Origin of the sequence: Ruixingdingia sedimenti (genome assembly GCF_031432425.1) — a bacterium.
In the GTDB taxonomy this organism is placed as follows: domain Bacteria; phylum Pseudomonadota; class Alphaproteobacteria; order Rhodobacterales; family Rhodobacteraceae; genus Ruixingdingia; species Ruixingdingia sedimenti.
The window spans coordinates 1-53650 of sequence record NZ_JAVKPH010000013.1 but is presented as its reverse complement, the minus strand read 5'-3'; the positions used below and the strand labels follow the sequence as shown (position 1 = coordinate 53650).

57 protein-coding genes, 2 tRNA genes and 1 pseudogene are annotated in these 53650 nt (G+C 69.9%); 30 read left to right on the top strand and 30 right to left on the bottom strand.

Going from position 1 to position 53650, the window contains the following annotated elements; genetic code table 11:
* Positions 1 to 169 precede the first annotated feature (169 nt).
* The 3 genes from RGD00_RS12365 to RGD00_RS12355 form a co-directional block, all read right to left on the bottom strand.
* A complete protein-coding gene (locus RGD00_RS12365) occupies positions 170 to 895 on the bottom strand; it encodes an enoyl-CoA hydratase/isomerase family protein (RefSeq protein WP_310457640.1) in 726 nt (241 codons plus the stop codon).
* 11 nt (positions 896 to 906) lie between these two features.
* Complete coding sequence (locus RGD00_RS12360; RefSeq protein WP_310457639.1) at positions 907 to 2067, bottom strand: FAD-dependent monooxygenase; 1161 nt, start codon at positions 2065 to 2067, stop codon at positions 907 to 909.
* Positions 2068 to 2144: 77 nt separating this feature from the next.
* Positions 2145 to 3569: an aldehyde dehydrogenase family protein gene (locus tag RGD00_RS12355; protein ID WP_310457638.1), complete on the bottom strand. Its 1425-nt coding sequence runs from the start codon at positions 3567 to 3569 to the stop codon at positions 2145 to 2147.
* Positions 3570 to 3683: 114 nt separating this feature from the next.
* Here RGD00_RS12355 and RGD00_RS12350 point away from each other — a divergent pair, with 114 nt between their 5' ends.
* Positions 3684 to 5288, top strand: coding sequence for a GMC family oxidoreductase (locus tag RGD00_RS12350; RefSeq protein WP_310457637.1), 1605 nt, complete (start codon positions 3684 to 3686; stop codon positions 5286 to 5288).
* A gap of 101 nt (positions 5289 to 5389) precedes the next feature.
* Positions 5390 to 5926, top strand: a complete 537-nt coding sequence (locus RGD00_RS12345) for a hypothetical protein (RefSeq protein ID WP_310457636.1) — start codon at positions 5390 to 5392, stop codon at positions 5924 to 5926.
* An 85-nt stretch (positions 5927 to 6011) separates the two neighbouring features.
* Here the strand turns inward: RGD00_RS12345 and RGD00_RS12340 are convergent.
* Positions 6012 to 6087, bottom strand: a tRNA-Ala gene (locus tag RGD00_RS12340).
* A 186-nt stretch (positions 6088 to 6273) separates the two neighbouring features.
* On the opposite strand from RGD00_RS12340, the gene RGD00_RS12335 reads away from it, so the two are divergent.
* Complete coding sequence (locus RGD00_RS12335) at positions 6274 to 7332, top strand: AbrB family transcriptional regulator (protein WP_310457635.1); 1059 nt, start codon at positions 6274 to 6276, stop codon at positions 7330 to 7332.
* A gap of 176 nt (positions 7333 to 7508) precedes the next feature.
* Here RGD00_RS12335 and trxC read toward each other — a convergent pair whose 3' ends face one another.
* The 4 genes from trxC to RGD00_RS12315 form a co-directional block, all read right to left on the bottom strand.
* Positions 7509 to 7955 carry a thioredoxin TrxC gene (gene trxC, locus RGD00_RS12330; protein ID WP_310457634.1) on the bottom strand — a complete coding sequence of 149 codons (447 nt, stop codon included), beginning with the start codon at positions 7953 to 7955 and terminating at the stop codon, positions 7509 to 7511.
* A 319-nt stretch (positions 7956 to 8274) separates the two neighbouring features.
* Positions 8275 to 8442 (bottom strand): YdcH family protein, encoded by a 168-nt coding sequence (locus RGD00_RS12325; protein WP_310457633.1) that lies wholly within the window; start codon positions 8440 to 8442, stop codon positions 8275 to 8277.
* A 100-nt stretch (positions 8443 to 8542) separates the two neighbouring features.
* A complete protein-coding gene (locus RGD00_RS12320; protein ID WP_310457632.1) occupies positions 8543 to 9331 on the bottom strand; it encodes a tRNA1(Val) (adenine(37)-N6)-methyltransferase in 789 nt (262 codons plus the stop codon).
* On the bottom strand, positions 9309 to 9524 hold the full coding sequence (locus tag RGD00_RS12315; protein ID WP_310457631.1) for a putative signal transducing protein: 216 nt from the start codon (positions 9522 to 9524) through the stop codon (positions 9309 to 9311). The genes RGD00_RS12320 and RGD00_RS12315 overlap by 23 nt, the downstream gene beginning before the upstream one ends.
* A 56-nt stretch (positions 9525 to 9580) precedes the next feature.
* Between RGD00_RS12315 and RGD00_RS12310 the strand changes: the two genes are divergently transcribed.
* Entirely contained in the window at positions 9581 to 10582 is a 1002-nt protein-coding gene (locus RGD00_RS12310; RefSeq protein ID WP_310457705.1) for a polyprenyl synthetase family protein, read from the top strand.
* Positions 10583 to 10739: 157 nt separating this feature from the next.
* Positions 10740 to 11321: an outer membrane protein gene (locus RGD00_RS12305; RefSeq protein ID WP_310457630.1), complete on the top strand. Its 582-nt coding sequence runs from the start codon at positions 10740 to 10742 to the stop codon at positions 11319 to 11321.
* Positions 11322 to 11395: 74 nt separating this feature from the next.
* Here RGD00_RS12305 and RGD00_RS12300 read toward each other — a convergent pair whose 3' ends face one another.
* The 3 genes from RGD00_RS12300 to RGD00_RS12290 form a co-directional block, all read right to left on the bottom strand.
* Positions 11396 to 12235: a 4-(cytidine 5'-diphospho)-2-C-methyl-D-erythritol kinase gene (locus RGD00_RS12300; RefSeq protein ID WP_310457629.1), complete on the bottom strand. Its 840-nt coding sequence runs from the start codon at positions 12233 to 12235 to the stop codon at positions 11396 to 11398.
* Complete coding sequence (locus tag RGD00_RS12295) at positions 12232 to 13944, bottom strand: tetratricopeptide repeat protein (RefSeq protein ID WP_310457628.1); 1713 nt, start codon at positions 13942 to 13944, stop codon at positions 12232 to 12234. Before RGD00_RS12295 ends, RGD00_RS12300 begins: the two co-directional genes overlap by 4 nt.
* Before the next feature lie 83 nt (positions 13945 to 14027).
* Positions 14028 to 15683, bottom strand: a complete 1656-nt coding sequence (locus RGD00_RS12290; protein WP_310457627.1) for an electron transfer flavoprotein-ubiquinone oxidoreductase — start codon at positions 15681 to 15683, stop codon at positions 14028 to 14030.
* Between the two features lie 249 nt (positions 15684 to 15932).
* On the opposite strand from RGD00_RS12290, the gene greA reads away from it, so the two are divergent.
* The gene (gene greA, locus RGD00_RS12285; protein WP_310457626.1) at positions 15933 to 16403 is read left to right on the top strand and encodes a transcription elongation factor GreA; all 471 of its coding nucleotides are present in this window, start codon (positions 15933 to 15935) and stop codon (positions 16401 to 16403) included.
* A gap of 26 nt (positions 16404 to 16429) precedes the next feature.
* Entirely contained in the window at positions 16430 to 17440 is a 1011-nt protein-coding gene (locus tag RGD00_RS12280; protein ID WP_310457625.1) for a hypothetical protein, read from the top strand.
* A gap of 25 nt (positions 17441 to 17465) precedes the next feature.
* Here the strand turns inward: RGD00_RS12280 and RGD00_RS12275 are convergent, their stop codons facing one another.
* A complete protein-coding gene (locus RGD00_RS12275) occupies positions 17466 to 18074 on the bottom strand; it encodes a GNAT family N-acetyltransferase (RefSeq protein ID WP_425603414.1) in 609 nt (202 codons plus the stop codon).
* An 82-nt stretch (positions 18075 to 18156) separates the two neighbouring features.
* Here RGD00_RS12275 and RGD00_RS12270 point away from each other — a divergent pair, with 82 nt between their 5' ends.
* Complete coding sequence (locus RGD00_RS12270) at positions 18157 to 18873, top strand: AzlC family ABC transporter permease (RefSeq protein WP_310457623.1); 717 nt, start codon at positions 18157 to 18159, stop codon at positions 18871 to 18873.
* Positions 18870 to 19211, top strand: coding sequence for an AzlD domain-containing protein (locus RGD00_RS12265; protein WP_310457622.1), 342 nt, complete (start codon positions 18870 to 18872; stop codon positions 19209 to 19211). Before RGD00_RS12270 ends, RGD00_RS12265 begins: the two co-directional genes overlap by 4 nt.
* 15 nt (positions 19212 to 19226) lie before the next feature.
* Here the strand turns inward: RGD00_RS12265 and RGD00_RS12260 are convergent, their stop codons facing one another.
* Genes RGD00_RS12260 through RGD00_RS12250 form a run of 3 tightly spaced genes read right to left on the bottom strand, consistent with a single transcriptional unit; the run spans position 19227 to position 21071 of the window.
* On the bottom strand, positions 19227 to 19835 hold the full coding sequence (locus tag RGD00_RS12260; protein WP_310457621.1) for a hypothetical protein: 609 nt from the start codon (positions 19833 to 19835) through the stop codon (positions 19227 to 19229).
* Between the two features lie 7 nt (positions 19836 to 19842).
* Entirely contained in the window at positions 19843 to 19977 is a 135-nt protein-coding gene (locus RGD00_RS12255) for an aa3-type cytochrome c oxidase subunit IV (RefSeq protein ID WP_310457620.1), read from the bottom strand.
* A 53-nt stretch (positions 19978 to 20030) separates the two neighbouring features.
* Positions 20031 to 21071 carry an MBL fold metallo-hydrolase gene (locus RGD00_RS12250; protein ID WP_310457619.1) on the bottom strand — a complete coding sequence of 347 codons (1041 nt, stop codon included), beginning with the start codon at positions 21069 to 21071 and terminating at the stop codon, positions 20031 to 20033.
* A 160-nt stretch (positions 21072 to 21231) separates the two neighbouring features.
* Between RGD00_RS12250 and RGD00_RS12245 the strand changes: the two genes are divergently transcribed.
* Entirely contained in the window at positions 21232 to 22206 is a 975-nt protein-coding gene (locus tag RGD00_RS12245) for an L-threonylcarbamoyladenylate synthase (protein ID WP_310457618.1), read from the top strand.
* A 296-nt stretch (positions 22207 to 22502) separates the two neighbouring features.
* On the opposite strand, the gene RGD00_RS12240 is transcribed toward RGD00_RS12245, so the two are convergent.
* Positions 22503 to 23057: a YqgE/AlgH family protein gene (locus RGD00_RS12240; protein ID WP_310457617.1), complete on the bottom strand. Its 555-nt coding sequence runs from the start codon at positions 23055 to 23057 to the stop codon at positions 22503 to 22505.
* Positions 23058 to 23202: 145 nt separating this feature from the next.
* Here RGD00_RS12240 and RGD00_RS12235 point away from each other — a divergent pair, with 145 nt between their 5' ends.
* Entirely contained in the window at positions 23203 to 24027 is an 825-nt protein-coding gene (locus RGD00_RS12235; RefSeq protein WP_425603412.1) for a protein-disulfide reductase DsbD domain-containing protein, read from the top strand.
* Positions 24028 to 24035: 8 nt separating this feature from the next.
* Here the strand turns inward: RGD00_RS12235 and moaB are convergent, their stop codons facing one another.
* Both moaB and RGD00_RS12225 read right to left on the bottom strand, forming a co-directional pair.
* Positions 24036 to 24578 carry a molybdenum cofactor biosynthesis protein B gene (gene moaB, locus RGD00_RS12230; RefSeq protein WP_310457616.1) on the bottom strand — a complete coding sequence of 181 codons (543 nt, stop codon included), beginning with the start codon at positions 24576 to 24578 and terminating at the stop codon, positions 24036 to 24038.
* On the bottom strand, positions 24575 to 25348 hold the full coding sequence (locus tag RGD00_RS12225) for a uracil-DNA glycosylase (RefSeq protein WP_310457615.1): 774 nt from the start codon (positions 25346 to 25348) through the stop codon (positions 24575 to 24577). Before RGD00_RS12225 ends, moaB begins: the two co-directional genes overlap by 4 nt.
* Positions 25349 to 25652: 304 nt before the next feature.
* Between RGD00_RS12225 and RGD00_RS12220 the strand changes: the two genes are divergently transcribed.
* The 5 genes from RGD00_RS12220 to plsY are packed head-to-tail and all read left to right on the top strand — an operon-like array spanning position 25653 to position 29120.
* A complete protein-coding gene (locus tag RGD00_RS12220; protein WP_310457614.1) occupies positions 25653 to 26618 on the top strand; it encodes an aspartate carbamoyltransferase catalytic subunit in 966 nt (321 codons plus the stop codon).
* On the top strand, positions 26611 to 26745 hold the full coding sequence (locus RGD00_RS12215) for a hypothetical protein (protein ID WP_310457613.1): 135 nt from the start codon (positions 26611 to 26613) through the stop codon (positions 26743 to 26745). The genes RGD00_RS12220 and RGD00_RS12215 overlap by 8 nt, the downstream gene beginning before the upstream one ends.
* A 2-nt stretch (positions 26746 to 26747) precedes the next feature.
* Positions 26748 to 27239, top strand: coding sequence for an aspartate carbamoyltransferase catalytic subunit (locus RGD00_RS12210; RefSeq protein ID WP_310457612.1), 492 nt, complete (start codon positions 26748 to 26750; stop codon positions 27237 to 27239).
* Complete coding sequence (pyrC, locus tag RGD00_RS12205; RefSeq protein WP_310457611.1) at positions 27236 to 28519, top strand: dihydroorotase; 1284 nt, start codon at positions 27236 to 27238, stop codon at positions 28517 to 28519. Before RGD00_RS12210 ends, pyrC begins: the two co-directional genes overlap by 4 nt.
* The gene (gene plsY / locus RGD00_RS12200; RefSeq protein WP_310457610.1) at positions 28512 to 29120 is read left to right on the top strand and encodes a glycerol-3-phosphate 1-O-acyltransferase PlsY; all 609 of its coding nucleotides are present in this window, start codon (positions 28512 to 28514) and stop codon (positions 29118 to 29120) included. Before pyrC ends, plsY begins: the two co-directional genes overlap by 8 nt.
* 425 nt (positions 29121 to 29545) lie before the next feature.
* On the opposite strand, the gene RGD00_RS12195 is transcribed toward plsY, so the two are convergent.
* Positions 29546 to 30568 carry a LacI family DNA-binding transcriptional regulator gene (locus tag RGD00_RS12195; protein WP_310457609.1) on the bottom strand — a complete coding sequence of 341 codons (1023 nt, stop codon included), beginning with the start codon at positions 30566 to 30568 and terminating at the stop codon, positions 29546 to 29548.
* Between the two features lie 108 nt (positions 30569 to 30676).
* Between RGD00_RS12195 and RGD00_RS12190 the strand changes: the two genes are divergently transcribed.
* Positions 30677 to 30752, top strand: a tRNA-Arg gene (locus RGD00_RS12190).
* Between the two features lie 52 nt (positions 30753 to 30804).
* Here RGD00_RS12190 and RGD00_RS12185 read toward each other — a convergent pair.
* From RGD00_RS12185 to RGD00_RS12150, 8 genes are all read right to left on the bottom strand, one after another.
* Positions 30805 to 31560 (bottom strand): NIPSNAP family protein, encoded by a 756-nt coding sequence (locus RGD00_RS12185; RefSeq protein WP_310457608.1) that lies wholly within the window; start codon positions 31558 to 31560, stop codon positions 30805 to 30807.
* A complete protein-coding gene (locus RGD00_RS12180; protein WP_310457607.1) occupies positions 31557 to 32312 on the bottom strand; it encodes an NIPSNAP family protein in 756 nt (251 codons plus the stop codon). The genes RGD00_RS12185 and RGD00_RS12180 overlap by 4 nt, the downstream gene beginning before the upstream one ends.
* A gap of 307 nt (positions 32313 to 32619) precedes the next feature.
* Positions 32620 to 33216 (bottom strand): nitroreductase family protein, encoded by a 597-nt coding sequence (locus tag RGD00_RS12175; RefSeq protein WP_310457606.1) that lies wholly within the window; start codon positions 33214 to 33216, stop codon positions 32620 to 32622.
* 76 nt (positions 33217 to 33292) lie between these two features.
* The gene (locus RGD00_RS12170; protein ID WP_310457605.1) at positions 33293 to 34243 is read right to left on the bottom strand and encodes a branched-chain amino acid ABC transporter permease; all 951 of its coding nucleotides are present in this window, start codon (positions 34241 to 34243) and stop codon (positions 33293 to 33295) included.
* Between the two features lie 2 nt (positions 34244 to 34245).
* Entirely contained in the window at positions 34246 to 35121 is an 876-nt protein-coding gene (locus tag RGD00_RS12165; protein ID WP_310457604.1) for a branched-chain amino acid ABC transporter permease, read from the bottom strand.
* Positions 35118 to 35792, bottom strand: coding sequence for an ABC transporter ATP-binding protein (locus RGD00_RS12160; RefSeq protein ID WP_310457603.1), 675 nt, complete (start codon positions 35790 to 35792; stop codon positions 35118 to 35120). Before RGD00_RS12160 ends, RGD00_RS12165 begins: the two co-directional genes overlap by 4 nt.
* Positions 35782 to 36561, bottom strand: a complete 780-nt coding sequence (locus tag RGD00_RS12155) for an ABC transporter ATP-binding protein (RefSeq protein WP_310457602.1) — start codon at positions 36559 to 36561, stop codon at positions 35782 to 35784. The genes RGD00_RS12160 and RGD00_RS12155 overlap by 11 nt, the downstream gene beginning before the upstream one ends.
* The gene (locus tag RGD00_RS12150; protein ID WP_310457601.1) at positions 36558 to 37772 is read right to left on the bottom strand and encodes an ABC transporter substrate-binding protein; all 1215 of its coding nucleotides are present in this window, start codon (positions 37770 to 37772) and stop codon (positions 36558 to 36560) included. Before RGD00_RS12150 ends, RGD00_RS12155 begins: the two co-directional genes overlap by 4 nt.
* 228 nt (positions 37773 to 38000) lie before the next feature.
* Here RGD00_RS12150 and speB point away from each other — a divergent pair, with 228 nt between their 5' ends.
* Positions 38001 to 38966 (top strand): agmatinase, encoded by a 966-nt coding sequence (gene speB / locus RGD00_RS12145; RefSeq protein ID WP_310457600.1) that lies wholly within the window; start codon positions 38001 to 38003, stop codon positions 38964 to 38966.
* Between the two features lie 234 nt (positions 38967 to 39200).
* On the opposite strand, the gene RGD00_RS12140 is transcribed toward speB, so the two are convergent.
* Positions 39201 to 39968, bottom strand: coding sequence for a carbon-nitrogen hydrolase family protein (locus tag RGD00_RS12140; protein WP_310457599.1), 768 nt, complete (start codon positions 39966 to 39968; stop codon positions 39201 to 39203).
* A 62-nt stretch (positions 39969 to 40030) separates the two neighbouring features.
* Between RGD00_RS12140 and RGD00_RS12135 the strand changes: the two genes are divergently transcribed.
* Positions 40031 to 41134, top strand: coding sequence for a helix-turn-helix transcriptional regulator (locus tag RGD00_RS12135; RefSeq protein ID WP_310457598.1), 1104 nt, complete (start codon positions 40031 to 40033; stop codon positions 41132 to 41134).
* 268 nt (positions 41135 to 41402) lie between these two features.
* Here RGD00_RS12135 and purU read toward each other — a convergent pair whose 3' ends face one another.
* Positions 41403 to 42287 (bottom strand): formyltetrahydrofolate deformylase, encoded by an 885-nt coding sequence (gene purU / locus RGD00_RS12130; RefSeq protein WP_310457597.1) that lies wholly within the window; start codon positions 42285 to 42287, stop codon positions 41403 to 41405.
* Between the two features lie 202 nt (positions 42288 to 42489).
* Between purU and RGD00_RS12125 the strand changes: the two genes are divergently transcribed.
* The 10 genes from RGD00_RS12125 to RGD00_RS12080 are packed head-to-tail and all read left to right on the top strand — an operon-like array spanning position 42490 to position 53182.
* A complete protein-coding gene (locus RGD00_RS12125) occupies positions 42490 to 43101 on the top strand; it encodes a helix-turn-helix domain-containing protein (protein ID WP_310457596.1) in 612 nt (203 codons plus the stop codon).
* 16 nt (positions 43102 to 43117) lie between these two features.
* Positions 43118 to 45241, top strand: coding sequence for a hydantoinase/oxoprolinase family protein (locus tag RGD00_RS12120; protein WP_310457595.1), 2124 nt, complete (start codon positions 43118 to 43120; stop codon positions 45239 to 45241).
* A gap of 28 nt (positions 45242 to 45269) precedes the next feature.
* Positions 45270 to 47084 carry a hydantoinase B/oxoprolinase family protein gene (locus RGD00_RS12115; RefSeq protein WP_310457594.1) on the top strand — a complete coding sequence of 605 codons (1815 nt, stop codon included), beginning with the start codon at positions 45270 to 45272 and terminating at the stop codon, positions 47082 to 47084.
* Positions 47081 to 47374: an acetone carboxylase subunit gamma gene (locus tag RGD00_RS12110; protein WP_310457593.1), complete on the top strand. Its 294-nt coding sequence runs from the start codon at positions 47081 to 47083 to the stop codon at positions 47372 to 47374. Before RGD00_RS12115 ends, RGD00_RS12110 begins: the two co-directional genes overlap by 4 nt.
* Complete coding sequence (locus RGD00_RS12105; RefSeq protein WP_310457592.1) at positions 47374 to 47955, top strand: helix-turn-helix domain-containing protein; 582 nt, start codon at positions 47374 to 47376, stop codon at positions 47953 to 47955. The genes RGD00_RS12110 and RGD00_RS12105 overlap by 1 nt, the downstream gene beginning before the upstream one ends.
* Positions 47956 to 47973: 18 nt before the next feature.
* Positions 47974 to 48651, top strand: a complete 678-nt coding sequence (locus RGD00_RS12100) for an isochorismatase family protein (RefSeq protein ID WP_310457591.1) — start codon at positions 47974 to 47976, stop codon at positions 48649 to 48651.
* Between the two features lie 36 nt (positions 48652 to 48687).
* Positions 48688 to 49653: a BMP family protein gene (locus tag RGD00_RS12095; RefSeq protein ID WP_310457590.1), complete on the top strand. Its 966-nt coding sequence runs from the start codon at positions 48688 to 48690 to the stop codon at positions 49651 to 49653.
* Entirely contained in the window at positions 49650 to 51212 is a 1563-nt protein-coding gene (locus RGD00_RS12090) for an ABC transporter ATP-binding protein (RefSeq protein WP_310457589.1), read from the top strand. The genes RGD00_RS12095 and RGD00_RS12090 overlap by 4 nt, the downstream gene beginning before the upstream one ends.
* A gap of 14 nt (positions 51213 to 51226) precedes the next feature.
* Positions 51227 to 52252 carry an ABC transporter permease gene (locus tag RGD00_RS12085; RefSeq protein WP_310457588.1) on the top strand — a complete coding sequence of 342 codons (1026 nt, stop codon included), beginning with the start codon at positions 51227 to 51229 and terminating at the stop codon, positions 52250 to 52252.
* A gap of 9 nt (positions 52253 to 52261) precedes the next feature.
* Positions 52262 to 53182 carry an ABC transporter permease gene (locus tag RGD00_RS12080; protein ID WP_310457587.1) on the top strand — a complete coding sequence of 307 codons (921 nt, stop codon included), beginning with the start codon at positions 52262 to 52264 and terminating at the stop codon, positions 53180 to 53182.
* A 20-nt stretch (positions 53183 to 53202) separates the two neighbouring features.
* On the opposite strand, the gene RGD00_RS12075 is transcribed toward RGD00_RS12080, so the two are convergent.
* On the bottom strand, positions 53203 to 53487 hold the full coding sequence (locus tag RGD00_RS12075) for a hypothetical protein (protein ID WP_310457586.1): 285 nt from the start codon (positions 53485 to 53487) through the stop codon (positions 53203 to 53205).
* Positions 53488 to 53517: 30 nt separating this feature from the next.
* Here RGD00_RS12075 and RGD00_RS12070 point away from each other — a divergent pair.
* A pseudogene (locus RGD00_RS12070) lies at positions 53518 to 53650 on the top strand (IS5/IS1182 family transposase); the annotation flags it as partial.

Here is a 53650-nt window from a genome sequence, read left to right as displayed (position 1 = left end):
GGCCGGGGGCTTGGGGCCCCCGGCCGGGGCAGCGGAACCCGCAGGATATGGCGAAGGCACGCGCCTTCGCCAGCCCGGTGGAAGGGTTGGATGTCGCGCCGAACCCGACCCCAAAACGAAAGGCCCCGGAAACCCCGGGGCCTTTTCCCTTACCGTCCCGCAGGCGCGGTCAGCCCTTCGACAGGATCCGGTGCGAGATCTCGTTGGCGTAAAGCGAGATACCGAGCGCGGGGGCCAGCGGCGCGGGCAGGCCCTCGGTGCGTTTCAGGAACTCCTTGACCAGCGCGATGGACCGGCGGTCATGGCCCGCCACCTCTGCCGCCATGGCCTGCGCCGTGGCCAGCAGGTCCGCCGCCGGCACCGCACGGGCGGCAAGACCCGCGCCCACGGCCTCCGCCCCGGTCAGTTCGCGCCCGGTGAAGATCAGGTCGCCCAGAAGGTTGCGCGGCAGGACATAGCGGTAGTGGCTCAGCACGATGGTCGGCGGGATGCCGTGGGGGATTTCGGGAAAGCCGACCCGCGCATCCTCGGCCATCAGCGCGATGTCGGCGCGCCCCGCCAGCGACAGGCCCGCGCCCTCGCACCGGCCCTGCACGGCGGCGATGGTGACGGCGCGGCAGTGCTGCACCGCCTCGTTCAGCCGCTGGATGGCCGAAAACTCCGCCACCACATCCAGCGGGTCCGCCGACTGCCGTTCCGGCCGCTGCCGGCCGAGCGAGAAATCCGGCCCCTCCGCCGTCAGCACGATCACCGCGGGACCGCCTTCCAGCGGGCGGGCACCTTCATATTCCGCCGTCAGCGCCGCCAGCAGCGCCGGGTCGATGCGGTTGCCCGCCTCGGGGCGGTCGAGGCTCAGCGTCAGGACATCGCCGTCGCGGGTTTTGATCAGGCTCATCAGGGCCTCCGTCACAGGGGGTTGTCTTCGAGGAAACGGTCCGCCACCGCGATCCGGCGCGATCCGTTGCGCCGCATTTCGGCGGCGGCGGCGGCAAGGGCGGCGGGGCTGTCCACCGCCTGTTCTGCGGCCAGCCAGTCGCGGGCGAAGCTGTAGACAAAGGCGTTGCGGGCAAAGCGCGCGCGCCCGTAGGCGGCCAGCCGGTCCTCTATCCCCCCCTCGCCGTCCAGCACCGCGCGGGCCAGCGCCCAGGCATCCTCGGCCGCCATCGCGGCGCCCGCGGTCAGGTGCGGCGGCACCACATGGGCGGCATCGCCCCCCACCACCGCCCGCCCCCGGTGCCATGGCCCCGGCAGCAGGAAAGGCTCCAGCGCGCCATAGACGATGGGGCTTTGCGGCGTCAGGCTGTCGGCGATCTCGCGCACATAGCCGCCGAACTGCGCCAGCCGTTCGCGCAGCAGGCGGTGCATGTCGGCCTGCGCAAAGAATTCGTCGAACCGTTCGGGGCGGATGTTGAACAGATACATCCGGTCGGGCCCGATGGGGATCGCCCCGGCCTTGCCGCCGATGCCCTGAAGGAATTCCATCCCCGTGACATGGGAAGGGCGGTCCACCTGGATCCGCCACGCACCGAAGCCCGAGGGGCGCGGGCCGAACATGTCGCCCACCATCCAGTCGCGCACCGAGGATCGGATGCCATCGAACCCCGCCACAAGGTCATAGGTCCCGGTGCCGCCGTCCTCGAACGTGACACGGGCCGGGCCGTCGCCTTCGCCGATGCCGGAAAGGGCGGTCGCCATGCGGATCGTCACGCCGAGCGCAACCGCCCGGTCCAGCAGGATGCGGTGCAGGTCCACCCGCGCCAGCGCGCAGAAGGCCGGAAGGCCCCCGCCCCCCATCTGGAAATCGTGGTGCATGATCAGGTTATAGTCGGGGTCGAACACATCCATGTGCCCGTAATGCACCCCGATATCAAGGATCGGCGGCAGGACCCCCAACCTGTCATAGACCCGCAGCGCGCAGGCCGGCTGACCCAGCCCCACCCCCGGCACGTTGAAATCCGGGCGCTTTTCGATCAGCGTCACCTCCACCCCGCGCTGCGCGAAGGCGATGGCGGCGGAAAGCCCCCCGACGCCCCCGCCGACGACAAGGCAATTGCGAACCGCGGTCATGTCCATATCTCCTGCTGGTCGTCCGGCGGATCGGGCCGCCGCCTGTTGTTCGTGCCGCCCTTGGCTGCGGTCGCGGCCTAGCCGGCGGTGATGATCGCCTTTATCTCGAGAAACTCGGCCAGGCCATGCGGGCCCTGTTCGCGCCCGTTGCCCGACTGTTTGTAGCCCCCGAAGGGCGCACCGAGGTGATGCTGCACCGTGTTCACATAGGCCCGCCCCGCCCGCATCCGCCGCGCCAGCCGCATCGCCCGCGCCGCATCCGCCGACTGGATATAGGACGACAGACCATAGCGGGTACCGTTCGCGATCTCGACCGCCTCGTCCTCGTCGCGATAGGCGATAATGGGCAGGACGGGGCCAAAGATCTCCTCCTGCGCGATCTCCATATCCGGGGTGACGCCGTGGAAGATGGTGGGCCGCACGTAATGCCCGTGCTCCAGCCCCGCGGGCTTGCCCGGGCCCCCCGCCGCGATGCGCGCCCCCGCGTCGAGGCCGCTTCGGATCATCGCCTGCACCCGGTCGTATTGCGCCGCCGATACGACGGGGCCCATTTCCGTATCCTGCAACGCAGGGTCCCCCACCCGGATCGCCCCCGCCACCCGCGCGGCGATCGCCACCACCTGATCCACCTGATCCACATGCACCAGCATCCGCGTCGGCGCCTGACAGGACTGGCCGGAATTGGCAAAAGCCCGGCGCACGCCGGTTTCCACCACCCGGGGCAGGTCGGCATCGGGCAGGATGATGTTGGCGGATTTCCCGCCCAGTTCCTGATGCACGCGCTTGACCGTATCGGCGGCGGCCTTGGCCACCTGTACCCCCGCCCGGGTGGACCCGGTGAAGGATACGAGGTCGATCCCCGGATGCGCCGAAATCGCCGCCCCCACCCCCGCGCCATCCCCCTGCACGAGGTTGAACACCCCCGCAGGCAGCCCCGCGGCATGGATCGCATCGGCAAGGATGCAGGCCGACAGCGGCGCGATCTCGCTCGGCTTCAGCACCACGGTGCAACCGGCGGCAAGACCGTAGGCGAGCTTGGTCATGATCAGGTTGATGGGCCAGTTCCACGCGGTGATGAAACCCGCGACGCCGACGGGTTCGTAGACGACGCCATAGCCGTCCCCCGGTTCCTCGAACCGGAAATCGCGCAATGTGGCCATCGCCTGCCGCAGATGGCCGATGGCGGTATCCGCCTGCACCTGCCGGGCAAAGGTGATCGGCGCGCCCATTTCCCGCATGATGGTGGCGGCCAGATCCGGCAGGCGGGCCTGCAATTCCCCGGTGATGCGCGCCAGATGGGCGATGCGTTCGTCGGGCGTCGTCGCGGCCCAGGCCGGAAAGGCCGCCCGCGCCGCCGCCACCGCCCGGTCCACATCCGCCGCGGCGCCAAGCGCGATGCGCCCCGCCACCGACCCGTCTGCCGGGTTCTCGACCGCCAGCAGCACCGGCGCCAGCGGGTCCCGCCATGCGCCATCGACGTAATGTTGCAGCCTGTCGCCCATTCCGATGCCCTTCCCGCTGACCCCCTAGGATTGCATGATTGTAAGACAGACTGTCAATCTTGACTTTATGCAATTTGACCAGCACGGTGCCGGAAACGCGGGGAACGGCAGGCCATGGCGGATTATGACTACATCATCATCGGGGCCGGGTCTGCCGGTTGCGTGCTGGCCAACCGCCTGACCGAGGACGCGGGCCTGCGCGTGCTGCTGATCGAGGCCGGGGGGTGGGACCGCGATCCCTTCATCCACATCCCGCTCGGGTGGGGCAGGATCCTCGGCAACCGCCTGCACGACTGGATGTATTTCTTCGAACCCGATCCCCGTTTCGGCGGGCGGGCAATCGAATGCGCGCGCGGCAAGGTGATCGGCGGGTCGTCCTCGATCAACGCCATGCTCTACTGCCGCGGCCACCGCGCGGATTACGACCGTTGGGCGCAGGCGGGCCTGACCGGCTGGTCCTATGACGCGGTGCTGCCCTATTTCCGCCGGCAGGAAAACTGGGAAGGCGGCGCGGATTCATGGCGCGGCGCGGGCGGGCCGCTGCAAACGACCGAAAGCCGCTATGCCGATCCGCTGCTGGACGCCTATGTCGCCGCCTGCGTGGCGGCGGGCCAACCCCTCGCCGCAGACTACAACGGCGCGGATCAGGAAGGCATCGCCCGGCTGCAATCGACCATCGGCAAGGGGCGGCGCTGTTCGGCGGCGGTGGCCTATCTGCACCCCGCCCGCCGCCGCCCGGGCCTGCGCGTGCTGACCCATGCCCTGACCGAACGCATCCTGCTCAAAGGCCGCCGCGCCACCGGCGTCCGCTATCGCCACGGCGGCCAGACCCACACCGCCACCGCGCTGCGGGAGGTCATCCTCTGCGCCGGGGCGATCAACACGCCGCAGATCCTGAACCTGTCGGGCATCGGCGATCCCGGGCAACTGGCCGGCCACGGAATCGACACGCTGGTCCCCGCGCCAGAGGTCGGCCGCAATCTGCGCGACCATGTGTCGGTCGCGGTGGAATACCGCCGCGCCGGGGCCGGGCCCTTCGTGCAGGCGATGCGGCTGGACGGGATCGCGGCGGCGCTGGCAGGGGCCTATGCCTGCGGGCGGGGGTTCGCGACCGAACTGCCCGCGGGGCTGGTGGGCTTTTTCCGGTCCGCCCCCGAGGAACCGATCCCCGACATCCAGCTGATCTTCCGCGCCGGCCCGCTGGCGGCCTGGCCCTGGCTGCGCCCCTTCCGCGGTCCCTTTCCCGACGCCTTCGCCGCCCGCGCGGTGCTGCTGCGGCCGGAAAGCACCGGCAGCGTCACGCTCGCCTCGCCCGATCCGGCCGACAAACCGCGCATCCGCCACGATTTCCTCAGCGCGGGCGACGACCTCGCCCGCCTGCGCCGCGGGCTGCGGATGATGATGGAGATCGGGGCGCAGGACGCCATCCGCCCCCATATCGCCGCGCAACTGTCACCCCCGGCAGGCGAGGCGATCACCGACGAAGTACTCGACGCCCATATCTTCCAGACCGCCGCCACCGCGCACCACCCCCTCGGCACCTGCCGGATGGGGATCGGGGACGACGCGCCGGTCGATGCCGACCTGCGGCTGAAGGGCGTCGGCGGGCTGCGCGTGGTGGACGCCTCGGTCATGCCCGACATGGTGGGCGGCAACATCAACGCCGCCGTCATCATGATCGCCGAACGCGCCGCAGACCTGATCCGCGCGGCGGGCTGAGGGCGGCTTCCGGGAAGGTGGCGCCGGGGGCCAGCGGCCGGTGGCCGCCTTGATCCCGGCTTCAACGCCCGGGACGGCAGTCAGGCACCCACATCCGGCGGATGGCCGGCGGCACCGAATTTGCAGTCATCGGTCTTTCCCGTATGATGACCGCACGAACCGCATCGGGAAGGAGCGCACCCAAGATGCCGCGCCTCAGACAGCATGGACTGGATATGCGCTTCCTGTTGTTCGTCTCTGCGACGATGGTCGGAAGCTTGCTTGTCGGCAGCGTGGCGAGGGGCCTCACAGCCTCCTTCTCGACCGGCGATCCGGGCATGCTGTTTGTGGTTCCGTTCCTCGCCATGGTCGGGGCAGGCTTTGTGATCCCGCTGGCCTTTATCGCATGGATAGTACCCTCGGCCCTGATCTTCTCGGTCTGCATGATCTTTCTTGCAGAACCACTGGGTGCAATAAAAGCCGCCCAGTGGTCGGGGACCGTTACCGCGCTGGTTGCCGCCCTGGCTACGACATATGTTGCAACCGACTTCGGCCGCAACTTTGATGGCTTCGGAAGTCTGATGTTGTTTGTCGGCCCTGCTGCGGTTGTGATCGCGCCCTGGGTGGCGTTCATGGCATACCGCCCCGACGTCCGCTGAAGTCGCTTCCCGCCCGACATGCCGCGCCGGAAGGCAAGTTCGCGGCAACGAGAAACCATCCCGCATGCGATCCGAAGGAAGGATTTGGTGGAGCCGAGGGGAATCGAACCCCTGACCTCGTCATTGCGAACGACGCGCTCTCCCAACTGAGCTACGACCCCAACGGCGGCGTATTTGAACCAGCGGCCGGCGCTTGTCAAGCACTCGCGCGGGGGCGGGGCGGGCGGAGGGCGGGAATTCTGCCGGCCGGGGATCCATGGCGCATCGGGCCGGGTGCCGCGGGGGCGGGGGCTCTTGCGCTGGCCCGTAGACAGTATACAACTGGATACAATACCCGATACAGCACCATGACCCTACGCCGCCGCCTCTCCCCCCTCTTCACCCGCCGCCGCATCGGCTCGGTCCTGCTCGCCCTCGCCGGGGCGGTGGCGTTCGAGCTTCTGGGCCTGCCGCTGCCTTTCCTGTTCGGGCCGATGGCGGCCGGGCTGGCGGCGGCGCTGGCAGGGGCGCGGCTGGAGGCGTCGGATACCGCATCGGCGCTGTCGCGGGCGGTTCTGGGGGTCGCCGTCGGCGCCTCGATCACGCCCGAGGTGGTGGGGCGGATCCCGCAGATGACCGCATCGCTGGCGCTGGTGCCGGTCTATATCGCGCTGATCGGCATCACCGGGGTGCCGTTCTTCCGCTGGCTCGGCTTCGACCGGGCGACGGCCTATTTCGCCGCGATGCCGGGCGGGTTGCAGGATATGGTCAGCTTCGGGCAGGAGGCCGGGGGCAATGTCCGCGCGCTGTCGCTGATCCATGCCACGCGGGTGCTGGTGCTGGTGACACTGGCGCCGATGATCCTGACGGGGGCCTATGGGGTGGAACTGACCCACCCGGTGGGGCGGCCCGCCGCCGACATCCCGGTGGTGGAACTGGCGCTGATGGCGGCGGCGGCGGTGCTCGGCTGGAAGGGGGCCGAACGGGTGGGGCTCTTCGGCGCTTCGATCCTCGGCCCGATGCTGGTGACGATGGTGCTGAGCCTGACCGGCCTGATCCATGTCCGCCCGCCGAAAGAGGCGATCCTGGCGGCGCAGCTGTTCCTCGGCCTGGGGATCGGGGTCCATTACGTCGGCGTCACCCTGCGCGAACTGCGCGACACCGTGCTCAAGGGCATGGCCTTCGTGGTTCTGCTGGCGGTGCTGGCGGCGCTGTTCACCGAGATCGTGGTGCTGACGGGGCTGGCGCGGCCGGTCGAGGGCTTCCTGTCCTTCACCCCCGGCGGGCAGGCCGAAATGACCCTGCTGGCGATCGTGGTGGGGGCGGATCTGGGCTATGTCGTGGCCCATCACCTGGCGCGGATGGTGCTGGTCATCGCCGGCGCCCCGGTCGCCGCGCGGCTGATGGGGCTGCGGCGGCGGGAATAGGCTACCCTGTGGTGCCGGTGTTCAGGACAGCGCCGGGGGCCAGCCCCCGGACCCCCGGAGTATTTTTGAAAAGGTGAAGCTGCACCGCTTCTTTCCCGAAGAAACGCGCCTTCGTCTTTCACCGTGAAAGAAATATCCAGGGGGTCCGGGGGCTGGCCCCGGCGCCCACCGCCCCGTCAGGCCGCCGCCGGGGCCTTGGCCCGCACGAAGGCCACGATGTCCGCCGCCGGGCGCGCGCCGGTCAGGCGGGCGATTTCCCGGCCGCGGTGATAGAGCACCAGCGCCGGGATGCCCTGGATACGGGCGCGGGTGGCGATGTCTGGGTGGTCCTGGGTGTTGAGCTTCGCCAGCCGCGCCTGCGGGGCAAGCTGGCTCGCCGCCTTGGCGAATTCCGGGGCCATCATCCGGCAGGGCCCGCACCAGGGCGCCCAATAGTCCACCAGCAGCGGCAGGTCGTCGGCACGGATCGCCTTGTCATGCGTGGCGGGGTCGAGTTCGGCCACCTTGCCCGCCACCAGCGGGTCGCCGCAACTGCCGCAGCGGGGGGATTCGGCCAGCCGCGCGCGGGGGATGCGGTTGGTCTGGCCGCAGGTGGTGCAGGTGAGTTTGACGGAATCGGTCATCTTGAGCACTCGTCGACAAAGGGGCTTTGCGCTCAGGTAGGGGTTGCGGGGGCGCTTTTCCAGCGGCGCAGGGTCGCAGCCGGCGCCATCGGCACCAACCCCGATCCCGGGCGGATAGCGGCAATTCCAAGGGCTATCGGCAACGCAACGGGGGCGTCCCCGTGGGACAGGGCTGGCGCCCATCCATAGGCAGGGGCCGGCCCTACATCGGCCGGCCGGTCCCGATCACCGCAGGCGCCACCCACCCGTCGTTCGCCGCCCGAGGGCGGCGCGGCCGGTGGCGCCCGGGGTTATTGCGGCAGTACGCCCCGCAGGAAGATCAGGCGTCGCTGAGGCGGGTGATTTCCTCTTTCAGGCGCAGCTTCTGCTTTTTCAGCTCCGCGATCTTGAGGGCATCCGCACCGGGGGTACGCTGTTCCTTCTCTACCAGGTTCGAGAGGGTTTCGTGCTTGCGGCGCAGTTCCTGCAGGTGCGAAGCGATCGTCATGTCAGGCTCCTCTCCATCGGCTTGTTGTTCGTGTCATGATTCCATCACACTTCCCGAGTCGTGTCACCTGCCCTGCCGGAAAGAATGCTGCGAAGTTTTGTCATCCCTGCGGCGGGATCGGCAGCGCGCCGCCATCGCGCAGGATCCCGCGCAGGACCGCGCTGTGGTTTTCCCGGTCGCCGTCATGGGCGGGGCCTTCGTGCAGGATCAGCGGCGCCAGCAGGCGCAGCGGCGCGCGCCCGCCCTTGCGCGCCTGAAGGATGACGCGCCCCGCCGCCCGCCCCGCGCGCGGCGCCAGCGGCAGGACCATGACCGAGCCCATCGTCCCCGGCAGCCCGGCCAGCAGGTCGCGCAGCCGGTCGGCCGCCTGGATCACCGTCAGCCAGCCGCCGGGATGCAGCCGCCGCGCCGCGACGGCCAGCCAGTCGGCCAGCGGCGTTTCCTCGCGCAGTGCGGCCTCGCGCCCCCCGTCGCGGGCGGGGGTGCCGGCGGCGGGGGCGTAATAGGGCGGGTTCGCCATCACATGGTCGAACCCCCGGCGCAGGGGGCCGGGCAGCGCCGCCAGATCGCCGGTCAGCACCTGCACCGCCAGCCCGTTGCGCGCGGCGTTCCGGCGGGCCAGATCGACATAGGCGGGCTGGCGTTCCAGCCCCCAGAGGTCCAGCCCCGCGACCCGGCGGCCCAGACACAGGCTCGCCACCCCCGCGCCGCAGCCGAGTTCCAGCACCGCCTGCCCCGCCCGCGCCGGCACCGCCGCCGCCAGCAGCACCGGATCCATCGCCGCGCGATAGCCCGCGCGCGGCTGCAACACCTGCAACCGCCGGCCCAGAAAGGCGTCGTCGGTCAGTTCCGCCTCGGGGAACCGTTCACAGCCCGGGGTCGATGTCATTGTCGGCCAGGATCGCGCGGGCGCGGAAATGATCGGCGTCGCGCACCAGCAATCGCCGGGGCAGGATACCGATGGATCCCTCCAGCACGCTCATGTGGACGTCAACGGGAAAGGCTTCTATACCCTCGCCCTGAAGGAGCGCCGTGGCGAAAGCCAGGATCGTCGGGTCCGTGGTGCGCAGAAGCTCCTTCATGATGCATGAGTTAACCGGCAGGCCGGGGGCTTGTCGAGATGGGCGGTACGGGAGTGATGGGTCTGGACGACATTTCGCAGAAACCGCATGACCGCCTCGCGGCATGGCTGACCGACGACATGGCGGCGGTGAACGCGCTGATCCGCGAACGCATGGCATCCGAACATGCCCCCCGCATCCCCGAGGTGACGGCGCATCTGATCGAGGCCGGGGGCAAGCGGCTGCGGCCGATGCTGACGCTGGCGGCTGCGCGGCTGTTCGGCCATGCGGGCGACCACCATGTGCGGCTGGCGGCGACGGTCGAGTTCATCCATACCGCCACGCTGCTGCATGACGACGTGGTGGACGAAAGCGAACGCCGCCGGGGCCGGCCCACGGCGAACCTGCTATGGGACAATAAGTCCTCGGTGCTGGTGGGCGATTACCTTCTGGCCCGCGCCTTCCAGATGATGACGGAAACCGGGTCGATCCGGGTGTTGCGGATCCTGTCCGATGCATCGGCCACGATTTCCGAAGGCGAGGTGTTGCAGCTGACCGCGGCGCAGGACCTGCGCACGGACGAGGACGTGTATCTGAAGGTCATCCGCGGCAAGACGGCGGCGCTGTTCGCCGCCGCCGCAGAAGTGGGGGCCGTGGTCGCCGCCGCGCCGGAACCGCAGGTAGAGGCGATGCGGCGCTATGGCGACGCGCTCGGCATCGCGTTCCAGATGGTGGACGACCTTCTCGACTACGGGTCCACCGCCGCGGTGATCGGCAAGAACACCGGCGACGATTTCCGCGAACGCAAGCTGACGCTGCCGGTGATCAAGGCGGTGGCGCGGGCGGATGCGGCGGAACGCGCCTTCTGGGTGCGGGTGATCGAGAAGGGCGACCAGCGCGAGGGCGATCTGGAAGAGGCCCGCGCGCTGATGGTCCGCCACGGCGCGCTGGAGGCGACGCGGACGGCCGCGCTGCACTGGGCCGAGACCGCCCGCGCGGCGCTGGCAGAGGCGCCGGACCATGCCTTGCGCGGCATGCTGGACGATCTGGCCGGCTATGTGGTGGCGCGGATTTCGTAAGGGGCGGCGCCGGAACGCCGGCGACGGATTGACGCCGGGGCAGGGGTTCAAGTTTGCTCATCTTCGCGTGACCGCCCCGCCCGGATGGAACTTTCGTCCCCATCTTGAGTTCTTGTAGCGCCACTCGTGGCCTGCGGAACGACCGATGGAGAATACAATGAAGACACTGACCGGGCTTCTGATCTCGGCGGCCTTGGCGGCACCGGCCTTTGCGGGCGGCCCCGTCGCGCCGGTGGCGGAACCGACCGTTGCCGTGCCGTTGCCCCCTGCCCCCATGCTCGATCGCAACTGGACCGGCGGTTATGTCGGCGCCCAACTGGGCTATGGCGATATCGGCGGCGACGTCGAGGGCGACGGTGCGGTAGGCGGGCTGTTCGGCGGCTATACCTATGATTTCGGCCGTTGGGCGCTTGGCGGCGAACTCAGCTACGACCGGGCCAATATCGACATCGGCGTGGGTGAGGCGAAAGACCTCGCCCGGCTGAAACTGCGCGCCGGTCCGACATTCGGCGACTGGTTCCTTTACGGCACCGTGGGCGCGGCCCATGCCAAGGTCGATGTCGGCGGGACCGATTTCAAGGACAACGGCTGGCTGGTGGGGATCGGTGCGGAATACGCGCTGACCGACAACTGGTCCGTGGGCGGCGAGTTGCTGCACCACCGCTTCAAGGACTTCGACGGCACCGGGCTGGACGTGAAGCCGACCACGCTACAAGCGCGGGTGGCGTTCCGGTTCTGACCGGCGGATGATCAGAGGGAAAGGGCGGGCCCGCAAAGGCCCGCCCTTTTTCCTGCCGGCATGCCGCGGCGCGATCAGCCGCCCAACCGCGCCGCGCGCACCCACCAGCCGGGTTGCGGCCGCGCCAGTTGCGCCGCCGCGCGCGCAGCCGCAGCCGCGTCGGGGAACAGCCCGAACACGGTCGCCCCCGAACCCGACATCCGCGCCAGCAGGCACCCGGGCTGCGCCGCCAGCGCCGTCAGCACCTGCCCGATGACGGGATGCAGCGCCCGGGCCGGGGGTTCCAGATCGTTGCGCGTGCCGTGCAGCCATGCCGCCAGCGCGCCCGCATCGCGCCAGCGGGGCAGATCGGCGGGCATCGGCGGGTTGTCGCGGCGGTCCAGCGCGGCGAACACCGCAGGCGTCGGCACCGCGACGCCGGGGTTGGCCAGCACCGCCCAGACCGGGGGCAGCGGCGGGGCCGGGGCCAGCACCTCGCCCACCCCCGTCATCCGCAGGGTTTCGCCCCGCAGGCAGACCGGCACATCGGCGCCAAGCCGCAGCACCGCCGCCGCGTCCGGCAGATCCCGTCCCCACAGCGCCGCCAGCACCCGCAGCGCCGCCGCCGCATCGGCCGAACCGCCGCCGATGCCCGATGCGGGGGGCAGGTGCTTTTCCAGCGTGATCCGCGCCCCCGGGGCGGGCCCGAAGGCCCGGGCCGCGCGCAGGACCAGATTGTCCTCGCCCCCCGGCACGCCCGCCGCCATCGGCCCCGTCACCCGCAATTCCAGCGCATCGGCCGGTTCCGCCGTCACCCGGTCGCCCAGATCGGCGAAGGCCACCAGACTGTCCAGCAGGTGATAGCCGTCCGCCCGCCGCCCCGTCACATGCAGCGCCAGGTTCACCTTGGCCCGCGCCAGCCCCGGATCGGTCATTTCCCGCGTTCGGCCAGCGGTTTCGCACCCTCTTCGGCCAGAACGCGGTCCAGCCCCACTTCCAGCTTGCGGCGGATGCGGGCGGCGTCCTTTTCCTCGGGCGCGAAGGACAGCGCGCGATACCACTGGAACCGCGCCTCGCGCTTGCGGCCCACGGCCCAGTAGACATCGCCCATGTGGTCCGTCACCACCGGATCCACCGGCATCATCTGCGACGCGCGCTCCATCGGCTCCAGCGCCTCGTCATAGCGCCCGATCAGGTAATAGCCCCAGGCCAGCGAATCCACGATATGGCCCGCCTCGGGTTCCGCCGCCACGGCGCGCTGGATCATGCCGAGCGCCTCGTCGAGGTTGCGGTTCATTTCCAGATAGGAATAGCCCAGATAGTTCAGCACCGAGGGCTGGTCGGGCCGCAGTTCCAGCGCCTTGCGGAAATCGGGTTCGGCCTTGTCCCACTGCTTGGCGCGTTCGTAACAGATCGCGCGGTTGAAATGGATCAGCCACAGCCCCTCGTTCGTTTCGGGGATCAGGTCGATGGCGCGGCCATAGGCCGCCGCGGCGTCCAGCCAGCGTTCCTGCGCCTGCAACATGTCGCCCAGGCCGATATGCACCGTCATCATCCCGGAATGGCTGTCCGACAGCGCGGTCATGGTCGCGATCGCCTCGTCCCGCCGGTCGCTGGAAAACAGCGCCTGCGCGCGGCCCATCTGCGCGGCCAGATAGCCGGGCGATCCCGGCGCGATACGGCCATAGTTCTCGATCGCCAGATCCTGCTGGCCAAGCACCTCCAGCAACCCGCCCGAGGTCAGCACCGCATCCGCCAGGTCGGGGCGCAGATATTCGGCGATGCGCGAATACATCAGCACCAGCTGGCTGTTCGCCTCGCCCTGCAACGCGGCGGCGAGGGTCAGGAACACCTCTGCCTGCCCGTCGGTGGCGTTGCGCACGATGTCGAACGGCACCGGCTCGCCCGCTTGCAGCTTGAGCCGCAGCGCCGCCAGATCGGGGTCGGCGTCGATCTGGAACGCCTCGTCCAGCGCGGCCAGCGCATCCTGCGGGCGTTCCAGCTGGCTGAGGATCTGCGCATGGGCGAAGGCGCCGCGCCGGGTGTTGCGGTAGATCGCGTTGTCGGCGGAAAACAGCGCCTCCGCCCCCTCGAAATCCCCGACCGAGGCCAGCGCCAGCGCCAGATGATAGTCGCCGAAGATCTGCATTCCGCCCTCGTCGGTGAGCGAGCGGAACGCCTCCACCGCCTCGGACATGCGGCCGCGGCCCAGTTCGGCCCAGGCGGCGGTCAGGCCGTCGATCAGCGGGCTGGTGCGCCGCCCGGCGGCCAGATCGGCCAGCAGTTCGTCATGCGCGCCGCGCTTGATCTGCGACGCCAGCATCACCAGTTGCGCCGGCTGCGACGGTTCGGCCCCCGGCATGCCGGACAGCCGCCGCGCGATGGGGATCGCCGATTCCACATTGCCCGCGCCGACGAAGGAAATCACCGCCCCTTCCATCAGCATGGTGTTCGACGGATCCTCGACCAGCGCCTTGGTGAAATAGCCCGCCGCCTCGCGGAAATCCGATGCGCGGGCCGCGGTGCGCGCGGCAAGGTAGGGCCCGGCCACATCCGCCCGCCCCGGATCCGGCAGCCCCACGGCCAAGGCGGCGGCCAGCGCGGCAAGGGCCAGCGCGGGGCGAAAGCGGGATCTGACGGTCACGTGGGCTCTCCGGTCCGTGGCTTTGGCCCCAAGCTAGTGCCCGGCGCCCCCCATGGCAATGCGGGGCGCGCCGGGACGACCGATCACATGTTGGGGTAGTTCGGCCCGTCGCCGCCCTGCGGCGTCGTCCAGTTGATGTTCTGCGGCGGATCCTTGATGTCGCAGGTCTTGCAGTGCACGCAGTTCTGGAAGTTGATGACGAAGCGCGCATCCGCCCCCTCGCCCACCACCTCGTAGACGCCGGCGGGGCAATAGCGTTGCGCCGGTTCGTCGTATTCGGGCAGGTTCACCCGGATCGGGATCGTGGGATCCTTCAGCTTCAGGTGGCAGGGCTGGCTTTCCTCGTGGTTGGTAAAGCTGAAGGCGACGTTGGTCAGCCGGTCGAAGGACAGCACGCCATCGGGCCTCGGATAGTCGATCTTCTTGAAGTCCTTGGCCTTGCCGGTCGCCGCCGCATCGGTCTTGCCGTGTTTCAGCGTCCCGAACAGCGAGATCCCGAGCAGGTTGTTCGTCCACATGTCGAACCCGCCGAGCGCGAGCGAGGGCACCAGCCCCCATTTCGACCACATCGGCTTCACGTTGCGCACGCGCCGCAGGTCGCGCCCCACCGGACCGTCGCGCAGGTCGGCCTCATAATCGGGCAGTTCGTCGCCCGACCGGCCCGCCTTGATCGCCGCATAGGCCGCCTCTGCCGCGGCCTTGCCCGACAGCATGGCGTTGTGGTTGCCCTTGATGCGCGGCACGTTGACCAGACCCGCCGAACAGCCCAGCAACGCCCCGCCCGGGAACACCACCTTGGGGATCGACTGCCAGCCGCCCTCGGAAATCGCCCGCGCGCCATAGGCCACGCGCTTGCCGCCCTTCAGCAGTTCGGCCACCATCGGGTGATGCTTGAACCGCTGGAATTCCATATAGGGGTAAAGGTGGGGGTTCTCGTAGTTCAGGTGGACGACGAAGCCCACGAACACCTGGTTGTTTTCCAGATGATAGATGAACGACCCGCCCCCGGCGTTGGCCCCCAGAGGCCAGCCCATCGTGTGGGTCACGGTGCCCAGCTTGTGCTTGGCCGGGTCGATTTCCCAGATTTCCTTCATGCCGAGGCCGAACTTCTGCGGGCAATGGCCCTTGGACAGGTCGAACTTCGCCATCACCTCTTTCGACAGGCTGCCGCGCACGCCCTCGGCCAGCAGCACGTATTTGCCGCGCAGTTCCATCCCGGGTTCGTAGTTCGGCCCCGGCTCGCCCGTTTCGCCATCGCGGCCGAATTCGCCCGCGATCACGCCCGCGACCTCGCCCTTGTCGCCGTAGACGAGTTGCGAACAGGACATGCCGGGGAAGATCTCGACCCCCAGTTCCTCGGCCTGGCCGGCCATCCAGCGGCAGACATTCGCCATCGAGACGATGTAGTTGCCGTGGTTGTTCATCAGGGGCGGCATCGGCCAGTTCGGCACCCGCATCTGCCCGGCGGACCCGAGGATGTAGAAGTTGTCCTCTTTCACCGGCACGTTCAGCGGCGCGCCGCGGTCCTTCCAGTCGGGGATCAGCGCGTCCAGCCCGCAGGGATCCAGCACCGCGCCCGACAGGATATGCGCGCCGACCTCGGACCCCTTTTCCAGCACCACCACCGACAGGTCGGCATCCAGCTGCTTGAGACGGATCGCCGCCGAAAGCCCCGCCGGCCCGGCACCCACGATCACAACGTCGTATTCCATCGACTCGCGTTCGATACCGTCGCTCATGGTGCCCCCTCTCTGGCCATCCGCGCCCGCCGCGCGCAATTCCGCTGTTACCGGTCCGGCATCGGTATCGTATAGCGCAAGGCCCGGTCAATCATCAGGCGCGCAAAATGCCGCTTTGCAGCAAGGATCGGCAGGGAAAACCTCTAGGCACTTGCAATCCACCGGGGTCTGGGGTCAGGTAGGGCCGTTCGTGCCCCAGCGCCGTGTCCCTTTCCGGGGGCCCGGCGCTGGCATTTGCGGAAGGCGGCAATGGAAAAGATCCCGATGACCCGCGCGGGTTTCGCCGCGCTTGACGAAGAGCTGAAACAGCTCAAATCCGTGGAACGCCCGGCGGTGATCCGCGCGATCGCCGAGGCGCGCGAACACGGCGACCTTTCGGAAAACGCCGAATACCACGCCGCGCGTGAAAAACAGAGCTTCATCGAGGGCCGGATCAAGGAACTCGAATCGCTCATCGGCCGGGCCGAGGTGATCGACCCCTCGCGGCTGTCCGGCGCGATCAAGTTCGGCGCCACCGTCACGCTGGTGGACGAGGACACCGAAGAGGAATGCACCTACCAGATCGTCGGCGAGGCCGAGGCGGATATCGAGCGCGGGTTGCTCAACATCCGCTCGCCGCTGGCCCGCGCGCTGATCGGCAAGGACGAAGGCGATAGCGTAGAGGTGAAAACCCCCGGCGGCGACCGCAGTTACGAGGTGCTGGCGGTCCGCTACGAATGAATGCCGCCCCTCAGGAGCCCGCGGCGATGCCAGAGCAGAACCAGGACCGGCCCCTCGATTTCGGCCTGATCGACCGCCGCAGGACCGGCGGGCGCATCACCGCGACCGAGGTCGTGGCGGGGGTGCTGAGCGTCCTGTGGCTGGTCGCGGTCATCGCGTGGTTCGCCCTTGCCGGAAACCGGACGGATGAAGGCCAGCCCTATGGCCTGATGCTGACCCTGTTCATGGCCTTTCTGCCCGTCGCGCTGATCTGGGTCGCCGCCGTCACCGCCCGCACCATCCGCACCCTGCGCGAAGAGGCCGCGCGCCTTCAGGTCGCGGTCGAGGCGATGCGCCACGCCTATGTGCAGGGCCAGCAGGCCGCGGCGGCGGGGCTGCGCCCCTCGGTGGAAAAGAAACTGGACGAGATCGCGGCGACGGCGAAGCAGACCGAAACCGCGGTGGCCACCTTCACCTCGCGCCGCGATGCGGCCCCCCGGGTGGTGGCGCCCTTGCCCGCGCCCGCCGCGCCGGGCGACGACCAGCCCGCGCTGGCCCTTGGCACGCCTGCGGCGGACCCGCAGGGGGAACTCGCGACCGAGGATTTCGTGCGCGCGCTGAACTTCCCCGATTCGCCCGACGACAAGGACGGCTTCCGCGCCCTGCGCATGGCGCTGGAGGACCGCGAGGTGTCGCGCCTCATCCGCGCGGCGCAGGATGTGCTGACCCTGCTGGCGCAGGATGGCATCTACATGGACGACCTGCGCCCCGACCGCGCCCGGCCGGAAATCTGGCGGCGGTTCGCGCAGGGCGAACGCGGGCGGGGGATCGCCGCGCTCGGCGGTATCCGCGACCGTTCGAGCCTGGCGCTGACCGCCGGGCGGATGCGGTCCGACACCATCTTCCGCGATGCGGCGCACCATTTCCTGCGCCAGTTCGACCGCTGTTTCCAGACCTTCGAACGTGCGGCGACCGATCAGGAAATCGCCGATCTGGCCGACACCCGCACCGCGCGCGCCTTCATGCTGTTCGGCCGGGTGACGGGGGTGTTCGACTGACCCCCGGGCGGCTCGGACGGGCCGCTCAGACGGGCCGCACCATGGTGATCGAGGCGCGGAACCCGAACACGTACCGCAACAGCCCCAACCGGCTGCGCCGCACCGCCACGAACCCCTCGCGTTCGTATAGCGCGATGGCGCGGCGGTTGTGTTCCACCACGTCCAGCCGGACCTCGGCATAGCCGCGCGCCCGCGCCTCGGCGCAGATCGCGTGCAGCAGCGCCCGGCCCATGCCCCGGCCCCGGCAGGGTTCGGCCACGCAGATCCCGTCCAGCAGGAAGCGGCGGTTTTCCACCTCGCGCGTCAGCGCCCAGATCAGCGCCGCCCGCCACAGCGCGCCCACCGGGCCATAGGCCGCGCGCAGGGTGTCATGGCTGATGCGCACAAGACTGCCGCGGTTGCTGCAATACCCCGCGACCCCCAGCACCGTGCCATCCGGCCCCACCGCGGCAAAGGCATGGTCCGCCCGGATCGTCCGGGTCAGGAACCGCAGCGCCCGCGGTTCCGGCCCCAGAAGAACCCCCAGCTTGGCCCCGAACGCCTGCCAGTAGAGCCGCGCCGCCTGATCCGCCGCCCCGGGGGCAAAGCCGTGTTCTATCCGCCAGGACAGCCCGTCCACCGGCGCGTGATGCATCCTTGCCACGTCCCATCCGCATGTGATTGCAACTCAGTCTAACATTGCCTACCGCTAAGGCGAAAGCCACCGCGGAGGCCCCATGTCCAAGCCCCTTTCAACGTCCGCCGCCTATTGGCGCGGCGTGCGCGAAAGCGCGCCCCTGCTGATGGTGATCGCACCGTTCGGCATGCTGTTCGGCATCGTATCCAGCGACGCAGGCCTCAACCTGCTGGAAACCATGTCGCTCAGCGCGCTGGTGCTGGCCGGCGCGGCGCAGTTCACGGTGGTGCAGCTGGTCAGCGAACAGGCGCCCACCCTGGTGGTGATCGCGACGGCGCTGGCGGTGAACATGCGGCTGGCGATGTATTCGGCGGCGCTGACGCCCTGGCTGGGCCGCACGCCCTGGTGGATGCGCGGCATCGTCGCCTACACGCTGGTGGACCAGAGCTTTGCGATGTGCACCACGCTTTACGCCCGCTACCCGGATCTGACGATACGCACGCGGCTGGCCTATTACTTCGGCGTGTCCACCAACGCCTGCGTGCCCTGGGTCGTCGTCACCTGGATCGGCGCCACTATGGGCGAGGCGATCCCGCCCTGGATGGCGCTGGATTTCGCGCTGCCGATCACCTTTCTGGCGCTGATCGGGCCGATGTTGCAGACGCTACCCCATGTGGTGGCGGCGCTGGTGTCGGTGGCGGGCGCGCTGGTGCTGTCGGGGGTGCCCTACAACATCGGCCTTCTGATCGCGGCGGGGCTGGCGATGTTCGCCGGCGCACAGACGGAACAGTGGCTGGAACGGAGACGCGCACAATGACCGCTGCGGCCAGCATCGACCAGACCAAGCTCTGGTTCATCATCGCCGCGGTGGCGATCGGCACCTTCTTGCTGCGCTATTCGTTCCTGGGCATGATCGGCAACCGCAACCTGCCGCCGACGGTGCTGCGGCTGCTGCGCTATACCGCGGTGGGCGTGCTGCCGGGGCTGATCGCGCCGCTGGTGGTCTGGCCGCAGGCGACGGGCGGCCAGCCCGACCCCGCGCGGCTGCTGGCCACCGTCGCCACGATCGCGGTGGCGATGTACACCCGCAGCGTCATCTGGTCGATCGTGGCCGGGGCGGCGATGCTGTATTCGGTGCTCTACATCACCGGCTAGCGCGGATCGGCGGCCTCAGTTCGCCGCCTCGCTGTTCTGGGCCGCCAGCAGGGCGCTGTTGTCGTCGTCGTCGTCGTCATAGACGATCTCGAACGTGGCACCGGGCAGCGCGCCGAAAGCCTCGGACACCTTCTTGGGGAAATAGCTCTGCGGGATCGATTCGAAGCCCGGCAGTTGCCGCAGGATCGCCGAGGTCGAATTGGCGCACATCGCCTTGGGCACCGGGCCCGCCCCCTCTGCCAGCGCGATGGCGCGGTCGGCCACCTCGGGCGACACGCGGATGCGCTGGATCACCGTGCGATAGGTGACGCGGGTGTGATAGTCGATATAGCGTTTCTCGATCAGCGGCGTGATGCCGTAATGCACGTCGTTCCGTTCCGGCGACCAGCCGTGATACCAGCTGCCCGCGGGATCGAACATGATCCGTTCCGATCCGTTGATCATCAGCGCCGAATGCGCGCCTTCGCCGGACCGGTTGTTGATCACCGTGAACAGCGTGATTTCGGGCGGGCCGTCGTGACGATAATGCGCCTGGCTCACCGCCTCGTCGGGGGCCCAGACACTCGGCGCGCCGCAGCCTGCAAGCGCAAGCGCGGTCAGCGCGGCCAGGATGGCGGAACGCATCGGCAGGTCAGGCGTTCGCCAGCGCCGCGATCACGATTGCAAGAATCGCAAGGCCGAAGCCGATCTTGCCCAGCTTGAGGAAACCCGAAAAGGTCTTTTCCTGTTCGCGGATGTCCATGCTGCCATGCTGATATTCGGCCATTGCCACGCTCCTGTCCGGTGTTTCCTGCCTGTTAGCCCATTGCGGCGGCCTTGTCACGCCGTCACGTCGCCGGTCTGCGCCCGCCACAGCCATGCGCCATCCCCGTCGCGCCACCGCACCGCCCGGCCTGCCCGCCACAGATGGTTGAGATGCGCCACCGCCTCTGCCAGCGCGAGGCCATAGGCCCCGCCCTCGATCTCGCGCCCGAAGATGGGGGTGAAACATTCCACCGCCCGCCGCGGGGCGGCCAGATGCGATTCGAGCCGGTCGAGCGCATGCAGATGGTTGTCGATCATCTGCCGCAGCCGCAGCGTCAGCCCGGTGAAGGGCAGCTTGTGGCCCGGCAGGACGAGGTGATGAGGCTCCGCCAGCGGCTGGAACCGGCGGCAGGCGGCCAGCCATTCCCCCAGGGGATCGGCATCCGGTTCGGCCGGATAGACGCCGATATTGGCCGAAATCCCGGGCAGCAGCTGATCGCCCCCGATGATCAGGCCGTCCGACAGGCTCCAGAACGTCGCATGTTCGGGGGCATGGCCGTCGCCCGTGCGCACCAGCCAGTCCCGCCCGCCCATGCGCAGCACCTGCCCGTCCACGATGCGGGTATAGCCGAGCGGCAGGGGTGCGGCGACATCGGCGCTGTTGAAGGGGCGATCGGCCACCCGCCGGTCCAGCGCCGCCCCCGCCATCCCCGCCCCGCGCCAGAAGGCCACCGCCTCTGCCGGATGCACCTCTGCCCGGTCGAGCCACAGCATCCGCGCGTAAAGCCATGCGGTGCGGGTGGCGACGAGTTCCGCCCCCCGCGCCTGGAACCAGCCGGCGCGGCCGATATGGTCGACATGGTGATGCGTGGCCACCACGCGGCGCACCGGGCGGCCGCGCAGAGGCCCGGCCTCGAACGCCGCCCATGCCTGCTGGCCGAGCGTGTCGTCGAACCCGGTGTCCACCACGGTCCAGCCGTCGCCATCGTCCAGCGCATAGACGTTCACATGGTCGAGCCGGATCGGCAAAGGCACGCGGCCCCACAGCACGCCCTCGGCGATCTCGGTCATGGTGCCGGGGGCGGGCGGCGCGGCGAAGGGAAAGCGGATCTGCATCACTGTCCCATCCATCGGGCCGCGGGGGCATGCGCCGGGCTGCGGGCGGTCGGGGTCATGGGCTTTCTCCGCCGGCACGGCTTGGCATTCGCGGGGCGCGCCGGTATCAGCAGGGTCAAGGTCGTGCCGTTACGATCACAATCATCCCCCTGCGTCAAGCATGCCCGATACCCTGACCCTTTCCCCCGATACCGCCGGGATCGCCCGCGCCGCCGCCCTGCTGCGCGACGGCGCGCTCGTCGCCTTTCCGACCGAAACGGTCTATGGCCTCGGCGGCGACGCGCGGTCGGACCGGGCGGTGGCGGCGATCTTTGCCGCCAAGGCGCGGCCCCGGTTCAACCCCCTGATCGCCCATGTGCCCGATCTGGCCGCCGCCCGCGCCATCGCGCGGATGGGGGCAGAGGCCGAACGGCTGGCCGCCGCCTTCTGGCCCGGGCCGCTGACGCTGGTGCTGCCGCTGGCGCCCGGCGCGGGGCTGTCGGATCTGGTGACGGCGGGGCTCGATACCGTGGCGGTGCGGGTGCCGGCGCATCCGGTGGCCCAGGCGCTGCTGCGCGCCTTCGGCGGGCCGCTCGCCGCGCCCTCGGCCAACCCTTCGGGCCGGGTCAGCCCGACGCGGGCGGATCACGTGCTGGCGGGGCTCGCGGGCCGTATCGCCGCGGTGATCGACGGCGGCCCCTGCGCGGTGGGGGTGGAATCGACCATCCTCGGGCTGGGCCCCGAGGGCCCGGCGCTGCTGCGCCCCGGCGGCGTGCCGGCGGAGGCCGTCGAGGCGCTGCTGCGCCGCCCCCTGCACCAACAGGCCGACCCCGCGCGCCCCTCTGCCCCCGGGCAACTGGGATCCCACTACGCCCCCGCCGCCGCCGTCCGGCTGAACGCGGCGGCGGCGGAACCGGGCGAGACCTACATCGGCTTCGGCCCCGGCGCGGCGGACCTCAACCTCTCGCCCGCCGGCGACCTGACAGAGGCCGCCGCCGCCCTTTTCCACCTGCTGCGCGAGGCCGACCGCCGCGCCGGCCCGGGCGGCCGCATCGCCTTTGCGCCCATCCCCGAAACCGGCCTCGGCCGCGCGATCAACGACCGCCTGCGCCGCGCCGCCGCCCCCCGGCCCATGGGCGATACCCTGCCGCAGTGATGCGTCCGGGACAGCGCCGGGGGCCAGCCCCCGGACCCCCGGGATATTTATGGACAGAAAATGAACGGGGCCGGGCGAAGCGCGACCGTATTCATTTTCTGTCCATAAATATCCCCGCCGGAGGCTCCTGCGCCCGAAACCCGCGCTGCCGCCGGGCGGGAGGCGTTCCCTCTTCACTTTCTGTCCATAAATATCCCGCGGGGGCGCCGGCAGATAGCGCCACTGGTTCGAGCAACCAGCCGGCGCGGGGCGCGAAGCCCCCGGCGCCGCCCTCTCCGCAGGCGATGCCGCCCCGCTCAGGCCCGCCCCGCCGCCGCCGACAGCGTCAGCGGGTCGATCCGCAGCAACCGCAGCGCCGCACCCCACTTGCCGCCGTCATCGGCAGAGAACACCAGATCCTGCGGCGCATCCGCGGTCAGCCAGTCGTTGCGCAGGATTTCCGCTTCCACCTGCCCCGGGCCCCACCCCGCATAGCCGAGCGCCATCAGCGCCCGTGCCGGGCCCGCACCGCGCGCCAGCGCCTCCAGCACCTCGACCGTCGCGGTCATGCCATAGCCCCCGGCCACCTGCATCGTGGTCTTGCCGGTGCTGTAGTCGTCGCTGTGCAGCACGAAGCCCCGTCCCGGTTCCACCGGGCCGCCGTAATGCACGCCCACGCCGCGCCCGCCGGTACTGTGGCGGATGCCGACCTGCGCCAGAAGGGCCTGGAACTTGATGTCCGGGCGCGGCTTGTTCACGATCAGCCCCATCGCACCCTCGGGCGAATGGCTGCACATGAACACCACGGCGCGCTCGAACCTCGGGTCGCCCATGGCGGGCATCGCGATCAGGAGCTTGCCGTTCAAATCCATGATCGAATCCCTCCCCGCGCAGGCCAATAGCCCACCCTGTCCCCCGCGGGCGGGCGGCGCAAGCGCATGTCACACTCCGATCCCGGAATTTTGACTTCGCCGTTTTGTGACTTTCCAAGCCGGGGCGGGCGCTTATTGTCGCGGCATGCAGCACTGGACCCCTCGCCTTCTGCCCTATCTGGCCGCCGCCGCCATCGGCATCCTGCCCGCCGCGGCCGGGGCGCAGAGCCTGTCCGACATCATGGCCGCCGAGATGCTGCCCGGCTGGCGCACCGCCGAGGGGCGCCACATGGCCGCCCTGCGCATCGACCTTGCCCCGGGGTGGAAGACCTACTGGCGCGCGCCGGGCGATGCCGGGGTGCCGCCGGTATTCGACTGGCAGGGGTCGGAAAACCTGCGCGGGGTCGAGGTGCACTGGCCCCGGCCCGAGGTGTTCCGGCTCAACGGCATGCAGACCATCGGCTACAGCCGCCAGCTGGTGCTGCCGGTCGAGGTGCTGCCCCGGGATCCGGGCGCGCCGGTGCGGCTGACGGCCAATGTCGATCTGGGGGTCTGCAACACGGTCTGCGTGCCCGCCACGGTTTCGGTCGCCGCCGACCTGCCGGTGCGCGGCGGCACGGCGGATCCAGCGATTCGCGCCGCGCTGGACGCCGCGCCCGAAAGCCCGCGGCAGGCGGGGGTGCAGGCGCTCGGCTGCCGGATAGAACCGATGGCCGACGGGTTGCGCGTCACCGCCGTGATCGACATGCCTCGCCTGCCGGGCCGGGCGGAAACCGCGGTGCTGGAACCGGGCGACCCCGACATCTGGGTGTCCGAGGCCGCGACCCGGCGCGAGGGCGGGCGGCTGGTCGCGACCTCCGAGATGGTCGCCCCCGACGGGCTGCCGTTCTTCCTCGACCGGTCGCGGCTGACCATCACCGTGATCGGCCAGGGCCGGGCGGTGGAAATCCGCGGCTGCCCGGCGCTCTGACCGCCGCGCTACTTGCGCTGCCGGTGTTCCTCCAGCCGCGGCATGATCTCGACGAAATTGCAGGGCCGGTGGCGGTAGTCGAGCTGCCAGCGCAGGATCTCGTCCCAGGCGTCGCGGCAGGCGCCGGGGCTGCCCGGCAGGGCAAAAAGGTAGGTGCCCTGCGCCACGCCGCCGGTCGCCCGGCTTTGCACCGCCGAGGTGCCGATCTTCTGCATCGAGACCATGGTGAAGACGGTGGCGAAGGCCTCGATCTCCTTTTCATAGACGTCGCGATGCGCCTCGACCGTCACGTCGCGGCCCGTCAGCCCCGTGCCGCCGGTGGACAGGATCACATCCACCCCCGGGTCGGCGCACCAGGCCCGCAGCTGCGCGGCGATGGCCGGGCGGTCGTCAGCCACGATGGCGCGGGCGGCCAGCACATGGCCCGCACCCGTCAGCCGGTCCACCAGCGTATCGCCGGAACGGTCGTCGGCGGGGGTCCGCGTGTCGGAAACCGTCAGCACCGCGATGCGGACGGGGATGAAGTCGAGTGTCTCGTCGATGCGGCTCATGTCTCGCGCAGCCTTGTCTGAAGGGTCAGAAGGTCGGCCCAGGCCTGCCGCTTGGCCGCCGGGTTGCGCAGCAGATAGGCCGGGTGGAGCATCGGCAGGACCGGCTTGCCGAACGCCTGCGTCCACTGGCCCCTGAGCCGGGTGATGCCGCGCTTGCCCAGGACGGCGGCGCAGGGCGTATTGCCCATCAGCACCAGCACCTCGGGGTCGGCCAGCGCCACATGGCGTTCGACGAAGGGCATCATCATCGCCATTTCCGCCGCCTCTGGCTCGCGGTTGCCGGGCGGCCGCCAGGGCATGATGTTGGAGATATAGAGCGCGCGCTCCATGTCCGGCGAGGCGCGCGACAGGCCGATGGCGGCGAACATCAGGTCCAGCAACTGCCCGGCGCGGCCGACGAAGGGCTTGCCCTGCAGATCCTCGTCCCGCCCCGGCGCCTCGCCCAGGACCATCACCCGCGCGCCCGCCCGGCCATCGGCAAAGACGAAATTGCGCGCGCCGCGTTTCAGCTCGCAATGCTCGTATCCCGCCTGCGCCTCTGCCAGCGCCGCCAGATCGGGCGCCCCCGCGGCAAGCCGGCGCGAATCGACCACCGGGTCGGCGGCAGGCGCCGCAGGCGCGGGGGCCGGGGCGGACGCCGCCGGTTTCGGCGCCGCCGCGGCCAGCGCATAGCGGTCCACCGGCGCATCCCCGATCGCCTCGTCGGCGCCGAGTTCCGCCTGCCATTCCAGCAGGGCCGCCAACAGCTGCGAGTCGAACATCTGGCTCATGCCCGCAAGCTAGGCCCCGCAGGCGCGCGGGTAAAGCCCGCAGCGGACCGGGGGCGCGCCTGCCGCCCGGCGGATGGCCCGGCGGCGCGGATGGCGGCCTCCGGCGGGGATATTTGGGGACAGAAAGTGATGAGGGGCGCACCCTATAGCTTCACCTTTCCATAAATACTCCCGCGCGGCGCGCGCAGCTTTCCACCCGGCCAACGGCGGGCAGAAAGGCATCGCGCCCGCCCGTCCGGTAAACCCGCTTGTCGCCCCGCCTGCCGCTTTCTATAACCGCCGCATCACCAGACCGGAGCAGGCCATGTCCTTCCGCGCGCGCCATCTTCTCGGGATAGAACAGCTTTCGCCCGCGGAAATCCGCACCATCCTCGACCTGGCCGACAGCTATGTCGACCTCAACCGCCGCACGGTCAAACGTACAGATGCGCTGGCTGGGATGACCCAGATCAACATGTTCTTCGAGAACTCCACCCGCACGCAGGCGAGTTTCGAACTGGCGGGCAAGCGGCTCGGCGCCGATGTGATGAACATGGCCGTGGCGCAGTCGAGCGTGAAGAAGGGCGAGACCCTGATCGACACCGCGCTGACGCTGAACGCGATGCACCCCGACCTGCTGGTGGTGCGCCATCCCAGTTCGGGGGCGGTGAACCTGCTGGCCTCCAAGGTCAACTGCGCGGTGCTGAACGCGGGCGACGGGCGGCACGAACATCCCACCCAGGCGCTGCTGGACGCGCTGACCATCCGCCGCGCCAAGGGCCGGATCCAGCGGCTGACGGTGGCGATCTGCGGCGACATCGCGCACAGCCGGGTGGCGCGGTCGAACCTGATCCTTCTGGGCAAGATGGAAAACCGCATCCGCCTGATCGGCCCGCCGACGCTGATGCCCGCGGGCGTGGCCGATTTCGGCTGCGAGATCTACGACGACATGCGCCGGGGCCTCGACGGTGCGGATGTGGTCATGATGCTGCGGTTGCAGCGCGAGCGGATGGACGGCGGCTTCATCCCGTCCGAACGCGAATATTTCCACCGCTACGGGCTGGATGCAGAAAAGCTCGCGGTGGCGAAACCCGACGCCATCGTGATGCACCCCGGGCCGATGAACCGGGGCGTGGAAATCGACGGCACCATCGCCGACGACATCAACCGTTCCGTCATCCAGGAACAGGTGGAAATGGGCGTGGCGGTGCGCATGGCCTGCATGGACCTGCTGGCGCGCAACCTGCGGGCCGAACGCGGGCGCGCGGCGGTGGGCGAGGCCCATGCCTGAGCCGGATGATCCCCCCCGCCCGCCCCGCAAGCGCCGGTCGGACGCCGCCATGTCGGGCATGGTGGCAACCGCCGTTCTGGCGGTTCTGGCCGGGCTGACGGTGGCTTTCGTGCTGATCGGGGGCTAGCGATGGGCACCGCCACCGGCTGGGAAGGCATTCTGGAAGAGGGCGAGGTGATCCTGTGGCAGGGCCGCCCGGACGGGCGGTTCCGCCTGCACCGGGCCGATGCCGTCGCGGGCCTTTTCGGGCTGTTCTTTTCCGGTTTCGCGGTGTTCTGGATGTTCGGGCTGATCCATTTTTCCGCCGGCATCGGCCTGATGGCCGCCCGTCCGGTCGGGTCGTGGTGGCGGCGGCGGCACAGTTTCTATTCGCTGTCGAACCGGCGGGCCTTCATCGCCTCCAACACGCCATTCCGGGGCCGGGCGCTGCGGTTCTGGGACATCCGCCCCGATTCGGTGCTGGATCTGATCGGCAGCGCCCCCCAGACCGTGCTGTTCGCCACCGAGGCGAAGCGCGGCGCCAAGGGCACCGAGACCACCACCCGCATCGGGTTCGAGGGCATTCACGACGGGCGCCGGGTGATCGGCCTGATGCGCGACATCCAGAGGGGGGCGGCATGACGCTTCATTTCACCAATGCGCGGCTGATCTGCCCGGAAACCGGCACCGACGCGCCCGGCACGCTGACCGTGGCCGGGGGCCGCATCGGTGCGCGCGACGGGGCGGCGCCGGAAGGGGCGCAGGTCATCGACTGCGGCGGGCGCTGCCTTGCGCCCGGCATCGTCGACATCGGCGTCAAGGTGGGCGAACCGGGCGAGCGGCACCGCGAATCCTTCCGCTCCGCCGGGCTGGCGGCCGCCGCCGGGGGCGTCACCACCATCGTCACCCGCCCCGACACGCTGCCCGCCATCGACAGCCCCGAAACGCTGGAATTCGTCACCCGCCGCGCGCAGGCGGCAAGCCCCGTCAACATCCGCCACATGGCCGCCCTGACCAAGGGCCGGCAGGGGCGCGAGATGACGGAAATCGGCTTTCTGCTGGATGCGGGCGCGGTGGCCTTCACCGATTGCGACCATGTGGTGACAGATACCAAGGTGCTGTCGCGCTGCCTGTCCTATGCCCGCAGTCTTGGCGCGCTGGTGATCGGCCATCCGCAGGATCCCGGCCTGTCGGCGGGCGCGGCGGCGACCAGCGGCAAGTTCGCGTCCCTGCGCGGCCTGCCGGGCGTGTCGCCCATGGCCGAACGCATGGGCTTCGACCGCGACATGGCGCTGGTCGAGATGACGGGCGCGCGCTACCACGCCGACCAGATCACCACCGCCCGCACCCTGCCCGCGCTGGAACGGGCGAAACGCAACGGACTCGACGTGACGGCGGGGATTTCCGTCCACCATGTCACGCTGAACGAATTCGACGTGGGCGACTATCGCACCTTCTTCAAGCTGCGCCCGCCGCTGCGGTCCGAAGACGACCGGCTCGCGATGGTCGAGGCGCTGGCCTCCGGGCTGATCGACATCCTCTGCTCCATGCACACCCCGCAGGACGAGGAATCCAAACGCCTGCCGTTCGAAGAGGCGGCGGCGGGCGCCGTGGCGCTGGAAACGCTGCTGCCCGCGGCGCTGCGGCTTTACCATGCCGGGGCGCTCGACCTGCCGGGGCTGTTCCGGGCCATGGCGCTGAACCCTGCGCGGCGGTTCGGGCTGCCGGGGGGGCGGCTGTCGGCGGGGGCGCCGGCCGATCTGGTGCTGTTCGACCCCGACGCGCCCTTCGTGCTGGACCGTTTCGCGCTGCGGTCGAAATCGAAGAACACCCCCTTCGATGGCGCGCGGATGGAAGGCCGGGTGATCGGCACATGGGTCGCCGGAGCCCGGGTTTTCACGGCGGAGGGCGCGGATGCCTGAGATCGTCACCTCCCCCGCGGCGCTGATCGCCTGCGCGGTGCTGGCCTATCTTCTGGGCGCGGTGCCCTTCGGCATCGTCATGGCGCGGGTTTTCGGCCTTGGCGACCTGCGGCAGATCGGGTCGGGCAACATCGGCGCGACGAACGTTTTGCGCACCGGGAACAAGGCGGCGGCGGCGCTGACGCTGGTGCTGGATGCGGGCAAGGGCGCGGCGGCGGTGCTGGCGGCGCGCGCCCTGCTGGCCGAGGATGCGGCGCAGGTCGCCGGTGGTGCTGCGTTTCTGGGGCATCTCTTCCCGGTCTGGCTGCGCTTCAAGGGCGGCAAGGGGGTGGCGACCTTCCTCGGCACCCTGCTGGCACTGGCGTTTCCGGTGGGCCTGGCGGCCTGCGGCACATGGCTGCTGGTGGCGGTGGCGGCGCGCTATTCCTCGCTCTCGGCGCTGGTGGCTGCGGTGGCCGCGCCGGTCTGGGCCGTGGTTCTGGGGCGGGCCGATCTGGTGGCGCTGGCGGTGGTGCTGGCGGCGCTGATCGTCGAGCGGCACCGCGCCAATATCGCCCGCCTGCTGGCGGGGACAGAGCCGCGGATCGGCCGCAAGGGCTGATCCTCAGACGGTCATCAGGCCGACCACCAGCGAGACGGAAACCGCACGCTGCACCGTCCGCCCTGCCGCCCGGCAAGCCCCATCGGCGTATTCGTGGGCCCCGGCGCAAGCAGCAGCACGGCCACGGCAGTGGCGAAGGCGGTCGGCGTCATGGCCCCCCCGGTCCGGCGAATGCCCCCCTAACCTGCAAGCGCGGGGAAGGATTTGACCGGGATCATGCTGTGGCGGGAAAATTGGGGGAGCCTGTCGCTGATACCACGGTTCGGGCCGGGCGGGAAAAGGAAACGCACTGCGTTTCCCCCGCCCGTTCGCGCGGCGGTGCCGTCAGGGACGGAGATGTCAGGCAACCCGGCCGGGGCAACTCCACCTGCATCGCGGTGGCGGAGGCGCGCGCCTTCGCCAGCCGGACGGAGGGGATTAGCCACCTACCGCCGCCGCACCGTATCCCCCGGCTGCAAGGTCGGCGTCAGTTCCACCACCACGCCCGCCTGCCGCGCCAGCACGATCCCGGCCGCCCGCCGCCCGATCTCGCGCCGGCAGGCGTCCATCGTCGCCAGCCGCCGGGGCAGACCGTCCAGCAGCTCGATATTGTTGAACCCCGCAAGGCCGAGCCGTTCGGGCACGTCGAACCCCTGCTCCAGACACCACAGCAACCCGCCCGCCCCGATCATATCGTTGGAATAATAGAGGAAATCCAGATCCGGCGTGCGCCCCAGAATGGCCGCCGTCATCTCGCGCCCCTTCGCCAGCGCCGACCCGCCCGCGTAATATTCCCGGTCGGCAAGCGTCAGCCCGGCGGCGGCCAGCCCTTCCTCCAGCCCCTCCATCCGCTTGCGGGCGCGGTGGTCCTCGGGCATCAGCGTGCCGAGAAACCCGATCCGGCGATAGCCAGCGGCCACGATCGCCTCTGCCATCGCCAGACCCGCGCGGCGATGGGAAATGCCCACCATGCTGTCGACCGGCACCCCGTCGGTATCCATGATCTCGACCACCGGTACACCCGCCTGCCGCAGCATCGCCCGCGTCGCCGCGCTGTGTTCGACCCCCGCGAGGATGATGCCCGAGGGCCGCCAGGACAGCATCTCGTAGATCACCGTCTCTTCCCGCGCGGCGGCATAGCGGGTGACGCCGACGACGGGTTGCAGCCCGGTTTCCTCCAGCACCTCGGAAATACCCGCCAGCACCTCGGGAAAGACCATGTTCGACAGCGAGGGGATGATGACCCCCACAAGGTTCACCCGCTGGCTGGCCAGCGCCCCGGCGATGCGGTTGGGCACATAGCCCAACCGCCGCGCGGCATCCATCACCCGCCGCCGCGTGGGTTCCGACACGTCGCCCCGGTTGCGCAGCACGCGGCTGACCGTCATCTCGCTGACGCCGGAGGCTTCGGACACGTCGCGCAGCGTCAGCGGACGGCGGCGCGGGGGCGGGGGGGGCGGTTCGGTCATGCGGGTCCAACCTGCGGCGGCGCCCCATGTTAGCCGCCGATCCCCCCGCGGGCCAAGCCCCCTCGGCTGTTGCATCCCCCCGGGTTTGCGCGCATTAGTACCCGCGACGGCCCCGTAGCTCAGGGGATAGAGCGGCCGCCTCCTAAGCGGCAGGTCGGAGGTTCGAATCCTCCCGGGGTCACCATCCAGCCACCGCAGCGTTCAGCCCCCGGGCCCACCCGGGCCCACACCCCCCGTCAATCCGGCAACGGCGCCAGCCCGGCCTGCGCGGTGCCATAAGGTGCCGGGCGCATCAGGTGGGTGTCGCAGCGCAGGAAGATGGGGCGGCGGTTGTCGTCGCGTTCGCGGGCGCGGGCGGCGAGGATGCCGGGGTCGGTGTCATAGGCATCCATCGCACGCTGGCGGGTGTCCATGTCGGGCCAGGCCAGCAGCGTCACCGCCTGCGGCAGGCGCGTGCCGTACCAGCCCGCGAACACGCCCAGAACCACCGCCCCCCGCGCGGTCAGGAAGGGCAGGTCGATTTCGGCCAGCGCGGCATGGGCGCGGGCGGGATCGTCGTTGAGCACCTGATGCAGGCGCAATTCGTGGATGCCGCCCACCGGCCCGGCGGCGGCGGGGGTGCGCCAGGGCTCCCACGCGGGCGAGGGGCGCAGGATGAAGATATGGGTCGTGTCCACCATCTGCCTGCCGGCGTTGGACCCGTCGCGGATCTCGATCCATTCCGGGTCGGCGTAGAAGGCGTTCCACGCGGCCATGCGCGCATCGAGGTTCTGCCAGCGCAGCAGATAGGCGTAAAGCGGGTTGATCGGCCCGGCGAAGCCGTCCCAATAGGCCAGCGGCCGGGGAATGCCGTGGCGGGCGAACAGCGGCGGGACCTCCACGCTCATCCGGTGGTGGAGGTCGGGGGTACGGCCCGGCACCATCTCGTAGAGCCGCAGTTCGTAATAGTCGTCGATATGGACCTCGGGGGCCATCTGCACGGGCGCGGTCATTCCAGGCCTCCGAAACTGGCGGTGGGCAGGCCCCATCCGGGGACCGGGGCAAGGATGTACTGGTCCATCCGGCCGAAGACGCGGCGGTGATGGCGGGCCATCTCGCGGTCGCGCTGCTGGATCACGCGGGGCTCCACGTCCAGCCGGGCGGCGGCGCGTTGCTGGGTGTCGAAATCCGGCCAGGCGAGGAAGGTGACGAAACAGGGGGAGTTCGGGCCGAACACCATCTCGAACACGCCGAGGACGCGCGCGCCGAGCCGGCGGGCCAGCGGCAGGTCGACGGTGGCCAGCGCCGCGGCGGCCTCGGCCTGCGTGCCGGCGGGGACATGCTGCACCCGCATCTCGTGCACCCCGCCGATGGGGGTGGCGGAGGGCGGCTCGACCAGCGGCCCCCAGGCGGCGGAGGGGCGCAGGATCCAGTCCTCGATACTGTCCACCAGCGGGCTGCCGTCCGCCCCCTTGGCGCGCAGGGCCAGCCAGTAGGGGTCGTTCCAGAACCGCGGATAGGCGCTGTCGCGGTGGGTCAGGCTGTCCCACCGGATGATCGACAGGAACCCCGGCGCCCCCTGCCCCGCCGCCACCGTCCAGGCCCCCAGAGGGCGGGGGATGCGGTAGCGGTCCCAGAGCGATTCCGCACAGGCGGGCGGCCCGCCCGGTTCCGCAGGCGCCCCCGCGATCGCCACGTCATGGACCCGCGCGATTTCCGCGGCAAGCCGCCCGTGCGCGACGGAATAGAAACGTACCTCGTACATGGATGCCCCGCGTTGCTGTTGGCAGGGCCAGAATAGGCGACGGGGCGGGGCGGTATGTCCCGTTTCGAGGGCACGGGAACCGGTCATGCCGGGGCTTGCCCCGGCCTTCGGGTGCCCTGCCCGGCCTTGGGTAGGGGGGAGAAGTCAGTGGCCTCCGGCGGGGATATTTCTGGACAGAAAATGCACACGGGCGCGCCCTTTCGGAGAAGGGCGAGCCCGTGTTCTTCAGGCTGGACTCAAATATCCCCGCCGGAGGCCGCCGGGCCAGCGGCCGGGCGAAGGGGTGCAGGCCGGGGTTTTGCCCGCGCTACCCGCCGAAGCGCCCCTCGAACGCCAGTTCGGCCAGCGGCTGGCGGGGGCCCGGCGTCTCGCGCGGGCGGTGCTGTTCGGGCAGCAGGTCGGCCGGGCCCTGGCGGCCGATGGCGATCACCGCCATGATCCGGTGGCCCGCCTCGGGGATCGCCAGCGCGCGGTGCAGGGCGGCGGGGTCGAACCCGCCCATCGGATGCGCGCGATACCCCAGCCTTTCGGCCTGTAGCGCCATCGCCAACCCCGCCGCGCCGGTGTCGTGTTCCGCCCACCGCTGCGCGCGCGGGTTGCCCCCGGCGTCCCGCCCTTCGGTCTGCGCCACCGTCACCACCAGCGCCGCGGCGCGGGGCGCCCAGTCCCGGTTTCCGCCGGTCAGCCCCTCGGCGATCGCGGCGAAGCCCGTGCTGCCGCGCAGGCCATAGACGAACCGCCACGGCTGCGTGTTCGAGGCGGAGGGCGACCAGCGCGCGGCCTCCAGCACCGTCAGCAGATCGGCCGGCGGCATGCCGGCATCGGTGAAGGCGCGCGGCGACCAGCGGGCGGGAAAGGCGGGGTCGACCGGGTGGTCGGGGGTCCGGGGGGCCGGATCGGTCATCGGGGTCTCCGTCAGGTCATGAACCAACGCCCGCGCCATAGCACCGCCGCCAGCGGAATGCACCCCGGCGCGCGCGCTATCGCGCCGCCCGCCCCCGCAGCCGCGCGACCAGCCCGCCAAGGCCATCGGGCAGCCAGATCACCACCGCCACCACCGCGATGCCGAGGATCAGCAGCCGGTATTGCCCGAATTCGCGCAACAGCTCGTTCCCGATCATCACCACGAACACCCCCAGGATCACCCCCGGGAACCGGCCCATGCCGCCGATGCTCAGCATCACCATCGCCAGCAGGAAGAATTCGTTGCCCAGAACGCGGGGGGTGATGACGCCGATGTAATGGGTGTAAAGCGCACCGCCGAAGCCGGTGATCGCCGCCGACAGGGTGAACAGCAGAAGTTTCGCCCGCATGTCGTCGACGCCGAGCGAGCGGGCGAAATCCTCTGCGTCGCGCAGGGCGACGAAGGACCGCCCGGCGCGGCTGCGCACGATCACGGCATAGATCAGCCAGACCGCCACCGCCGCCGCCGCCAGCGCCAGCAGATACCAGCCCGTCTTGTTCGCGGTGTTGAGCGTCACCCCGAACAGCTTGACCGGCGGGATGCCCATCAGCCCCGTCGCGCCCCCGGTGCCGAAGGCGCGGCCCTTTTCCAGAAAGGTCGGCAGCGCCAGATGGACGGAAAAGGTGAACAGCGCCACATATTCCCCCTTCAGCCGCAGGCAGGGCAGCGCGATCAGGAAGCCGAAGATCCCCGTGACCACGGCCGCCCCCGCCATCGCCGCCAGCGGCGGCAGGCCGAGCCGCATCGCCAGCATGGCCGACCCGTATCCCCCCACCGAAAACAGCGCCAGCTGCGCGAAGTTGAAGATCCCGGCATAGCCGATGGTCAGATCCCAGGCCGCGACCACGATGGTCCAGATGAAGCACAGGATCAGCACATGCAGGAAATAATCGTTCAGCCACAGCGGCCCCGACGCCAGAACCAGCGCCGCCGCCCCGGCCAGTCCCCATGCCCCGCGCTGCGCCATCGTCAGTTCCCCCACTTGCCCATCAACCCGCGCGGGCGCACCAGCAGCACCGCCAGCAGCACCACGAACCAGACCGGCAGGATCCATGTCGCGCCGAAAACGGCGATCACGGCGGCTTCGACGAAGGCGAGGATGAAGGCCGCCCACATCACCCCCTGCGTGCTGCCGAGGCCCCCGAACACCACGATGACGAAGGCCTTGAGGAACGGCGGCCAGCCGCCAAGGGGCGACACCAGATAGACCGGCGACAGCAGCAGCGCCGCAAAGGCCGCCAGCATCGCCGACAACCCGAAGCCGAGCGCGAACACCCGGTTCACCCGGATGCCGACGATCGCCGCCCCCGCCATGTCCTGCGACACCGCGCGCATCGCCTGGCCCAGCGGCGCCCAGGTCAGGAACGCCTGCAACACCGCCACCGCCAGCAGCGCCAGCCCCACCACCGCCAGCGTCTGGTTCGCCACCGTCACGCCCAGGATCTGCACCGCGCCCTCCATCAGCGGCGGCATCGCCTTGGCGGTGGGCCCGAAGACCACGAGGTTGAGGTTGTCCAGCACGAAGGCGAAGCCGAGCGTCGTCATCATCGTCGCCGTCTTCCACTGCGGCCGGTTGCGCACGGGACGGATGACGAACCGTTCGACCAGCAGGCCGAAGGCAAAGGCCGCCGGCATCAGCACCAGGAACACGCCCGGATAGTTCAGCCCCAGCCAGCCGTCCGACAGCAGCCACGCCCCATAGGCCGCGGTCATGTACATCGACCCATAGGCGAAGTTCAGCACCCGCGACGTGCCATAGACCAGCGACAGCCCTAGCGCGAAGATGCAGTAGATCGCGCCCAGCGACAGGCCGCTGAAAAAGATGTTGGTCAGCGTCAGCATCATGCGCCCGCCCCTTCCCCATCGCCGGCGGGGCGCACCTTGCCCTCTTCGATCTCGTAGACCGGCGACACGCGCCCGGCGATCAGCGGCAGGCTCTGTTCCACCAGAAGGATCGTGGTGCCGGCGGCGTTGATCGCGGCGATGGTGTCCAGCATCAGTTCGGTCAGCGCCGGCGCAAGGCCCAGCGAGGGTTCGTCGATCGCCATCAGTTCGGCCCCCGCCATCATGCCCCGGCCCAGCGCCAGCATCTGCGCCTCGCCCCCGCTGAGCGTGCCCGCCACCTGCCCCTGCCGTTCCGCCAGCCGGGGATAGAGCGCAAAGACCCGGTCCAGCCGCGCCCGCACCGCCGCCCGGTCGCGCGTGGCATAGGCGCCCAGCATCAGGTTCTCGCGCACCGTCATGTCCACAAACAGATGCCGCGCCTCGGCCACATGCACGATGCCGCGGGCGACCAGATCGGGGGCGTCCAGCCCGTCGATGCGTTCGCCCCGCCAGGTGATGGTGCCGCTGCGGGGCCGCAGCAGCCCGCAGATCGCCTTCAGCAGCGTGCTTTTCCCATGCCCGTTCGCCCCCACGATCCCGGTCATCGACCTTTCGGGCACATGCAGCGACACGTCATGCAGCGCATGGAAATCGCCGTAAAAGACGTTCAGGGCCGAAACCTCAATGCTCATGCCGCTTACCCAGATAAAGCCGGATGATCTCGGGATCCGACAGGATCGCCGCGGGCCGGTCGATGCGCAGCACCTTGCCGAAGTTCAGGATCATGATCCGCCCCGACAGCCGCACCAGCGCGCGGATCTTGTGTTCGACCAGAACGACCGACAGGCCCCGTTCGGCCCGGATCCGTTCGATCAGCGCCGAGAATTCCTCGATTTCCGCCTCGTTGAGCCCGCCGAGCGGTTCGTCCATGAACAGGATCCGCGGCCCGGTGGCAAGCGCCGCGGCCAGCATCACCTTCTTGCGCGCCAGCAGCGGCAGGCTGTCGGCGGGGCGGGTGGCGAACGGCGCAAGGCCGGTCTGGTCCATGATCCGCTCCACCTCGTCGCGGGCGGCGGCGGGGGTGGCGCCGGGGCGGCCGAAGATCGCGCCGGTGCGCACGTTTTCCCGCACGTCGAGCGAGGCGAAGATGCGCGGGATCTGGAACATCCGCGCCACACCCGCATGGCAGAAGGCATGCGGGCGGCCCCGCAGCAACCGCCCGTCCAGCAGAACCTCGCCCGCCGCGGGGCGCAGATGGCCGGTGCAGGCGGCCAGCAGGGTGCTTTTCCCCGCCCCGTTCGGCCCGGCGATGCCGAAGGTCTCGCCGGGTTCGACGTGAAAGCCGACGCCGTCCAGCGCGGTCATCGTGCCGAACCGGACCGTCAGCCCCCGCACCTCCAGCCGCCCCTGCGGCATGGGGGCGGGCGAGGGGGCGGGGGCAGCCGCCTGCGGCAGGCTCATCGCGCCGCCGGCGCCAGATCGCGCTGCTTCTGGCTGCCGACCATCAGCGTGACGATCTGCCCGCCGCTCGCCTGGATCAGATGCGAGGGCAGCGTGTCGTCGCCCACCGGCACATAGTGATCGTCGTTGAAGGCATAGCGGCCGGTGATGCCGTCATAGTTCATGGCGCGGATCGCGGCGTTGATCGCGGCATGGTCGTCGGCATTGCCCACCTGTTCCACCGCGGCGGCCCACAGGTTGAACTCGTCATAGATCGCGGCGCCGATGCTGAAGGGCGGCGCGCTGCCGTACCTTGCCTGCCAGGCCGCGACGAAGGCATCCCCGCGTTCGCCCGGCAGCTGCGAGGAAACCGTCATCCCGATCACCCCGTCCGCACCGCCGCGCGCCACGACCTCCTGAAAGGCGGGGGTCGAGAAGATGTAGCCCGCGTAAAGATAGGCGCCCGGCGCGGGGTCCAGCAGGAACTGGTCGATGAAGGTGCTGGTGCCGGCGGTGTCCAAGAGTTCGAACACCACGAGGCCCGGTGCGGCGCGTTTCACATCCGCGAGGATCCCCTGCCACTGGCGGTTGTCATAGGGCACCTCGGCGTCCATCACCACCTCCCACCCGGCGGCGGCGGCGCTTTCGCGCATGCCCTCGGCCACGTTCAGTTCCCAGTCGTAGGGGCCGTGGATGATGGCGATGGTCCTGGGGTGCCCCTCGGGCAGAAGCGCGCCGACCTGCGCGAACACCTGCCGCGCATAGGCGATGTCCACGTCCGAGCCCATGAAGATGTTGCCGCATTCCATCTGGTTGCGCAAAGGGATCACGTTCGAGGTGGCGTTGTTGTTGATATAGGGCACCGGATAGGCGCAGAAGGCCGGAATATCCGGCCCCATGCCGCCATAGCCGTTGATCAGCACGCTCGCCCCCTGCCGCTGGACGAGGTTCACCCCCGCCGCCTCCAGCTTGTCGGGCGTCAGGTCGCCGATGTCGAACACTTTCAGTTCCAGCGGCCGGCCCAGCAGGCCGCCGGCGGCGTTCTTCTGTTCCACCGCCAGTTCCAGCCCCTGCTGCATCGCCAGCCCGTCGCTGGCGAAGGGCCCGGTGATCGGGATCGGCGCGCCGACGACGATCGGATCGGCGGCCAGCGCCGGCAGCGGCGCGGCCAGCGCCACGCCCGCCGCGGCCCCGGCCAGCGCCCGCCAAAGGAAACCCGGTATTCTGCGCATGATCTGTCCTTCCCCATTGGTTCTGTCATTGGCGGCAAGCCTGCCCCGGGGCAACCCACGGCAATCCACGGCGGCTCGCGACGGGGAAAGCTTCGACCCCCCGCGCGTTTCGGGCAATGGTGACTGGAGCCACCATTGGCACCCCCGCCCCGCCCCGCCATCGTCGGCATATCCGGCCCGCCCCCGGCATACCCCGCGGCGGCCCGTTCAGGAATGATGGAGGATCGAATGTCGGATGCCGGAACTTTCAGCGCGGATGCCTTTTCGGGCCTGCTGCATGCGGGCACGGGGGGCAGTTTCCTGCGCACGCCGCGCCTGCCCGCCGATGCGGCGGCGATCCGGGCCGCGGGCGTCACCGCCGCCGTCCTGGGCTTTCCCTGGGATGCGATGTGCATCAGCCGCACCGGCACCAACTACGGCCCCCGCGCGATCCGCGAGGCATCGGACCAGTTCAGCTTCTTCAACGCCAACCGCGGCATCGACCTTCAGGACCACTACACCTTCGCCGATTGCGGCGACGTGCCGGTGGTGCCGGGATCGGCGGTGCGCACGATGGATCTGGCCGAACGCATGGTCTCGGCCGTGCTCGACGGCGGCGCGATGCCGATCACGCTCGGCGGCGATCATTCGATCACCATCGCCTGCGTCCGCGCCTTCCGCAAACGCCATGCCAATCCCGGCCTGATCCTCGTCGACAGCCATTTCGACACCGCCGAGGACGTGGGGGGCGAACCGCTGAGCCATTGCTGCCCGATCACCCGGGCGGTGGATGCGGGGTTCGACCCGGCGAAGATCGCGATCATCGGCACCAACGGCTGGATGAACCCGCGCAACGAACTCGACTACATCCGCCGCAAGGGCATCACCCTGATGCCCATCGAGGACATTGTCGAGAAAGGCCCCGTCGCCGTCGCGCGCGAGGCCGCGGCCATCGCCGGCAACGGCACCGACAGCGTGTACCTGACCTTCGACATCGACGCCATCGACGGCGCCTATGCGCCGGGCACCGGCGTGCCCGCCCCGGGCGGCATGACCTCGCGCGAGGCGATCGCGCTGGTGTCCGAACTGGCCAAGGTCGGGATCGGCGGAATGGATCTGGTCGAGGTCTCGCCCCCCTACGACCACGACGGCATCACCTCGCGCCTCGCCGTGCAGCTGATCCTCGAGGCGCTGGCCGGCAACGCCCGGCGCTGAGCGGCCCTCCTGCTCCGGCGGACGGGCGGCGCAGGGCCTTTCTTCCGGCGGGTGGTGCGGGCGGAGGGTGCGGGAGCCTCCGGCGGGGATATTTAAGGACAGAAAATGGTGAGGCGCGCGCCCTGTGGCTTCACCTTTCCATAAATACTCCCGCCGGAGGCTCCCGCACCCTCCACCCGGCCAACCGCCGGGTGGGGGCGATGGATATCAGGCCGGGGCTTGCCCCGGCCGACCTCAGCCCCGCAGGTCGGCCAGTTGGGTGGACCGCAGCGGATGGCCCTCGGGTGCAAGGATCTCTTCGGCGCGCGCATGCAGGAACCGTTCCCCCACCTCGCCCGCCCGGGCCGCGTCGCGCCCGTCGAAGCCCACGATGGCGCTGCCGCCGATGAAGGTCAGATCGCCATCCTGCCCGGCGATATTGGCATAGACCACCGCCACCCCGTTCTCCAGCGCCCGGGCGCGGACGAGCGTGGTGGGCACCTGCGCATAGGGGGCCATGTTGGCCGTGGGCGCGCAGATGATCTCTGCCCCCGCCCGGGTCAGGGCCCGGGCGATCTCGGGGAATTCCACGTCGTAGCAGATGGCGAGCCCCACGCGCCGCGCGCCCATCCGCGCCACCACCGGCCCCTCGCCGGGGGTGAACACCTGCGGTTCCGCCGCGCCGAACAGCTGGATCTTGCGGTAGACCCCGGCCAATGCCCCGCCTGCGTCGATGGCGACGGCGCTGTTGTAGACCCGCGCGCCGTCGCGTTCCGGCAGCCCCACCACCAGCCCCACGCCCGCGGCCCGCGCGATGTCGCGCAGCCGCGCGACCGAGGGGCCGCCCACAGGCTCCGCCAGATCGCGCAGGTCGGCGCCGAAGTTGTAGCCGGTCAGGAACAGTTCCGGGCAGCACAGGAATTCCGCCCCCACGGCGGCGGCGATGCGCGCGTATTTCTCGACCGTCGCCAGATTGGCCGCCTTGTCGCGGGGTTTCGGCAGGGCTTGCAGCAGGGCGGGCATCCGGTGTTTCCTTTCGCGACGACACACCCCGCCAGAATGGACCATCGGCCCCGGGGAACAAGATGACCGCAGTCACCCGCCCGCGCGATCCCGCCCGCCCCCGCCCCGCCACGGCGGCAGACCCGCCGATGCTGGCCCCGCAGCCGATGGATCAGGTCTATTCCGAAATCGGCTCGCTCGTCCGCGCCATCGGCAGCGATGGCTTCTACGAGGTGCTGTCGCGCTTCTTCGCCCGCGCCTTCGCCTGCGACCAGTGGCTGGTGATGCGCTACAGCGCCTATGACCGCCCGGCCTTTCTGGTCAACCGCTTCATGTCGGAATCGGCGGTGGCGCTTTACCTCTCGGGGCTTTACCGGATCGACCCGCTGGCCGATCTCGCCCGCCGCCACCGCCGCCCGCAGGTGGCGAGCCTGCGGTCCTCGGACGAGCTTCTGGCGGACGAGGCGCATTACCTGTCCGAGCTTTTCAAGATGGCCTTCATCGTCGATGAACTCGCCATCCTGCTGCCCGCGCCGGGGGGCGTGACCATCGCGGTCTGCTGCGAAAAGCTGACCTCCTCCTTCACCGGCGAGGAACGGCTGCATGCCGAGGCGATGCTGCCCGCCATCGTCGCCATCCACGAACGCCATCTGGACGAGGTGATCTTCCGCGCCATGCGCGGGGGGGCAGAACCGGGGCGGGCGGACGGGGCCTATCTGATCCTCGATGCGGCGGGGGCGCAGGTCTATGCCTCGCCCGCGTGGGAAACCCATCCCGCCGCCACCCCCGGCCTGCTGGCGGCCGTACAGCGCGCCCGGGCGGCGGGCGAGGGGCATCTGCCGCTCGACCACGGCCATATCCTGCACTGGGAGGATTGCGGCCCCGGCTTTTCCATCGCGCCGGGCGGGTTGCTGATCCGGCTGGAACAGCAGGCCGAGGGGCCGGTGGCCCTGCCGAGCCAGAGCCTGATCGACCTCTTCTGCCGCAGCCACGGGCTGACGCAGCGCGAATCCGACATCGTGGGGCTGATCCTGCACGGCTATCCGAACGCCAAGATCGCCGAACGGCTGGATATCTCCCCCGGCACGGTCAAGAACCACCGCTGGCGGCTCTACTACAAGCTCGACATCACCTCGGAACGCGAGCTGTTCCTGGCCTTCCTGACCGACATCCTGTCGCGGCCCTAGGGCGGGGCGGTGTTCCACTGCACCGCTTGACCCGGGCGGGAAAAGGAAACGCACTGCGTTTCCCCCGCCCGTGGCGCGACAGGGCCGCAGGGGCGGAGATGCCGGGAACACCGGGTAGGCCAGCGCCTGCCCCGGCGGGCGAGTAGCGCCCGCCATGGGCGGGGCGGGCGCTGGCCGGGGCAGCGGAAAGGTTAGCCCATGGCGAAGGCACGCGCCTTCGCCAATCAGAGCGGGGGGCGCCCCCGCATCCTTTGGCGACGGGGCCGCCTCAGCCCATCCGTTCGGACGTGTACGATCCGGGCGATGCGGGGAACACCACCGTCTTGGACCCGTTCAGGAACACCCGGTGGTGGATATGCGCATGCACCGCGCGGGCCAGCACCGCGGCCTCGGCATCGCGGCCCAGACCGATGAAGTCCGACGGGCTCTGCGCATGGGTGATGCGCACGATGTCCTGTTCGATGATCGGGCCTTCGTCCAGATCGGCGGTCACGTAATGCGCCGTCGCCCCGATCAGCTTCACCCCCCGCTCATACGCCTGCTTGTAGGGGTTCGCGCCCTTGAAGGACGGCAGGAAGGAATGGTGGATGTTGATGATCCGCCCCGACATGCGCGCGCACAGATCCGGCGACAGCACCTGCATGTAGCGCGCCAGCACGATCAGTTCGGTCCCCGTTTCCTCCACCACCTCCAGCAGCCGCGCCTCTGCCTCGGACTTGTTCCCGGCAGTGACGCGGATGTGGTGGAAGGGGATGTCGTGGTTCACCACCACCTTCTGATAGGTCATGTGGTTCGACACCACCCCCACGATGTCGATGGGCAGCGCCCCGATCCGCCAGCGATAGAGCAGGTCATTGAGGCAATGGCCGAAGTTCGACACCATCAGCAGCACCTTGGCCAGCCGCGCGCTGTCGTGGATCGCCCAGTCCATGCCGAAGGGTCCGGCCACCGCCGCGAAGCCCGCGCGCAGGTCGTCCAGCGTCGCGCCCTCTTCGGATATGAAGCTGACGCGGGTGAAGAACCGCCCCGTTTGCGTGTCGTCGAACTGCGCCGCGTCGGTGATGTTGCAGCCCTTTTCGGCCAGATAGCCCGCCACCCCCGCAACGATCCCGCGGCGCGAAGCGCATTGCACGGTCAGCACATATCCGGTCATCCCTCGGGCTCCTGTCACTTTCTCGGCGCGGCGCACACTAGGCAGGCGGACGGGCGGTGTACAGGGCGGCGCGGCGATTTCGTCGCCGCCCCGACCGCCGCAAACGGAGCGATGGGAAAAAGTGACCCGGCGTCAAAGGCGGCGCTTGCTTTATTTCGAATCATGCGTACCAGATACTGTTTATGAAACAGGGGCGCGCATCATGACCGGGCCTGCCAGAACCCCGCCCCCGGCGGCGCCCCTGCCCGCGCGGTTCCGCAAGGCCGATCTGGCCCGCCTCGGCCGGCATCTGGCCGACCAGCGGCAGGCGGCGGGGTTGACGCTGCGGGCGCTGTCGGATCGCAGCGGCATCAGCATCGGCGCCATCCGCGCGCTGGAATCCGGCCAGTCGAACCCCAGCCTCGGCACCGTCGTCGCGGTGGTCGAGGCGCTTGGCGTCTCTCTCGACCGGATGGTGGCGGCGGCGGGGGCGGAACGGCCGCGCGTGGCGGTGGTGACGCGGGCCGGCGCGGCAGAGGATCTGACGGACGGCCTTGCCGATGCGGCGCTGTCGGCGCGGCTGCTGGCGCTGCCCCCCGGCCCCGCGCATCCCGCCCCCGAACCGGCGGCCCGGCACCCGAGCTTTGCCATGGTGATCGCGGGCCGCGTGCTGGCCGCCACCGCCGCCGGCGACGCGCCCGCCGCACTCGGCCCCGGCGACAGCTATCACGCGCAGCCCGGGCAGGTGCTGGCGCTGGCCCATGACGGCGGCGGCCCGGCGCGGCTGCTGCATGTGACCGACATCCGCCGCGACGGCCAACCCGACGCGCCCTGACAGGAGGACGACGCCGATGATGCAGAACGGCGAGGCAAGCTATCTGGTGGCCACCGATGTGGGCGGCACCTGCACCGACACCATCGTGTTCGGCAGCGACGGTGCGATCCATATCGGCAAGGCGCTGTCGACCCCGCCGGATTTCGAAACCGGGGTGCTGAACTCCATCGCCTCGGCGGCCGGGCCGATGGGGATGACGCTGGAATCGCTGCTGGCGCGGACGCATCTGTTCATCCACGGCACCACGGTGGTGGACAACGCGGTGCTGACCCGCGACGGCGCGCGCACCGGCCTGCTGACCACGGCAGGGTTCGAGGACACGCTGCACGTCACCCGCGGCGCCTATGGCCGCTGGTCCGGCCTGACCGAGGAACGCATCAAGCATCCGGTCAAGACCGACCGCGCCCCGGCGCTGACCCCGCGCGACGCGGTGGCGGGCATCCCGGAACGGGTGGATTGCGACGGCGATGTGGTCCTGCCGCTGGACGAGGCGGCGGTGGAACGCGCCGTCCGCTTCCTGACCGCCGAAAAGGGGGTGGAGGCCATCGCGGTGTCCTTCCTGTGGTCGTTCCTCAACCCCGACCACGAACGCCGGGTGCGCGACATCATCGCCCGGGTGGCGCCGGGGGCCTATGTCACGCTGTCGTCGGACATCGCGCCGGTGCCGGGGGAATACGAACGCACCTCGACCGCCGTCATCAACGCCTATGCGGGCCGGATCACGCGCAGCTACCTGACCTCGCTGCAAAGCCAGCTTGCCGGCAAGGGTTACGGCGGCGCGACCATGGTGATGCAGGGCTACGGCGGCCTTCTGCCCGCCGACGAGGCCGCCGACCGCGCCGTGGGGCTGATCGAATGCGGCCCCGCCGCGGGCGTGATCGGCGCGCGGTTTCTGGGCGACCTGATGGGCGACCGGGATGTGATCGCCGCCGACATGGGGGGCACGACCTTCAAGGTCGGCGTGATCCAGAACGGCCAGCTGGAATATGCGCGCGAGCCGATGGTGGACCGCTTCCACTATGTCGCGCCCAAGATCGAGGTGGTGTCCATCGGGTCCGGCGGCGGGTCCATCGTCACCGTCGATCCGCGCACCGGCCTGCCGATGGTCGGCCCGCGGTCCGCAGGCGCGCGGCCCGGCCCGATCTGCTATGGTCAGGGCGGCGAGGAACCGACGCTGACCGATGTGATGCTGATGATCGGCTATATGGATCCGGGGCAGTTCCTTGGCGGGTCGATCACGCTCGACCGCGAAAAGGCCGAACGCATCTTCCGCGAAACGGTGGCCGAACCGCTCGGCCTGCCGGTGGAACAGGCGGCCATCGGCATCTACCGCATCGCTAGCGCCCAGATCACCGACCTGATCCGCGAAATCACCGTGGAACGGGGGTTGGACCCGCGCGATTTCGTGCTGCATTCCTTCGGCGGCACCTGCGGCATGCTGGCCGCGGCCTTCGGCGAGGAACTTTCCGTCAAGCGCGTGGTCATTCCCTATACCGCATCGGTCAACTGCGCCTTCGGGCTGGTGTCGGCCGACATCGCGCATGAATACGCCGTGACGCTGACCCTGCCCGCCGATACGCCGGCGGAACGCATCAACGCCCTTTTCGCCCCGCTGGAAGAACAGGCCCGCGCGCAACTGGCGGCCGAAGGCGTGACGGGCGACCGGGTGCGCATGGAATGGTCGGTCGACCTGCGCTATTCGCGGCAGGTGCACGAGGTGACGACCGCCGTTTCCGCCCCGACGCCGCTGGACGGCGCGGGCGTGGCCCGGCTGGTCGACGATTTCGAGGCGCTTTACGAACGCAAATACGGCAAAGGGTCGGCCTACCGCGAGGCGGGGATCGAGATGACGATGTTCCGCCTGACCGCACGCGGCCTGATGCCCCGCCCCGCCCTGCCCGAGGAAGCCGAGGGCGCCGCCGACGCCACCCCCGCCCTGATCGGCCGCCGCCGCATCTTCGACGCCACCGGCGGGGCGATGGCCGAAGGCACGATCTACGATTTCACCCGCCTCGCCCCGGGGATGGAGGTGACGGGCCCCGCGGTGATCCACACCCCGATCACCACCATCGCGCTGCATTCCGGCCACCACGCCCGCATGGACCGCTGGCGCAACATCGTGGTGCAGTATCATGCCTGAACCCGGACAGACCGAACGGAGGCCCGACATGGACCCGATGACCTTTTCCATCATCCGCCACCGCCTGTTCCGCATCGTGGACGAGGCGGTGATCACCCTCAAGCACGTCTCGGGCAGCGCGATCACGAACGAGGGGCACGACCTCATGGTCTCGCTCTACCGGGCCGACGGGACGCTGCTGATGGGGGGCGTGGGGTTCCTGCACCACCTGACCTCGGCGGCAGAGGCGTGCAAGGCCATCATCCGGCGTTTCGCGGGCGACATCCACGAAGGCGACGTGTTCCTGCTGAACGACCCCTATACCGCGGCGCTGCACACCTCCGACATCTACCTTGTCGCGCCCATCCATCACGACGGGCGGCTGGTCGCGTGGTCGGCCTGTTTCGTCCATGTCACCGACATCGGCGCGATGAACCCCGGCGGTTTCGCCCCCCAGGCGGTCGACATCTTCACCGAAGGGTTTTCCTCGCCCGGCATCCGGCTGGTGCATAAGGGCGAGATGCGGCAGGACGTGCTGGACACCATCCTGAACATGGTGCGGTCGCCGGAAATGGTGTCGCTCGACCTGCGGTCGATGATCGCCTGCAACAACGTCGCCCGCGACCGGATGCAGGCGCTGATGGCGAAATACGGGGCCGAGGCGGTGGATACCGCCTGCGCCCGGCTGATCGAACAATCGGAAACCCTGCTGCGCGCCCGGCTGCGGGAACTGCCGGACGGGCAATGGCAATCGCGCCAATACCTCGACGTGAACGGCACCACCGCGCGGGTGGTGCTGACGATGACGAAACAGGACGACCGGCTGGTCTTCGACTTCACCGGGTCGGACCCGCAAAGCCCGTTCTCGATCAACTGCACGAAATGGGCCTCGCTCGGGGGCCTCTTCGCGCCGCTGTTCCCGCTGCTGTGCTATGACATCACCTGGAACGAGGGCGTGATCCGGCCCATCGAGATGATCGCGCCGGAAGGCACCATCGTGAACTGCACCCGCCCCGCGCCGGTATCGGTGGCGACGGTGGGCGCGATCCAGTCGGTGAACAACGCCGCCTGCACCACCATCGGCAAGATGCTGGCGGCCTCCGACAAGTACCGGGAAGAGGCGACGGCCGTCTGGCACGCCAACCACTTCGCCATCTTCAAGTTCGGCCGCAACCAGAAGGGCGGCTATTCCATCGGCATCCTGACCGAAACCTTCGCCGGCGCGGGCGGCGCGCGCAGCTTTGCCGACGGGGTGGAAATCGGGGGCGAGATCCCGAACCCCATCAGCCGCATGGCGAATGTGGAAACGGTCGAGGGCGCGTTTCCGATCCGCTATCTGTTCCGCCGCCGCGCACCGGATTCGGGGGGCCCGGGGATGTACCGGGGCGGCACCGGGGGCGAAATGGCGCTGGTCGCGCACAAGGCCCCGGATGGCGGCATCGACTATGTGATTTCCGGCAAGGGCGCGCGGCATCCGATGTCGGAGGGGCTGGCCGGCGGCTGGCCCGGCGCGCCGAATTCCTACGTCTGGGTCAAGGCGCCCGAAAGGGGCAACACCCCCGCCGCCGCCGCGGGGCTGGACGATATTCCGGGCACGGCGGAACGGGTGTCCTGGGGCGTCTTTCCGCTGAAGGGGCACGATGCGCTTTACGTCCGCTGGAACGGCGGCGGCGGGTTCGGCGACCCGATCGCCCGCGACCCCGACCGGGTGGCGGCGGATGTGGCCGCAGGGCTGGTCAGCGCGGACAGCGCGCGGGCGATCTATGGCGTGGCGCTGGCCGACGGCGCGGTGGATGCCGCGGCGACCGCGGCCCTGCGCGCGGGTATCCGGCAGGACCGGCTGGCAGGGGGGATGGTGCAATGACCGATACGGCGACAAGGGGGCGGCTTCTGTCGCCCGCGATCCGGCTGGCGGGGGGCGATTGCGCCTGCGCCGCCTGCGGCCATGTGCTGGGTCCGGCGGCCGATCCGTGGAAACACCACGCCGTCCGCCGCGAAACCCCGCTGGCCACGGCGGGCGGGCATGGCTGGGATACCGGCGACGATGCCGTCCTGCTGCGGCAGTTCTTCTGCCCCGGCTGCGCGGCGCTGCTGGATACCGAAACCGCGATGCAGGGCGACCCCCCGCTGATCGACCGGCTGGCAGGCGCGTGATGACCCCCGCGCCCGAAGGCCCGCCCCTTGCCACCCTCGGCGACACGCTGCGCGGCCTGCGGCAGGCGCGGGGGTGGAGTTTGGGCGAACTTTCGGCGGCCTCGGGCGTGCCCACCTCGACCATATCCAAGATCGAGAACGGGCAGATGAGCCCCAGCCTCGTCCACGCCATCAACCTCGCCGCCGCGCTGGAGGCGAACCTCGGCTTCCTCATCGACCGCGGCGCGCGCCCCGCCGCCTTCAGCGTGATGCGCGAGGGCGCGCGCCCCCGGCTCGACCTGCCCGAAATGGGGCTGGCGCTACAGGACCTGCACGGCGATTTCGCCCCCGGCGTGCTGGAGGCCCGGTTGGGCGAAATCGCCCCCGGCGGCCGGTCGGGGGACGAACCCATGACCCACCCGGGCGAGGAAATCTGCCACATTCTGGACGGCGCGATCCGTTTCGACATCGACGGCGAGGTGCACGACCTCGGCCCCGGCGACACCATCCACTTCAAATGCTCTGTCCCCCATCACTGGGAAAACACCGCCCCCCGCACCACCCGCGTGGTCTGGGTGTTTTCCGACGGGCTGAGCTTCTGACCCATGCGAGGCAACGACATGCACGACACCGCCATCCGTCAGGAAATCATCGACCGCGTTCTGGCCCGCCGCGGGCGGCTGCACCTGTTCGACCGGCTCGACCCCGCGCGCACGGCGGTGGTGGTGATCGACATGCAGAACACCTTCTGCGAACCCGGCGCCCCGGCCGAGGTGCCGCTGTCGCGCGCCATCGTGGCGCCCATCAACCGGCTGAACGCGGGCGTGCGCGCGCGCGGCGGGCGGGTGATCTGGGTCACGCATGCCAACATGGGCGCGGGCACGGGCAGCGACTGGCGCGGCTTCTTCGACAATTTCGTCGCCGACGACGTGCGCGCCCGCACCATCGCCAGCCTGTCGCCGGGCGGCGAGGGGCAAAAGATCTGGCCGGAACTGGACGTGCACCCCGACGACGTCCAGATCTTCAAGAACCGCTACAGCGCGCTGATCGCGGGGTCGTCGAACCTCGAACGGCTGTGCCGCAGCCTTGGCATCGACACATTGCTGATCACTGGGACCAAGACCAATGTCTGCTGCGAATCCACCGCGCGCGACGCGATGATGCTGGATTTCAACGTGGTCATGGTATCCGACGGCACCGCCGCGCTGTCGGACGACGAACACCGCGCATCGCTGGAAACCATCATCCAGCAGTTCGGCGACGTGCTGAGCGTCGACGAAATCCTTGCCCGCATGTGACGACCAGAACCAACCATAAAACACAGGGAGACCGCCATGACCGCCCGCCTGCCCAAATCAGCCCTGATCCTTGCCCTGCCGCTGGCGGCGCTGCCGCTGGCCGCGGGGGCCGAAACCCTGCGCGTCGCGCTGGTGCTGCCCGGTTCGATCACCGACGGCACCTTCAACGCCGCCGCGAACGAAGGCATCCTCGCCGCCAAGGCGAAATACGACATCGAGGTGTCGGTGCGCGAGAACACCGATTTCGCGCAGATCGCCGAGGTGCTGACCTCTTACGCCCGCGACGGCTATGACGTGGTGATCGGCCACGGCTTCCAGTTCGCGGAACCGGTGCTGGAAATCCACGCCCAATACCCCGACACATGGTTCATCGTGAACACCGCGCAGGTGGCGGCGGAACCCAATGTGGCGTCGTTCGACAACCGTTGGGGCGATGCGGGCTATATCGCCGGGGCCGTCGCCGCGCTGGTGACGGAAAAGGGCGTGATCGGCCATATCGGCGGCATCCCCGTCCCGGTGATCGAGGATTACAACGCCGGTTTCGCCGCCGGTGCCACGCGGGTGAAGCCCGATGTGAAGGTGCTGTCGGCCTATGTCGGATCCTTCTCCGACATCGCGCGGGGGGCAGAGATCACCACCTCGCTGATCGAGCAGGGGGCGGATGTCGTCACCTCGACCGGCAACGAAAACGTGGTCGGCACCATTCAGGCCGCCGGTCAGGCCGGGGTGATGGCGATCGGCACCGCCTTCGACGCCTACGAAATGGCGCCCGACACCATCGTCACCACGGCGCTGATCAACATGGGCGTCAACATCGACATGGCCATCGGCAAGGTGGTGGATGGTTCGATCAAGCCCGAGGTCACGGTTCTGGGCCTGAACGAAAACGGCATCGGCCTCGCCCCGTTCCGCGGCAGGTTCGAGGCGATGATCACCCCCGAAAAGCAGGCCGTGGTGGATGCCGTGCTGGCCGACGTGCGCGACGGCAAGGCCGGCAAGTGACCGCAGCCGTTCTTGCCCTGTCGGGTCTGGCCAAAAGCTACGGCGCCGTGCGCGCCGTGGCGGGGCTGGACCTTGCGCTGCACCCCGGAGAGGTCGTGGCGCTGGTGGGCGAGAACGGCGCGGGCAAAAGCACCGTGGTCAACATGATCACGGGCATGACGCAGCCCGATGCCGGGACGATCCGCATCAAGGGGGCGGCGGTGACGCTGCCCAACCCCCGCGCGGCGCAGGGCCGCGGCATCGGCGTGGTGCATCAGCATTACGCGCTGGTGGACAGTTTCACCGTGGCGGAAACCTTCGCCCTCGGCGCCGCTGGCCCGGGGCGGCTGGACCGTGCGAGCCTGCGCGCCCGGGTGGCCGCGCTGGCGGCAGAGGTCGGCATCGCCATCGACCCGGATGCGCGCATCGGATCGCTGGATGTGGCGGGGCAGCAAAGGGTGGAAATCCTGCGCGCCCTGTCGCGCCCGGTGGACCTGCTGGTGCTGGACGAACCCACCGCCGTGCTGACGCAGGAAGACGCGGATCGCCTCTTCGCCGTCATCGCAAGGCTGCGCACCAAGGGGGTGGCGGTGCTGCTGATCACCCACAAGCTGGCCGATGTGTTCCGCATCTGCGACCGCGCGGCGGTGATGCATGCGGGGCATCTGGTGGCCGACCGCCCGGTGGCCGCATTCACGCCGGAAGCCGTGGTCTCGCTGATGATCGCGGGGCAGGAAGGATCCGATGCGGCGGCGGAAATGGCCGGCCGCCTGTCGGCCGATTTCGCCACCGACGACGCCGCCCCCGTGCCCGAGGACCACGCGGCGGGCCCGGTGTTGCTGACGGCCGAGGGCCTGCGGCTGCGGCGCGCCAACGGGTCCGTGGCGGTGGAGGGCGTGGGGTTCGACCTGCGCGCGGGCGAGATCCTCGCGCTGGCGGGGGTGGAAGGCAACGGGCAGGCCGAACTGATCCAGTGCCTCGCCGGCCTCGCCCTGCCCGATGCGGGGCATGTGGCCTTTGGCGCGTTCGACAGCCGCCGCCCGGGCTTGGATGCGGCTGCGCTGCGGCGCGCGGGGCTGGCGCATGTGCCCGACGACCGCCGCCACCAGGGCATCGCCGAGGGGCTGAGCCTGACGGAAAACCTGATCCTGTCGCATCTGTCCGGCCCCCGCTATGCCCGCGGCCCGCTGTTGGACCGCGGCCATGCGCGGGCGGATACGGCGGCGGCGATCGCGGATTACGCGATCCGCACCACCGGGCCGGATCAGCCCATCGGGCGGCTGTCGGGGGGCAATCAGCAGAAACTGGTGCTGGCGCGCGAATTGCTGGGCGAGCCCCGGCTGCTGCTGGCGGCGCATCCCTCGCGCGGGCTCGACATCCGCACTATTGCCGCCGTGCAGGATCACCTGCGCGCCGCGCGCGACCGGGGCGCGGGGGTGCTGCTGGTATCCGCCGATCTGGGCGAGATCTGGCGGCTGGCCGACCGGGTGATGGTCTTTGCCGCAGGCCATATGCGCGGGCCGGTGCGGCTGGCGGATGTGACGCGGGCGGAACTGGGCGGCTGGATGGCGGGGCATTGATGGGAACGCAAGTCATGACACGGACGCGCGACCCCGCCTTTGCCGCCGCCGTGGCGGTGCTGGTGCTTGGCGCGGCGGCGCTGGCCGGGCTGATCGCGCTGGCGGGGGAAAACCCGGTGGCGGTGCTGGCCGCGCTGGTGCGCTATGGGTTTTTCACCGCGAACGGGCTGGCCGATACCACGGTGCGCGCGATTCCCTTCTGCCTGATCGGCCTCGGCGTCGCGCTCGCCTTCCGGGCCGGGGTGTTCAACATCGGCGCGGACGGGCAGTTGACGCTTGGCGCGGTGGCGGCGGTGGCCTGTGCGCCGCTGCTGGCCGGGCTGCCGTGGCCCTTGGGGCTGGCGGGGCTGCTGGTTGCGGGCATGGCGGGCGGGGCGCTCTGGGGGCTGGTCGCCGGGGTGCTCAAGGCCCGCTTCGGCGCGAACGAGATCATCGCCACCATCATGCTCAACTATATCGCCGTGCAGCTGCTCAGCTGGCTGGTGCGCGGCCCGTTGCAGGAACCGACCGGCATCTTCCCCCGGTCCGCGAAACTGGCCGCCGATCTGACGCTGCCGGTGCTGGTGCCGGGCACGCGGGTGTCGGCGGGGCTGCTGGTCGCGCTGGCGGCGGTCGCCGTGGTCTGGGCGCTGGTGGCGCGCAGCCGGTGGGGCTTTGCCCTGACGCTGACCGGCGCAAACCCCGAGGCCGCGCGGTACGGCGGCCTGCGCCCGGGCTGGGTGGTGATCAGCGTCATGGGCGCGGGCGGCGCACTGGCGGGGCTGGCAGGCATCGTGGAGATCGCGGGCCTGCACGGCCGGCTGCAAGAGGGTTTCGCCCCCGGTTTCGGCATCACCGCCATCGCGGTGGCGCTGCTGGCGCGGCTGAGCCCCCTGTGGGTGCCGGTGTCCGCCTTCGGTTTTGCGGGGCTTTATGTGGGGTCGGCCACGGTGGCGCGCACCACCGCCGTGCCCTTCCCGCTGGTGCATGTGATCGAGGCGGCGATCATCCTCGCCTTCCTTGCCGCGGCGGTGCTGCGGCGGCGGGCGGGGCAGGGATAGGGGGCGGATATGGACATGGTGCTGATCCTCGGGCTGGTCGCCTCGGGCATCCGGTTCGCGATGCCGATCCTGTTCGCGGCCCTTGGCGAAACGGTGGCACAGCGCGCGGGTGTGCTGAACGTGGGGCTGGAGGGCATCATGCTGGTCGGCGCCTTCCTGGCGGTGCTGTTCGCGGTGCAGACCGGCAGCCCCTGGGGCGGGCTGGCGGCGGCGATGGCGGGCGGGATGGCGATGGGCCTGCTGCACGGGGTGTTCGCGGTCAGGCTGAAGGTGGACCAGATCGTATCGGGCATCGCGCTGATCCTGCTGGGTCTGGGCCTGTCGGGCTTCGGCTACCGGCTGGCCTTCGGGCAGGGCACGCCGGCGCAGGTGCCGGGGTTCCAGCGGCTGGATTTCGGGGCGCTGGCCGATCTGCCGGTGCTGGGCCGGCTGGTATTCGGCCACCATGCGCTGGTCTATGTCGGTGTGGCGCTGGCGGTCGCGCTGGCCTGGATGCTGGCGCGCACGGGGCTTGGCCTGACCCTGCGGGCGGTGGGCGAAAACCCCAAGGCCGCCGATGCCGCCGGGATCGACGTGGACCGCGTGCGCATGGCCGCCTGCGCCTTCGGCGGCGCGATGGCCGGGGCCGGGGGCGCGTTCCTGTCCACCGCGCAGCTGGCGGGGTTCGTGGAAAACATGGTGTCCGGGCGCGGCTTCATCGCCATCGCCTGCGTGGTCTTTGCGCGCTGGAACCCTTTGGGCGCGCTGGCGGTGGCGCTGGTCTTCGGCATGGCCGAGGCGGCGCAGATCCGGCTTCAGGCGCTTTACCCCGGGGTACCGTACCAGCTGTTCACCATCCTGCCCTACGTCGTGGCGCTGGTCGGGCTGGTGACGGCGGCACGGTCGGCCCATCTGCCGGCGGCCTTGGGCAAGCCTTACCGGAAGGAGTGAGGGATGGGGCGGGTTTGCGGTCAGTCCAGATCTTTGAACAACTCATTCAGCGCCGCTTGGCTTTCGCTTCGTTTCATGATGGCGAAGCGGGAAAGGTGGGGCAGGCCAATCCATGTTCCACCTCCAAAGTCACCTCGAGAAGCAACGTAATTTCCCCAGCCTATAGGGTAGCTCTCGGTATTGCGAACCTTGAGCAACCGGCAGATTTCACGGTTTGCCGTGCCACCCATTGACACCACAACACTTGGACGGACTTTGCCGAGGATTTCACCGGCTCTGTTGCACAAATCGCGTGAGGGATTCATCTCGTGAATCCAGCGTGGTAGCTTGACTGCATGAGCAGACCGACACCCCCGATCTACAAGACCAGGAACTGGCCCGCCTATAACCAAGCGCTCAAGCGCCGCGGCTCTCTGACGATCTGGTTCGACCCCGCCATGACGTGGAAGGCCGCGCCGACTGGCAAGC

What these genes read in the sequence shown, in the direction of transcription:
- RGD00_RS12175 (WP_310457606.1), bottom strand. Translation starts at nt 33,216, where the DNA reads ATGACCGATCCGGCCCCCCGGACCCCCGACCACCCGGTCGACCCCGCC.
- purU (WP_310457597.1), bottom strand. Translation starts at nt 42,287, where the DNA reads ATGACCGGATATGTGCTGACCGTGCAATGCGCTTCGCGCCGCGGGATC.
- speB (WP_310457600.1), top strand. Translation starts at nt 38,001, where the DNA reads ATGTCGGATGCCGGAACTTTCAGCGCGGATGCCTTTTCGGGCCTGCTG.
- RGD00_RS12195 (WP_310457609.1), bottom strand. Translation starts at nt 30,568, where the DNA reads ATGACCGAACCGCCCCCCCCGCCCCCGCGCCGCCGTCCGCTGACGCTG.
- RGD00_RS12170 (WP_310457605.1), bottom strand. Translation starts at nt 34,243, where the DNA reads ATGGCGCAGCGCGGGGCATGGGGACTGGCCGGGGCGGCGGCGCTGGTT.
- RGD00_RS12125 (WP_310457596.1), top strand. Translation starts at nt 42,490, where the DNA reads ATGACCGGGCCTGCCAGAACCCCGCCCCCGGCGGCGCCCCTGCCCGCG.
- RGD00_RS12115 (WP_310457594.1), top strand. Translation starts at nt 45,270, where the DNA reads ATGGACCCGATGACCTTTTCCATCATCCGCCACCGCCTGTTCCGCATC.
- RGD00_RS12360 (WP_310457639.1), bottom strand. Translation starts at nt 2,067, where the DNA reads ATGACCGCGGTTCGCAATTGCCTTGTCGTCGGCGGGGGCGTCGGGGGG.
- RGD00_RS12135 (WP_310457598.1), top strand. Translation starts at nt 40,031, where the DNA reads ATGACCGCAGTCACCCGCCCGCGCGATCCCGCCCGCCCCCGCCCCGCC.
- RGD00_RS12310 (WP_310457705.1), top strand. Translation starts at nt 9,581, where the DNA reads ATGGGTCTGGACGACATTTCGCAGAAACCGCATGACCGCCTCGCGGCA.
- RGD00_RS12270 (WP_310457623.1), top strand. Translation starts at nt 18,157, where the DNA reads ATGTCCAAGCCCCTTTCAACGTCCGCCGCCTATTGGCGCGGCGTGCGC.
- pyrC (WP_310457611.1), top strand. Translation starts at nt 27,236, where the DNA reads ATGACGCTTCATTTCACCAATGCGCGGCTGATCTGCCCGGAAACCGGC.
- RGD00_RS12345 (WP_310457636.1), top strand. Translation starts at nt 5,390, where the DNA reads ATGGCCGGCGGCACCGAATTTGCAGTCATCGGTCTTTCCCGTATGATG.
- RGD00_RS12120 (WP_310457595.1), top strand. Translation starts at nt 43,118, where the DNA reads ATGATGCAGAACGGCGAGGCAAGCTATCTGGTGGCCACCGATGTGGGC.
- trxC (WP_310457634.1), bottom strand. Translation starts at nt 7,955, where the DNA reads ATGACCGATTCCGTCAAACTCACCTGCACCACCTGCGGCCAGACCAAC.
- greA (WP_310457626.1), top strand. Translation starts at nt 15,933, where the DNA reads ATGGAAAAGATCCCGATGACCCGCGCGGGTTTCGCCGCGCTTGACGAA.
- RGD00_RS12245 (WP_310457618.1), top strand. Translation starts at nt 21,232, where the DNA reads ATGCCCGATACCCTGACCCTTTCCCCCGATACCGCCGGGATCGCCCGC.
- RGD00_RS12255 (WP_310457620.1), bottom strand. Translation starts at nt 19,977, where the DNA reads ATGGCCGAATATCAGCATGGCAGCATGGACATCCGCGAACAGGAAAAG.
- plsY (WP_310457610.1), top strand. Translation starts at nt 28,512, where the DNA reads ATGCCTGAGATCGTCACCTCCCCCGCGGCGCTGATCGCCTGCGCGGTG.
- RGD00_RS12155 (WP_310457602.1), bottom strand. Translation starts at nt 36,561, where the DNA reads ATGAGCCTGCCGCAGGCGGCTGCCCCCGCCCCCTCGCCCGCCCCCATG.
- RGD00_RS12290 (WP_310457627.1), bottom strand. Translation starts at nt 15,683, where the DNA reads ATGAGCGACGGTATCGAACGCGAGTCGATGGAATACGACGTTGTGATC.
- RGD00_RS12365 (WP_310457640.1), bottom strand. Translation starts at nt 895, where the DNA reads ATGAGCCTGATCAAAACCCGCGACGGCGATGTCCTGACGCTGAGCCTC.
- RGD00_RS12105 (WP_310457592.1), top strand. Translation starts at nt 47,374, where the DNA reads ATGACCCCCGCGCCCGAAGGCCCGCCCCTTGCCACCCTCGGCGACACG.
- RGD00_RS12075 (WP_310457586.1), bottom strand. Translation starts at nt 53,487, where the DNA reads ATGAATCCCTCACGCGATTTGTGCAACAGAGCCGGTGAAATCCTCGGC.
- RGD00_RS12250 (WP_310457619.1), bottom strand. Translation starts at nt 21,071, where the DNA reads ATGCAGATCCGCTTTCCCTTCGCCGCGCCGCCCGCCCCCGGCACCATG.
- RGD00_RS12335 (WP_310457635.1), top strand. Translation starts at nt 6,274, where the DNA reads ATGACCCTACGCCGCCGCCTCTCCCCCCTCTTCACCCGCCGCCGCATC.
- RGD00_RS12160 (WP_310457603.1), bottom strand. Translation starts at nt 35,792, where the DNA reads ATGAGCATTGAGGTTTCGGCCCTGAACGTCTTTTACGGCGATTTCCAT.
- RGD00_RS12165 (WP_310457604.1), bottom strand. Translation starts at nt 35,121, where the DNA reads ATGATGCTGACGCTGACCAACATCTTTTTCAGCGGCCTGTCGCTGGGC.
- RGD00_RS12350 (WP_310457637.1), top strand. Translation starts at nt 3,684, where the DNA reads ATGGCGGATTATGACTACATCATCATCGGGGCCGGGTCTGCCGGTTGC.
- RGD00_RS12140 (WP_310457599.1), bottom strand. Translation starts at nt 39,968, where the DNA reads ATGCCCGCCCTGCTGCAAGCCCTGCCGAAACCCCGCGACAAGGCGGCC.
- RGD00_RS12100 (WP_310457591.1), top strand. Translation starts at nt 47,974, where the DNA reads ATGCACGACACCGCCATCCGTCAGGAAATCATCGACCGCGTTCTGGCC.
- RGD00_RS12260 (WP_310457621.1), bottom strand. Translation starts at nt 19,835, where the DNA reads ATGCGTTCCGCCATCCTGGCCGCGCTGACCGCGCTTGCGCTTGCAGGC.
- RGD00_RS12280 (WP_310457625.1), top strand. Translation starts at nt 16,430, where the DNA reads ATGCCAGAGCAGAACCAGGACCGGCCCCTCGATTTCGGCCTGATCGAC.
- RGD00_RS12275 (WP_425603414.1), bottom strand. Translation starts at nt 18,074, where the DNA reads ATGCATCACGCGCCGGTGGACGGGCTGTCCTGGCGGATAGAACACGGC.
- RGD00_RS12315 (WP_310457631.1), bottom strand. Translation starts at nt 9,524, where the DNA reads ATGAAGGAGCTTCTGCGCACCACGGACCCGACGATCCTGGCTTTCGCC.
- RGD00_RS12215 (WP_310457613.1), top strand. Translation starts at nt 26,611, where the DNA reads ATGCCTGAGCCGGATGATCCCCCCCGCCCGCCCCGCAAGCGCCGGTCG.
- RGD00_RS12225 (WP_310457615.1), bottom strand. Translation starts at nt 25,348, where the DNA reads ATGAGCCAGATGTTCGACTCGCAGCTGTTGGCGGCCCTGCTGGAATGG.
- RGD00_RS12265 (WP_310457622.1), top strand. Translation starts at nt 18,870, where the DNA reads ATGACCGCTGCGGCCAGCATCGACCAGACCAAGCTCTGGTTCATCATC.
- RGD00_RS12325 (WP_310457633.1), bottom strand. Translation starts at nt 8,442, where the DNA reads ATGACGATCGCTTCGCACCTGCAGGAACTGCGCCGCAAGCACGAAACC.
- RGD00_RS12355 (WP_310457638.1), bottom strand. Translation starts at nt 3,569, where the DNA reads ATGGGCGACAGGCTGCAACATTACGTCGATGGCGCATGGCGGGACCCG.
- moaB (WP_310457616.1), bottom strand. Translation starts at nt 24,578, where the DNA reads ATGAGCCGCATCGACGAGACACTCGACTTCATCCCCGTCCGCATCGCG.
- RGD00_RS12180 (WP_310457607.1), bottom strand. Translation starts at nt 32,312, where the DNA reads ATGTACGAGGTACGTTTCTATTCCGTCGCGCACGGGCGGCTTGCCGCG.
- RGD00_RS12150 (WP_310457601.1), bottom strand. Translation starts at nt 37,772, where the DNA reads ATGCGCAGAATACCGGGTTTCCTTTGGCGGGCGCTGGCCGGGGCCGCG.
- RGD00_RS12300 (WP_310457629.1), bottom strand. Translation starts at nt 12,235, where the DNA reads ATGACCGATCCGGGGCTGGCGCGGGCCAAGGTGAACCTGGCGCTGCAT.
- RGD00_RS12110 (WP_310457593.1), top strand. Translation starts at nt 47,081, where the DNA reads ATGACCGATACGGCGACAAGGGGGCGGCTTCTGTCGCCCGCGATCCGG.
- RGD00_RS12210 (WP_310457612.1), top strand. Translation starts at nt 26,748, where the DNA reads ATGGGCACCGCCACCGGCTGGGAAGGCATTCTGGAAGAGGGCGAGGTG.
- RGD00_RS12095 (WP_310457590.1), top strand. Translation starts at nt 48,688, where the DNA reads ATGACCGCCCGCCTGCCCAAATCAGCCCTGATCCTTGCCCTGCCGCTG.
- RGD00_RS12080 (WP_310457587.1), top strand. Translation starts at nt 52,262, where the DNA reads ATGGACATGGTGCTGATCCTCGGGCTGGTCGCCTCGGGCATCCGGTTC.
- RGD00_RS12085 (WP_310457588.1), top strand. Translation starts at nt 51,227, where the DNA reads ATGACACGGACGCGCGACCCCGCCTTTGCCGCCGCCGTGGCGGTGCTG.
- RGD00_RS12240 (WP_310457617.1), bottom strand. Translation starts at nt 23,057, where the DNA reads ATGGATTTGAACGGCAAGCTCCTGATCGCGATGCCCGCCATGGGCGAC.
- RGD00_RS12220 (WP_310457614.1), top strand. Translation starts at nt 25,653, where the DNA reads ATGTCCTTCCGCGCGCGCCATCTTCTCGGGATAGAACAGCTTTCGCCC.
- RGD00_RS12320 (WP_310457632.1), bottom strand. Translation starts at nt 9,331, where the DNA reads ATGACATCGACCCCGGGCTGTGAACGGTTCCCCGAGGCGGAACTGACC.
- RGD00_RS12235 (WP_425603412.1), top strand. Translation starts at nt 23,203, where the DNA reads ATGCAGCACTGGACCCCTCGCCTTCTGCCCTATCTGGCCGCCGCCGCC.
- RGD00_RS12305 (WP_310457630.1), top strand. Translation starts at nt 10,740, where the DNA reads ATGAAGACACTGACCGGGCTTCTGATCTCGGCGGCCTTGGCGGCACCG.
- RGD00_RS12185 (WP_310457608.1), bottom strand. Translation starts at nt 31,560, where the DNA reads ATGACCGCGCCCGTGCAGATGGCCCCCGAGGTCCATATCGACGACTAT.